Origin of the sequence: Peribacillus sp. YIM B13477, from assembly GCF_042787955.1 — a bacterium.
Lineage (GTDB): Bacteria > Bacillota > Bacilli > Bacillales > DSM-1321 > Peribacillus > Peribacillus frigoritolerans.
Genome location: NZ_JBHZPD010000001.1, coordinates 807,403 through 865,073 on the forward strand (window position 1 = coordinate 807,403; position 57,671 = coordinate 865,073).

The following is a 57,671-nucleotide window of genomic DNA, read 5'->3' on the forward strand; positions in this document are numbered from 1 at the left end:
AATAAAATGGCTGAAGTAAAAGTACCTGAATTAGCAGAATCAATTTCTGAAGGATCTATTGCGCAATGGTTAAAACAACCCGGTGATCACGTTGAAAAAGGAGAATATGTCCTTGAACTTGAAACGGATAAAGTGAACGTTGAAATCATTTCAGATTATACTGGTACACTTTCTGAACATTTAGCAGAAGAAGGCGATACTGTCCAAGTCGGACAGGCTATCGCCATCGTTGATGAAAATGGATCAGCTGCAGCAGCTCCAAAAGCGGAAGCTCCTAAGGTTGAAGAAGCTAAAGCAGAACCAGTTAAGGCTGAACAAGCGGCTCCTGCTAAAGAGGCTCCTAAATCAGAAGCGAAAGAATCATCATCCACTCAACAAGTTATTGCATCACCAGCTGCAAGGAAATTGGCTCGTGAAAAAGGAATTGACTTGACTCAAGTGCCTGTAGCAGATCCACTAGGTCGTGTACGTGTACAAGACGTAGAAGCAGCAAGTAATGCACCTGCAGCTCCTGCAGCACCTGCGGCAGCTCCAAAACAAGCTCCTGCAGCTAAACAAGCAGCAGCTCCTGTTGAAGTGAATGATGACCGCATTGAAGTGGTTAAGATGACACGCCGTCGTCAAACCATTGCCAAACGTCTGGTTCAAGTACAATCAGAAGCAGCCATGCTTACAACTTTTAACGAAGTCGATCTTTCTGCAGTCATGGAATTGCGTAACCGCCATAAGGATTCTTTCGTGAAAACAAATGATGTTAAACTTGGTTTCATGTCATTCTTCACTAAAGCGGTCATTGGCGCATTGAAAAAATATCCGTTATTGAATGCTGAAATCCAAGGCGACCATATCCTGAAAAAGAACTTTTATGATATCGGTGTAGCAGTATCCACTGATGAAGGTCTTGTCGTTCCGGTTGTAAGGGATGCTGACCGCAAAAGCTTTGCTGAAATCGAGAAGAACATTTCGGATTTAGCTGTTAAAGCGCGTAACAACAAACTGGGACTTTCGGATTTATCAGGTGGTACTTTTACCATCACTAACGGAGGGACTTTCGGTTCCCTATTATCAACACCAATCTTGAATGCCCCTCAAGTTGGGATCTTGGGCATGCATACAATCAAGACTCGTCCAATCGCTGTTGGAGACCAAATCGAAAACAGACCAATGATGTACCTTGCATTATCTTATGATCACCGTATCGTAGACGGAAAAGAAGCTGTTGGTTTCTTGGTGGCCATCAAAGATATGCTTGAAGATCCAGAACAACTTTTACTTCAAGGCTAATAAAATAATACTACCCCCCTGTCATCTTGACATGGGGGTTTTTTTTGTTGAACAAGAAAGGATATTTTCATAGAAAAAAAGATAACTAATAAAAATGAATGTTTTTGAATGTATTTTTGGATGAATTTGATTATTTTTAAACGTTTATGATTGATTATTCCTTCGTTTTCATATATGATGATGATATTAAAGTGAGGTGGGCGAATTGTTGACAACTGAAAGGCACCAGTTCATCTTATCGATCCTTAAAGAACAAGGAACGGTAAAGCTGCAGGAGCTTGTAGATCAGTTACAAGCCTCGGAGTCGACCATTCGGAGAGATTTAGTGCAACTCGAAGAAATGAAGCTCTTGAAACGCGTGCATGGCGGGGCCTCTTTACTGCAAAGGAAAGGCCTTGAGCCAACAACTATGGAAAAGCAATACAAAGCAAGAGCTGAAAAACAACTTATAGCAAAGCTGGCGGCCTCATTCATAGAGAAAAATGATTGTATATATCTTGATGCAGGCACGACAACTGCCGAAATGATTCCTTATTTAAAAGATAAAAATATAACGGTGCTGACAAATGGTCTTATGCATATTCCAAAACTCATCGAATTGGAAATCAAAACAGTGTTAGTTGGCGGAACGATAAAGTTTTCGACAAATGCAATTATAGGAAGTAATGCTGTACAGTTTTTGAATGAATACCGTTTTGATAAATGTTTCTTGGGAATGAACGGCATCCATCAAGAATTGGGTTTCACAACACCCGACCCTGAGGAAGCCCTGCTGAAGAAGATGGCATTACGTCTCTCTAACGAGACCTACGTGCTTGCTGACAGTTCAAAACTTAATGAAGCTACTTTCGCCAAGGTGGCAGATGTAAGCGATGCCATTATCCTTACTGACAGCAATGATGAAGAGGCTGTTGCTCACCTTCAAAAAAATCCAAAGGTAAAGGTCGTGACCATTTAATGATTTATACAGTGACACTTAATCCATCCATCGATTACCTGGTCGAAGTGGAGAGCTTTCAAATGGGCAAGGTGAATCGAACCAGTTATGATGCAAAATTTCCTGGAGGGAAAGGGATCAATGTTTCCCGTGTGCTAAAAAGGCTGGGAAATAGTACAACAGCGTTAGGATTCATCGGTGGACAAACAGGTGAATTTGTAAAAAGGTTTTTAAGACAGGAAGAGATTTTCACGGACTTTACAGAAATAGCTGGAGATACAAGAATTAACATTAAATTGAAAACAGGGCTTGAGACCGAAATAAATAGCCAAGGGCCAGTCATTTCAAAAGGGAATTATCAACAATTATTTAGTCAGATTGAACAGTTGAACAATAATGATATCCTCATTTTGTCAGGAAGCATCCCTCCAAGCGTTCCTTCGGATGTATACGAAGCCATGGCAAGGTCTTGTACCCTTAATGGCATTAAAGTGGTGGTGGATACGAGTGGCAAGGAATTACTGAATGTCCTTCCACACCGGCCATTTTTAATAAAGCCCAATCATCATGAACTGGGTGAGCTTTTTTCCACCGAAATAAGTACCATTGATGATGCTAGGGAATATGGCGCTAAATTGGTTGAAGCAGGAGCACAAAACGTTATTGTCTCAATGGCGGGACAGGGTGCCGTGCTTTGCTCGGGTGGAGAATCATATTCCGCAAATGTTCCAAAAGGGAACGTCATCAACTCAGTGGGTGCAGGTGATTCCATGGTCGCAGGTTTCATCGGGACATATGAAAGGACAGGGGATATTCTATCCGCTTTTCGCTTCAGTCTTGCGGCAGGAAGTGCTACAGCCTTTTCATCCGATCTCGGTACATTGGATAAAATTGAAGAGTTATTACCGCAAATTGCTATCAATCAACTAACAGGAGGCTGACTCTATGAAAATTACAGACTTGTTAAAATTGGATACAATCATAATCAATCTGCAAAGTATTACAAAGCAAGCAGTCATTGATGAACTATCAGGAAAGTTAGCCGAGGCAGACAGGTTAAATGATGTGGATGGTTTCAAAGCTGCCATCTTAAAACGTGAAGAGCAAAGCACAACCGGGATTGGTGAAGGGATAGCCATACCGCATGCAAAAACAAATGCTGTAAAGATACCTGCCATCTGTTTCGGGAAATCGGTCAGTGGTGTAGATTATGAATCGCTTGATGGACAGCCGGCCCATTTGTTCTTTATGATTGCAGCCAGTGAAGGAGCGAATGCAGATCACTTGGAAACTCTTTCCCGGCTTTCTTCGTTACTGATGGATGATAAATTCAGGGCCCGATTGATTTCTGCTTCTTCTGGTGAGGAAGTGTTGGAGATAATCAATCAAAAAGAAATGGAAGCTTATGAAGAAGAAAGTGAAGAGCAGCAATCGAGTAATGGCGCCAGCGGTAACGATAAAGGAGGTAAAATCCTTGCCGTTACAGCTTGTCCAACAGGAATTGCCCATACTTATATGGCTGCCGATGCGTTAAAGGCCAAAGCGAAGGAAATGGGAATCGATTTCAAAGTGGAAACAAATGGATCCACTGGAATCAAAAATGGTTTAACCGCCGCAGAAATTGAAGAGGCGGATGCCATTATCGTTGCGGCTGATAAGCAGGTGGAAATGGATCGTTTTAATGGAAAACATGTCATTATTGTCCCTGTTGCCCATGGGATCCGGAAGACCGAAGAACTGTTAACCAGAGCCGTGAATCAGGATGCACCTGTTTACAAAGGAACTGGAAAGGATAAAAATGATGAAGGTGATTCAGCTAAAGGAGGATTGGGGATTTACAAGCACTTAATGAATGGCGTAAGTAATATGCTTCCATTTGTCGTCGGGGGCGGAATCTTGATTGCGCTTTCTTTCTTTTTTGGAATCGAGGCAGCTGATCCGGCAAATCCGGATTATAATCCCATTGCCAAAGCATTAAGTGATATTGGCGGGGGAAATGGAGCCTTCTTCTTACTTGTCCCAATACTCGCAGGATTCATTGCTTCAAGTATAGCCGACCGTCCAGGTTTTGCCCCTGGTATGGTAGGGGGATTATTGGCAGCACAGGCTAATGCCGGTTTTCTTGGCGGACTGATCGCCGGTTTCCTTGCAGGTTATGTCGTCTTACTATTAAGAAAATTGTTTTCCAAGTTACCGCAAACACTTGATGGCATTAAACCGGTTTTACTCTATCCTGTATTCGGGATGTTAATTACAGGGTTTATCATGATATTTCTCGTAAATGAACCAGTAACTGCAATTAACACAGGCCTGACCAATTGGCTGCAGGGCTTATCCGGCACGAACGCAATATTCCTCGGCTTGATTCTTGGGGGCATGATGGCTGTGGATATGGGTGGCCCCTTAAATAAAGCGGCATTCACTTTTGGGATTGCAGCCATTGAAGCATCAAGTTTCGGACCGCATGCTGCAGTTATGGCTGGTGGAATGGTTCCTCCTCTTGGAATCGCACTTGCAACTACATTCTTTAAAAGTAAATTCAGTGAAATGGAAAGGAAATCCGGCTTCACTAATTACTTCATGGGTGCTTCGTTCATTACAGAGGGAGCCATTCCTTTTGCGGCAGCGGATCCATTGCGGGTTATTGTCAGCAGTGTTATTGGGTCAGCGACGGCAGGAGCGCTTTCAATGGCTTTTAGTGTAACATTGCCAGCGCCGCATGGGGGTATATTCGTCATCCCCCTTGTCAACCATCCTTTCCGCTATTTGCTGGCGATTTTAATAGGAGCCCTCATTACCGCTTTAATATTGGGAATCTGGAAAAAGAAACAAAAATAAATATACGACAAAAGCGGGTCCGAGATAAATGGACCCGCTTTTTATTATTTCCATTCCAATATTTCGATCCGGTTGCCGAAGGGATCGGATAAATATATACGGTTCGCACCGGGCAACCTCCCATCTTCTGTAAAAGAAATATGCTTAGTCATTAAATGTTGTTTAAATTCGTTGAGGTTTTCAACTTCAAGTGCTGGATGCGCTTTTCTTGCGGGAATGAAATGATCCTCCGTTCCGACATGAATCTTGATCGATCCCGATTCGAACCATAACCCGCCATTGGAACTTAATGACAGAGGCTTTTTCACTTCCCGGAACATTAGTATCTCAGTGAAAAACTTCCTTGATTGGTCCTCGGTATTTTTAGGAGATGCTAATTGGTAATGGTCGATTGACTTAAAAATGAAGTTCATCTTACAACTCCTCCCAATTCCTTATATATCCAATTTTAAAATAAAAAGATCAATAAGGATAGATTATTTTTTTAATTGACATCGATAAGATTTTCTTATGTTTTAGTCGTGAATGGTTTAAGAAAGCATGAATTTTTATGTTTAAGGGTAAAGGAGTATTAAAATGAATAATAGGAGTGAATGTACATGCTGAAGAAAAATACCTTAAAAACGGTGAAAAGGGATGATATGATTGATGTTACGACAGAAGTACAGGCATTCATCAAGGAAAAGGGGATTCAAGAGGGGGTAGCTCTTATATATTGTCCACATACGACTGCAGGGATCACGATCAATGAAAATGCTGACCCCGATGTCAAAAAGGATATATTAAGAAGACTGGATGAGCAATACCCATGGAATCATACATTGGATTTACATATGGAAGGAAACACGGCTGCCCACTTGAAATCAAGTACGGTTGGTTCTTCACAACAGGTGATCATCCATAAAGGGAGCTTAGTCCTTGGTACTTGGCAGGGTGTGTATTTTTGTGAATTCGATGGTCCCAGAGAAAGGCAATATTTTATTAAATTATGTGTCGACCTGTAAAATGGAAGGTACAGCATGGATGAAGTGGGAGGAAGCCGATTGGACGATGTTCGGATTGAAGGTAGCAAAGTCATATTGAGGAATGTAAAACAAGCTGATTTAAAACGTTTATGGAGCCTGAAATATGGCGAAGCCGATCCAGAATGGAAAAAGTGGGATGCACCTTATCTCCCTCTTGAACTCATTGATTTCCATACGTTTATCGATAAAGAAACGCAGCATAAAACCTATGATGAAAAAATCGGGGCTTACTCCGAGCTATTAATGGAAAAAGACGATCAAATTATAGGATCTGTTGTATATTACTGGGAACATGAACCTTCACGCTGGCTTGAAATCGGAATTACTATTTTTGATCCCCAGTATTGGAATGGCGGTCATGGGACAGAAGCATTAATGATGTTCAGTGGGTATTTATTCGAAAACCTGGAGATTGAGCGGGTTGGACTTACAACTTGGTCAGGTAATGAACGTATGATTGCAGTTGGGAAAAAGGTAGGAATGCAAGTAGAGGGAAGAATGAGAAAATGCCGCTATCATGATGGTTATTATTATGATTCAATCAGAATGGGAATGCTGCGGGAAGAGTGGGAATCATTAAAATTTCAAAGGTAAATTGAAACGTGAAAATATTTCCTGCATTTCCTTGGAAAAAATTTAGCACTGTTTTCTCTCATATGGTCTGTTATCCTAGGAAGGTGCTTAACGAGGAGGTAACAGGATGAAATTATCAGTATTAATATCCGTGATAATGACTCTAAGTGTCATCGTACTTGGTATAGCTTTTCCTAAGGGAACGACAAGTAAAGCTTCTGATGGGGCAACTAAACATGTCATTAAACAAGGTGAATCGATTTGGGATATTGCAAAGCAGCACGGTGTTCCGATCGGTAAGTTAAAAGAAGTCAATCATAACGTAAATAATGTTGCCGAACCTGGTAAAACATTGATTATTCCGCATGTAATGAATGATAAAGATAAAGAATTATTAGCAAGGCTTGTGCATGCAGAAGCCAAAGGGGAACCATACAGAGGAAAGGTCGAGGTGGCGGGAGTTGTTTTGAATCGCCTTGATAGCAATGAATTCCCTGATACGGTCCGGGAAGTGATTTATCAAAAAAACCAATTCTCGCCTGTTGGTGATGGCAGTATTAACAAACCGGCAGGAAATGATGCCAAGAGAGCTGTCAATGAAGCATTGGCTATTCATGGCTACACAAATGATGCCTTGTATTTTTGGAATCCTAGTATTTCGGACAGCGAATGGATGAAACAATTAGAAGTAATAAAAATTATCGGTGGACACCATTTTGCCATCTAAACTGCATCTCAAGAACCGGCTTTCCAAATGGGGAGCCGGTTCTTTTATTTTAGAATGGTTTAACCGATATCAGCCCACATTTCGCGGGGATTCAGCTCATAAATGCTGTTTTCGCGGTACATGATGCTTCCGATAATGAGTTCACGTCTTATCGTTGCATAATCATCATGGAAAGACTGGATGAATTCATTCAGTTCTTTTTCTGGATATTTACGTCCCTTTTCAAGAAGGCTTCCAATATGATGAAGAACGATCATTTTCTTTTTTCTTTGTGCTGGTAAAGTTTTTAGGCGACCATCTGGCGTATAAAAGTTTTCAAGGATCTTTTTATGTTCTAAAATCAGCTTTCGATTATCCATTTTATTGGAGTCCCCCTTAGTTGAAACCATTTTAGGCAATGCTGACGAATAATGCTTCAGGACATCTTCATTCAAAAAATAATAGACCGTATTTTTTTCCCTCCGATCCTTCACTAAATTAATGTCTTTCAATTTCGTTAAATGGTGTGAGATGGTCGGAGGCGTCAATTTTAGTAAACCTGCAAGTGCCTGGCCGTGTTTTGGACCGTTTGCCAGGATGGATATTATCCTGATCCTTGTCACATCACCAATCGTCTTGTGGAAAGCGACCAATTTTTCTAATTGCACTTTATCCCCCCCTTATAATTAGATTAACATCTAATTAGATAATAATCTAATTAGTGGCAGTTAATCAAGTTACTATTCACTTTTCTATATTGCTTGGAAGATCTGATGTATACTTTAGGGGAATACCAAAAAAATTAATCCGGAATTAAGGAGCTGTAACATGGCCAATACTCATGTTTATACAAGAAAAGAAGAAGTGGTCAATGCGATAACCCACGGTGTCGGCGTTTTGTTGAGCATTGCCGCACTTGTGTTTTTAATCATATTCTCAGCCCAAACAGGATCGCCTTGGAATGTAGTCATTTCGGTCATATATGGTGTTTCCATGCTTCTTTTATACGTCTCTTCCACTTTAGTGCATAGTTTTCCAGAAGGTAAAACAAAGGATATTTTTGAAATCTTTGATCATTCAGCCATATATATATTCATTGCAGGAACATACACGCCCATCATGCTTCTTGTGATCAAAGGGTCACTGGGCTGGACCCTGCTGGGTATCATTTGGGGAGTTGCAATCATTGGCGTCGTCTTCAAAGCTTTCTATGTGAAGAAATTCCTCTTTCTTTCGACGATTCTTTATATTGCCATGGGGTGGATGATCGTTATCGTTTGGGGACCCCTTACAGCTACGATGCCTGCAGCGGGTATCCAGCTACTGATTGCAGGGGGATTGCTTTATACGTTTGGAGCCATCTTTTATGTTTGGCGCGGTTTTCCGTTCCATCACGCGGTTTGGCATGTATTCGTGCTTGGGGGAACTGCCACACACTTTTTTGCGGTATTGTTTTATATCCTTCCACAATGATCCCTTGATCGATTTGATGTATTTGAGAGAGTGGTTGAGGTTTTAAATGACCCCGATCAGGAAATAATTAAGGTATACAAATTAAAGGAGGAAAAAACTAATGAGAAGATCAATCAAAATATTATCAGTGCCGTTTGCCGCTATGCTTGTTTTGGCTGGATGCGGCGAAGAAAACGATGAAGTGAAAAACCCGCCGGTTCAGGAAAATGAAAATCAAGCGGAAAATAATCCTGAAACAGGTATGGATAATAATGAAAAACTGCCTTTCACATATAAGGATTTTCAATTAGAAGTGGATTATACCGGCAATGATAACGAATACGAAGCTGAATATGATACAATGGGAGCTCAAACAGAAGCTTCAATCGAGGACAAGCTTAACAAACACGAAGTTCACGGTGATGAAGCAATGAAAGAGTTGACCCCGATTCTAGAAAAATTGACATTCACTAAAGATTCAACAGATGAGGAAGTCATTCAAGAAGTGACAAAAGCTTTTAATTTGAAGGATGACTATCAAGAATTTGATTTAGAGGTCGTTTTCGAAGATGGTACGAAAAAAGAATATAAAGTGAATAATAAGTAACTAAAATACGTTACTATATTCTACATATTCATATGTGCCGACAATAGTTGTCAAATTACTGTTCCTATAGTAAAATGATTACGGTTAGCAAAGGGGATAATATACATTTGCTATTCATATTCGGACTTATGGGGATAGGACCGCAATAAACACTTGCAAAAAAGATTCTTTTTTAAGAGTCTTTTTTTTTTGCAGTGATCTGGAAGTTGAATATATAAGAAAAGAGAGGATACCACAAGCGGTATCCTCTCTTTCATATACCCATCATTGGGAAATTGATGCATTTTTTTTAGGCAGCATATTAGCCGATGCTAACCTTGAACGGATCGTGATGCCAAGCCAAGATGCAAGGAATGCCTTTAAAACGCCTACAATTATAAATGGTGCAAAACCGCTGGCGAATGCCACTGGCCAAGATAATGAACTCATATATTTTAACCAAACCGTACCGATTACCAAAGTAATTATCATCCCGATTGTATTTGCAACAAAAGCCATTGCTACGGAGAAACGGGTTTTTTCCAATATCAGACCCGTTATATATACTGTCGGGATATAGGATAATAAATAACCGCCAGTCGGACCGAATATCTTAGCTAGTCCCCCAGACATTTCAGCGAAAACCGGAACTCCCGCTGCCCCTATGAACAAGTATAACAAAACGGAAGAGGTTCCATAACGTGAACCCAGTATCGTTGCTGCCAGTCCAACAGCTAGAGTCTGTCCTGTAATCGGAACTAAGGGCAGTGGAATTGTAATTTGGGCAAGTATTCCTATAAGTGCTGCAAATAATGCTGTAACCATCATCATTCTTAATTTCTCATGACGCTCCTTCATCGTGTTTCCCCCTAATGTAAACCTGGTTATGTAACGAGTTAACATATAAAGAATTTTAATATGATAAGTAAACACTGTCAATGGTATTATGCATTTTATTTAAATAATGGTCCTAGAGAATACAGGGTTTTCCAAGGGTGAAATTCAAAACTTGGAAAATAAATGAAACTTTTTGAATGCATCAATCGTATGAATGGTAAGCAAAGTAAATGGAGGGGATTATAACCATAAGATTATTAATGATGGTAAAACGCTTATCCTAGGCCATTAAAGTAGTATGCGGCTTGGAAAAATCGAATTTAAAGGATGAAAGAGATGGAGTTATTTGGAGTTCCATTAGAAACAGTCTATTTATATGGATTAATTATATTCGGGGGGTTAACATTCTTATTTATCTTGTTTAATGATATATTTTCCGGCCTTGAATTACCGGATATATTTAATCCTACGCTCATTTTTTGCTTTTTGACCGTGTTTTTTGCGAGTGGTTTTTTACTTGAATCGATTTCAGGGCTTAATGCTGGATTATGTGCCGGCATTTCCCTCATCATTTCATTTACCATCGTCACTTTACTGAATGTATTTGTTTTGATTCCCATCTCATCAGCGGAAGAAAGTTTGACATTTCATGATAATGACCTGAGAGGAAGGGTCGGCAGGGTTCTCACATCAATCCCCGTTGACGGGTTTGGGGAAGTCCTGATAGAAAGCATCAGTGGAAGCATCGCCAAAACTGCGGCCAGCTATAAGAATGAAGGAATTGTTTCGGATACAAAGGTCTTGATCATCGAAGTTAAAAATGGGGTTATCTATGTTATGCCCCACCAGGATTAAAAAAGTGTAGGAGGTAAGGTATGTTTGATTTGATTTGGATAGTTGTTGCCATAGTTGCAGTTTTATTTATCGCACTTATTGCTGTCTTTGTTACGAAATATCGCACGGCTGGTCCTGATGAGGCATTGATCGTGACCGGAAGCTATTTAGGAAGTAAAAATGTTCACATTGACGAATCAGGAAATAAAATTAAAATCGTCCGCGGCGGTGGGGCTTTCGTTCTCCCGGTTTTCCAGCAAGCGGAACCACTAAGCTTATTGTCGAGCAAGCTTGAGGTCTCCACTCCCGAAGTATATACAGAACAGGGAGTTCCGGTCATGGCAGATGGTGTATCGATCATCAAGATTGGCGGTTCAATCACCGATATAGCCACAGCCGCTGAGCAATTCCTTGGTAAATCGAAAGATGACCGTGAACAGGAAGCGCGGGAAGTATTGGAAGGGCATCTTCGTTCCATCCTTGGTTCGATGACCGTCGAGGAAATTTATAAAAACCGTGAAAAGTTTTCCCAGGAAGTACAGAGGGTTGCCTCGCAGGACTTAGCAAAAATGGGACTCATTATCGTATCGTTCACGATTAAAGATGTTCGGGATAAAAATGGATATCTTGAGTCGCTCGGAAAGCCAAGGATTGCACAGGTGAAGAGGGATGCCGATATAGCTACCGCCGATGCAGAAAAAGAAACCCGAATCAAGCGAGCCGAAGCTTCGAAGGAAGCGCAGCGTGCCGAACTTGAAAGGGCAACCGAAATAGCCGAAGCCGAAAAAATCAACAAGCTAAAGGTAGCGGAATTCCGTCGTGAGCAGGATATTGCGAAGGCACGGGCTGACCAAGCGTACGATCTTGAAACGGCCAGGTCTAAGCAGGATGTAACCGAACAAGAAATGCAAATCAGGATCATCGAACGGCAGAAGCAAATTGAGCTGGAGGAAAAAGAAATCCTCCGCCGTGAAAAACAATATGATTCAGAAGTGAAGAAAAAGGCCGATGCCGACCGTTATGCGGTAGAGCAGGCAGCCTCCGCCAATAAGATGAAACAGATTACAGAAGCGGATGCCGATAAGTATAAAATTGAAGCCATGGCAAAAGCGGAAGCGGAACGCGTTCGCATGGACGGTCTTGCTAAAGCGGACGCCCAAAGGGCACAAGGTACGACAGAAGCGGAAATCATCAGGTTAAAAGGGGTAGCAGAAGCAGAGGCCAAGCAGAAAATAGCTGAAGCATTTGAACAGTTCGGGCAAGCCGCTGTAATGGACATGATTTTGAAAATGCTGCCGGAATATGCAAAACAAGTGGCAAGCCCGCTTAGTAATATCGACAAGATCACTGTAGTGGACACAGGCGGAAGCGGTGCGAATGGCGGGGCTAATAAAGTGACTGGATATGCAACGGATTTAATGGCATCCTTGCAGGAGTCATTAAAAGCATCTTCGGGAATTGATGTCAAAGACTTGCTTGAGAATTTCTCAGGAAAACGAAATTTACCATTCACCACCATCAGCCAGGAGAATGTCGAAGCGAGCATGAATATGGCAGCAAGCAAGGAAGAGTAACAATTAAGAAAATAAATGGTAAATCATACTGTTCAACACATAAAACTAACGCTGATATATTTCCTATTATAGAGAATAAACCAACAGGGATCCATTTTCATTCAGTAATACTCAATTGACTAATAAAATTGATTAAATGAAAAAGTTGAAATAGAACAAAAGATTTGAAGAATAAATAAAAATAAACAACCAAGATGATTGGTTGTTTATTTTTTGCTTTTTAATAAGGCCTAAATTGTTTTTTTAGTTTCGCTAGTACTAAATGTTTGAAACTTATATGTGGATGTACTTAATACTTAAACTTAGTAACGTATTTAAAGACAAGTCTTTTCTTTAACCCACTTAGTCAACGTATTTAAATCAACATATGCAGAGAAATCTCGTTTTGTTTTTGCTAGGTAGGATGCTTTGTTGAATGCAAAATCATACATTTTATCGACAAAATAAGATTCATCACCGTAAATGACACTATCAGCAATATAATATTCCCAATATGGGGGACATCTTGAAGGTGCACTCCTGGCAGCTGATCAGGCAGTTTTTGAAATCACTAATCTAAAAAACAGACCTTAATAAAGGTAACTTAACATTCTATTAAACAATTAACTATTTTATTTTTTATCTTATTTTCAAAAATTCCATTACTAAACTGTAGGAGCTAATATGTGATGAAAATTATGAAAGCTATACAGATTCCGTCTAAAGGCGAATGAATTATCTGTAGTAGAAGCAGCACCACTTATGTGTGCTGGTGAAACAACGTTTAGTGCATTAAGAAACAGCAAAGCTCGGCCTGGCGATCGTGAATGTCTCCAATAATCTATAATGAATATTTTTTAATTATTTGTTAAATTCTGAATTATTTGTTGAAATATATATTGGAAGGTGTTTTAATAAATGTAAGAATATAACTTATCGGATATGTGATGTCTGAAAGGATAGAGGGTGGGTGTGTAATTGTGGGGAAAATATTCACCAAGAAAGTATCGGAAACAGTCGAAGAAGAAATAGAGAAGATGATTGAGTCTGGCAAATTCCAGTCAGGTGAAAAGCTACCTTCCGTTAGGGAATTATGTGATTTATTCGGTGTTGGACGTTCCGCTGTCCGAGATGCAATCACAACACTTAAAGGAAAAGGTACTGTTTACGTGAAACAAGGGGAAGGTACATACATTTGCGAATTTGATTCCGCAAAATTGTTTACCAACCATATGTTAATCCCCAGCTGTGAAGACATAAAAGACTTATTTCAAGTCAGGAAAATATTGGAGACGGGTATTGCGGAAATGGCTGCTTCCAATCGGTCGGTACAAGATTTGGTACGTATGGAAGAAATCCTTTCAAACCTCTGTATCAATGGCTGGGAAGGGGACTACCAATTTCATATGGCGATTGCTAATGCGACAGGAAACAAAAGCCTGATCCAATTAGTGCAAACCATTTCAACCACCATGAAGAAGGCAATGATTGATTTTCACAGGTATATTCAAGAGAATGAGAACATCGTAAAAACGATGGATGAACAACATGATAAAATCTATGAATCAATAAAGATGGGGAACCCTATAAAAGCTAATCAGTCGATGATTAACCACTTACAATATGTTGAAGAAATTTTGCAAAACAATATTTTACAAAAGGTATGAAGTTTAAAATGTTTTTTTTTGCAACAATATAGAAACGATGTTAGTTATTACGAAACAAAAAGGAGGCGTGGGTTTTGATCGTAGCGGATCTTCTATCAGATTTAAAGTCATTTTTACCTGATGTGCAAATAGTTGATGGGAAAAACCAAAGACATCCACTTGGGAATGGTGGTCAGGTATCTGTTTACCCGAAAACAGAGGGAGAAATAGCAAGTATTTTAAAGTATGCAAACGATAAAGGGAAAAAAATAACGGTGGTAGGAGGCGGAACCAAGAGAGGTTTTGGAGGATTGATTGAAACAGCTGATATCTTACTCTCATTATCGAAATATAAAGGAATTGTCAAACATACTGTAGGAGATATGACATTAACGGTTAAAGCAGGTACTTCATTTAAAGAATTGCAAGAATATTTGGCACAACATAATCAGAAGGTTTCGCTGGACCCTGTATGGCCTGAAGATGCGACAATTGGCGGAATCATTGCTTCAAATGAAAGCGGTCCCAAAAGATTGGGTTATGGTTCTTCCAGAGATGTGGTAATAGGACTTCGCTTGGTTTACCCGGATGGCAGTATCATAAGAGCTGGGGGAAATGTAGTAAAGAATGTTGCTGGGTACGATATGAACAAACTTTTTATAGGATCGATGGGTACACTTGGTATTTTATCTGAAGTGACTTTGAAGCTTAGACCAATACCAAAGTACGAAAGCCTTGGACTGTTAGTGTTTCCCGATGGAAATCTCGAAGAAGTTCGGTCACTAGCAGTTAAGTTGTTGGATTCAGAGATGGAACCAATCGCTTTGGAACTGCTAAATCCTGCTTTATCGGAAAGGTTAACGGGTCAAAACGTTTATACCTTAGCAATTTCATTTGAAGATGTGGAGAGCTCTGTTCATTACCAGGAGGATTTTGTAAAGAACATCCAACCTACTAACGCAAAAATGACAGTGCTTTCACAAAATCAGGCACAAGCTTTTTGGGAAAAATTTTATTCGATTTCTCCAAATGGGGCAACACTTGCTAGTGGAAATCAGATAGAAGCGGCATTGAAAATAGGCGTTGTTAACCTAGATGTTTTGAAGGTCATTAAAGAAAGCCACATTTTACATCACTCTAGTACTCTTACAGTAGAAGCACATGGTGGACTAGGTCATGGAATATGCCAGGTTAACCTAAAGGGAACTGAAGATGAAGAATTAACACAGGTAATATTAAAGCTCAGAAAATCCGTCGAAGCATTGGGTGGTTATGTGATTGCGAAGCATCTGCCTTTAACGCTCCGTCAGCAAATAGATGTATGGGGTGAAAAACCATCACATTTCTTCTTGTTAGAAGGAATTAAAACAAAAATCGATCCTAATAGAGTACTTAATAATAAAAGATTCGTGGGAGGGATTTAATAGTGAGTCTGAGAGAAGTTGATATAAAGCAAGATCCATCATGTACATCTAATAGCTTAAGCAACTATCTATGGAGTGATAAGCCTGATGAAAACAAATGGGCAGATTGCGTACATTGTGGTATGTGTTTGGAATCCTGCCCAACATATGAGCTAACAGGCCAGGAACAGCATTCTCCCCGTGGGCGTGTTCATCTTATCAAATCAGTAGCAGAAGGAAAGCTTGAGGTGAACGAGCAATTCATGGATCCTGTTTTTGCTTGTCTTGACTGTCGTGCATGTACCACTGCTTGTCCAGCGAATGTAGATGTCGGAGGATTAATTGAAGAGGCTCGCGGACAAATTCGACAGGCGATTCCATTGACAGGAGTGAAAGGAAAAGTAAGTAGATTAGTACTTGAAGGAATGTTCCCACATCAAAACAGACTGAATACAGTGGGGAGTTTATTAAAGTTCTATCAGAAGAGCGGATTGCAGAAAGTGGTTCGCAAAATAGGGTTAATGAATATTATGCCACAGCATTTAATTGAGATGGAAGCAATTATGCCTGAAATTAAAGAGCCTGTACGCAAAAAATACAAAAATGAAAAAGTGATCAAAGCATTAGGAAAAACTAAAGCAGAAGTGGCGTTTATGACAGGTTGCGTGATGGACGTTATGTTCAGTGATATTAATCAGTCCACGATTAATGTTTTAACACGAAACGGAAATGATGTGACAATTCCGCAAAACCAAACTTGCTGCGGAGCCTTACATGTTCATGCCGGTGACCGTGAAACTGGAAGAAAGCTGGCGAAACAGAATATCGAAGCGTTTAAGGATGCTGATAAAGTCATCGTTAACGCAGCAGGATGTGGCTGTATGCTTCAGGAATATGCTGAATTGTTTCGGGAAGAGCCTGAATGGCATGATAAAGCTGAAAAATTTTCCGCTAAGGTCGAGGACATCTCTAAATATATTCATGAAACAGGCTATGAAATACCAAAAGCTGAATTGAACACTCGTATCACATATCATGACGCATGCCATTTAGCACATGGTCAAGGAATTCGCCAGGAACCGAGAGACCTTCTTGTTAGTATTCCAGGAGTTGAAATGGTACATATGCCAAACGCTGATCGCTGCTGTGGAAGTGCAGGTATATATAACATCACTAATCCGGAAATGGCCGGTGCCGTGCTAGAAAGCAAAATGCAAAATGTGCCAGGCGATGTTGAGATGATTTCAATGGGTAACCCAGGATGTATGCTTCAGATGGCAATGGGGGTACAGAAATATGGTAGAAATCAAAAAGTCGTCCATACAATTCAGCTTCTGGATTGGGCTTATCAAAAAGAGGATGATCTAAAGGGGGGACAGTAAATGGCACCGAAAAAAATAAAATCGAATGATCGACATATAAAGAATTTAGAGGCTATTGTTGGCGACGCCAATTCAATTCTATTTCACAAAGAGGATCTGCTTGCCTATGATAGCGATGGATTTACGCTTCATAGACACTTACCTAAAGCGGTTGTGTTTCCAAAAGATACTCAGGAAGTAGCCAAACTAGTTAAATATTGTTCCGAAAATAAACTGCCGTTCCTAGCCCGTGGCGCTGGAACTGGATTAAGCGGCGGTGCTATACCTTTAAATGAAGAAGTTATTATCAGTCTGGTCAGGATGAAGAAGCTATTAAGCGTTGATCTCGAAAATAGGCGTGCTGTTGTGCAGCCTGGTTTTATCAATCTTAAACTCACGAATTCTATCTCTGATAAAGGATATTACTATGCTCCGGATCCTTCTAGCCAATATTGTTGTACAATTGGAGGAAATGTCGCAGAGAATGCTGGAGGGGCTCACTGTCTTAAGTATGGAGTAACCACGAATCACATTCTAGGGCTGGAAGTAGTACTTCCTAACGGGGAAATTATAGAAATGGGTGGAAATGGAATTCCTGATTCTCCTGGATATGATTTGCTCGGTCTGTTGACAGGGTCTGAAGGAACATTAGGCATTGTAACGAAAATCACTGTTCGTATATTGAAAAATCCGGAAGCGAAACAAACTGTTCTTGCTTATTTTGATAAAGTGGAGGACGGAAGTCAGGCCGTATCTGATATAATTTCAGCAGGAATCGTACCGGCAGCCCTTGAAATGATGGATAAAACAGCGATTGAAGGAGTGGAGGCGGCTGCTTTTCCAGTAGGTCATCCAAGTGATATTGAGGCTGTCCTACTCATTGAAGTGGATGGAATCTCAGTAGGTATTGAAGAGCAAATTAATCACATTTTGGAAGTGTGTAAGTACAGAAATGTACTTGAAGTGAAGGTAGCACAGGATGAACTCGAAAGAGGTAGATGGTGGGCCAATCGTAAAACAGGATTTGGTGCCATGGGAGCCATTTCACCGGACTATTTAGTACAGGACGGTGTTATTCCACGAAGCAAATTGCCCGAGGTATTAAACAAAATCAATCGAATCAGCGAAGAATATGGTTTGCGAATCGCTAATATTTTCCACGCGGGTGATGGGAATTTACATCCACTTGTTCTTTTCGATGCCAGAATCCCTGGGGAAAGCGAAAAGGCCTTGGCAGCTGGTAGTGCCTGCTTAAAAGCATGTGCTGATGTTGGGGGGACGATTACAGGTGAACACGGAGTGGGGATTGAAAAAATAGAGGAAATGCGTTTCGTCTTTTCTGACGAAGAGATTATTGCACAAACAGATATTCGAGAAGTATTCAATCCTCATAACCTTTTAAATGCAGGGAAATTATTCCCGATGCCGGGACGCTGTGTTGAGATAAAAAGAGATTTAAAAGAAAAAGAAGCAGCTGCTATATCTTAAATATGTTTGTCTAGTAAGGCGCAGTCCATAAAACGGATGAAGCCAATTCATTTCGTGGCAAAGTCCTTTTGCTAAAGTTTAGAGATAAATATAAATTATTATAATATTATGAAATATTCGAATCCATATCAGGTATCGTGCCATCGTTTTTATACACAGATAAAGAAACATTGTTTTGTAATAACAAACAGAGCAATTAGGATAATTACATCCTAGAGTGAACAAATTACTTTTTTCCAGAGAAGAATTATCTAAAATAAAATCTTGATTTACAAGGAGGAACTCATAGTGACAAAATATATTAAATCAGGGAATCTTCAAGTTGCAACGGAATTATTTGAATTTATTAATTCAGAAGCTCTACCAGGTAGTGAAGTGGATCGTGATCAGTTTTGGTCTGGTTTAGAAAATTTGATAAATGAATTAACTCCTAAAAATAAGGAATTATTGGCACATCGTGAAGAGATTCAAAATCAAATAAATGCTTGGTATCGAAAAAATAATAATGATTTTGATTTTGAAGAGTATAAATCATTTTTAAAAGAAATTGGATATCTTGAACCAGAGGCTGAAGACTTCAAGATCACCACTGAAGGTGTGGATGCCGAAGTAGCTATCCAAGCTGGACCGCAACTGGTTGTTCCAGTTAATAATGCTCGTTATGCAATCAATGCCGCCAACGCCCGCTGGGGAAGCCTTTATGACGCACTTTATGGTACAGATGCAATCAGTGAAGAAGATGGTGCACATCGAGAAGGTGGCTACAACCCAGTTCGTGGTGCTAAGGTTATTGAGTTTGGAAGAGAGTTTCTTGACCAAGCAGCTCCATTAAGGGAAGCTTCTCATAAAGATGCTGTAAAATACACAATTGAGTCTGGAAAGCTGAATGTTGCACTCCGGAATGGAGAAACGACAGGACTTGAGGACGAATCGAAATTAACTGGCTATCAAGGACAACCACAAAATCCAAGTGCTGTACTTTTGAAAAATAATGGTCTGCACTTTGAAATTCAATTCAATTTCAGTCATCCAATCGGAAAAACTGACGAGGCTGGCGTTAAAGATATTCTATTAGAAGCAGCAGTAACGACGATTATGGACTGTGAAGATTCAGTAACTGCGGTAGATGCCGAGGATAAAGTTCTAGTTTACCGTAACTGGTTAGGATTAATGAAAGGAGATTTATCTGCTACCTTCATAAAAGGCAATAAATCAACGACAAGAACTCTTAATCCTAATCGCATTTATTTGACCCCGACGGGAGAAGAATTGTCTTTGTCAGGTCGTTCACTTTTGTTTGTTCGTAATGTAGGTCATTTAATGACGAATAATGCAATCTTAGATCAAAATGGGGAGGAAATCCAAGAGGGAATTTTAGATGCAATCATCACTAGTCTTCTTGGAAAACATACTCTTTTAGGAAACGGCCCATACCAAAACACATCCGAAGGATCCATTTACATCGTTAAACCTAAAATGCATGGATCAAAAGAGGTCGCTTTTGCCAACCATCTATTTGATCAAGTAGAGGAATTGCTCGGTCTAAAACGGAATACTCTAAAAATTGGTGTTATGGATGAGGAGCGCCGCACATCTTTAAACTTAAAAGCTTGCATAAGCGAAGTTAAGGAACGGGTAGTATTCATAAATACCGGATTTTTAGACCGTACTGGTGATGAAATCCATACCTCTATGGAAGCGGGAGCAATGATTCGAAAAAGTGAAATGAAATCATCCACTTGGTTGCAAGCCTATGAAAAATCGAATGTTAATACAGGCCTTGTAAGCGGCTTCCAGGGGCGTGCCCAGATTGGAAAGGGTATGTGGGCTATGCCGGACTTGATGGATGAAATGTTAAAACAAAAGATTGGACATGTAAAAACAGGTGCAACTACGGCGTGGGTTCCATCACCTACTGCAGCTACATTGCATGCACTGCACTACCATCAAGTTGATGTAACGAAGGTCCAAAATGAAAAGATCAGTGAATCTAGAGACTTGAGGGATGAAATTTTACAATTCCCAGTTGCGAAACATTCTAATTGGAGCCCGGAGGAAATACAGGAAGAGATTGATAACAATGCTCAAACTATGCTAGGTTATGTTGTTCGCTGGGTGGACCAGGGAGTTGGTTGCTCGAAAGTACCTGATATCAACGACGTGGGACTAATGGAAGATCGTGCGACCTTACGTATATCCAGCCAACACATGGCGAACTGGCTACACCACGGTATCATAACAAAGGAACAAGTGCTAGAGACGCTTCAGCGTATGGCTAAAGTAGTAGACGAACAAAATGCTGGAGACGCTGCATATCGCTCAATGTCTGCGAATTTTGACGATTCGGTGGCATTTCAAGCTGCATGTGACCTGATTTTTGAAGGTTATAATCAGCCAAGTGGCTACACTGAGCCAATATTGCATCGTCGCCGCATTGAAGCAAAAGCAAAGTTTGCTATAAAACAATAAACAACTAGGGGACATTCTATTTTTTACAACGTCACGATTTACAATGTAAAGAGTATATTGCTAATTTAATTGAAGTACTGCAGTTTCAACAACTAACTTTCATTATTAAATAGTGATAACAGATTGGGGGAGTTGAACCTATGAAAGACCTTCGGGGAAAAGCACTAGACCTTCATATGAGTACTAAAGGGAAAATAAATGTAAATGTAAAGTAGCTGTAGAAATTTCTAGGGTTTTTAAAGGGGCACTTCAGGTGTTCGCTTCTGAAATTAATGAGTAAATGAAAGTGGAAGCGGTTTATGCAATTGCAAACTTAATTCAGCCGCAAGAACTGACACATGATTTTGTAATACCAAATGCTTTCGACAACCGAGTAGTAGAATCTGTCGCCAATGCTGTAGCAGAGGCAGCAATACAGTCTGGTGTTGCGAGAAAAAAACCGAAATAGAAGTCTGAGAGGAGCAATAAAACAATGAAGTTTACTAGGTTTATAGCTAATTCTTCCATTCATACAGGTGTTAAAGAAAAAGGTATAATAAGAGTAATTAAAGGCGATATTTTTGGTGCTTGGGAGTATACAGGCCAAACATTTTCTCAGGGTGAAGTTAAGTCTATTGCACCCCTAGAACCAAATCAAATCATTGGAATCGGTGCAAACTTCGTTTCAAATGTGGAGGATCTTCCGGAACAGCTCCCGGAAATTCCAGTATTCTTCTTTAAGCCAACTTCATCAGTGATTGGACCTGAAGATGAAATTATCATTCCAGAGGGTATCAAGGAAGTAAAGTTTGAATCCGAATTAGCGATTGTCATTGGGAAAGAGGCAAAAAATGTGCCTGAATCCGACGTATTGGATTATGTTTTTGGATACACAGTTGGAAATGACGTAACAGCACCTCAGTTTTTCCACCAGGATGGCCACTGGACAATTGGTAAATCATTTGACACGTTCACTCCATTAGGGCCTGTTATTGAAACCGTACTTGATCCTTTTAATGTAAAGGTCAAAGCAAAACTGAACGATGTTGAAAAACAAAACAGTGCAACTGAACTGATGATTATTCCAATTCGCAGAATGGTTTCCTATCTGACAAAAGTTATGACACTTAAACCGGGAGATGTAATTTTAACAGGTAGTCCTGTTGGAGCAGAGTTGGTCGGCGCAGGCGACGTTATAGAATGTGAAATAAAGGAAATTGGAAATCTTCGAAATACATTTGTTACGGCTAAAGAAGGTGCAAGAGCGTATTAGGTACGGTTAAAAATTTTTAGAGGTTAGTTACAAATTGCTGGAATCAATTGATTTGAGATCGGAAGCAAGGCAATACTTGCAAGGACTGGAGAATACCACAAATAAGGTTATCCATCTAGTTGTTTATGACCAAGTTGAAGTGGTGTATATTGAAAAGCTAGAAGGAAACGAAACTCTGCGAATGCACTCTAAAGTTGGAAAACGAGAACCCATGCATTGTACTTCAGTCGGCAAAGCAATTCTTGCTTATTTGCCATCTAATGTCGTGCTTAACATTCTTGAACAAAAGGGAATGCCAATGCATACTGACAAAACGATTACGAATAAAGATGATTTCCTTCAAGAACTCATTCAGGTTAGAATTAAAGGCTATGCATTGGATCTAGAAGAAAATGAATACGGAATTACTTGTATTGCCGTTCCTATTTTCGATCATTCGGGGAAAGTCATTGCTGCTGGCATCAGATCTGGTCCAACAATGCGTATGACTGAACAGCGAATCGATCTACTACAGTTACAGATGATTCAAATTGGAAAGAAAATTTCAACAAGGCTTGGATTTTAAAGTGGAATTACTTTCCAATATATTTTTAGGACTTTTTTTCAAAGAAAATTTGCCCGATATATCTTTTTTTCAAAATAATCGGGCAAATTTTGATATTGGTTTTAAAATTTTACCAATAATTTGTATAATTAAAATAGGATTAGTGTTTGTTGTATAACAACTACTTATATAGTTACTAAACAATAGTGTTTTTTCGCAAACTTACAGAAACATTGTTTCTTAATATCAAACAGGAAGGGGAATTGTTGTCTTATAGAGTGTTATCATGCCGATAGAAAGTGTTAAGGGAAATATTATGTAGAGAAGACAGCAGATTTGCTAGCGTATTTCTTTTTGTATATCTCACCTTAGTCGCAATAAACCTTTAGTAACTAAAGGTTTAAAGTACTTTATAGTCCCTTTACCGGACAAGCACTATTATGATTTTATCATTACGCAATAAAGATAAAATCACAAACATCCGGACTTTACAACACGAAAAATTGAATATTTTCAGTAGATTCAAATTTTTTTCACTTTCTTGTAAATTAGAGCAGAAGAAATGGTAGCATATTTTAATAAAAATATGTAAGCGGTTACTTTTCGGGACTATAAATTGGAGGGTACAATATGACATATACACAAAACTTTACAGTGGTAGGAGATAGCCTCGCTTTATCCGCTATCGTGGCAGTAATTCCAATACTTTATTTCTTCTGGGCATTGGCAGTGAAGAGAATGAAAGGGTATCTGGCAGGGCTAACGACGCTATTAATTGCTTTGATGTTGGCGGTTATTGCATTTGGAATGCCAACACAAATGGCGATTATGTCTGCTACACACGGGGCAGTATACGGGGTTTTGCCTATTGGTTGGATCATTATCAGTTCAGTTTTCCTTTATAAATTAACCGTAAAAACAGGACAATTTGATATTATTCGTAATTCAGTTGTTTCACTTACGGAAGACCGTCGTCTTCAGGCACTATTGGTAGCGTTCTCATTTGGGGCATTTCTTGAAGGAGCCGCTGGTTTCGGTGCGCCTGTTGCCATTTCTGCTGCACTTCTTGTTGGTCTTGGATTCAATCCTTTATATGCAGCTGGCTTGTGTTTAATTGCCAATACAGCACCGGTTGCATTTGGTGCAATAGGAGCACCAATTATTGCGCTTGAGGGGCCTACCGGAATTTCTGCGATGGAGATTTCAAAAATGGTTGGTCGCCAATTACCGTTTTTATCTGTAGTCATACCATTTTATTTAATCGTGATTATGGCAGGCTTTAAAAAAGCCTTCGAAGTCATGCCTGCAATTTTAGTAACTGGCATTACTTTTGCTGTAACACAATTCTTAAGCTCTAACTTCCTTGGACCAGAACTTCCGGATATTTTATCGGCTCTTGTTTCATTACTTGCTTTAGCAGTTTTCCTTAAATTTTGGAAACCGAAAACCATCTTCCGTTTTTCAGCCGAACAAGAAATGGCTGCAACACTTGCTGTAAATGAACCTTCTGGACACAAGCCAACTTATACCGGCGGACAAATTTTTAAAGCGTGGTCACCATTCCTGGTTTTAACGGGAGTAATCTCCCTTTGGGGAATTCCAACCATAAAGCAGGCACTAACAGGACACTATGAAGGAACAAATGTTGTTTTATCAACGATTAATTCTATAGGGCATGCATTTTCGTTTATACCCAACGTTCCTTTATTAAATAATAAGATTATAAACGCTGCGGGAGAAACGATACCTGCCTTCTACAAGCTGGAATTGCTAGGTGCTGCTGGTACAGCGGTTCTGATTGCAGCAATCATTACGAAATATATTGTAAAAATTTCTTGGAAGGGTTGGATAGTAACATTCGGTGAAACACTAAACGAACTTAAATTTCCCATTATCACAATCGCTTCTGTTGTAGGATACGCTTATGTAACAAACTCTTCAGGAATGAGCACATCTATGGGGATGGTATTGGCGAAAACAGGATTTTTATTCCCTTTCTTCTCTCCTATACTAGGCTGGCTAGGAGTGTTCATTACTGGTTCTGATACTTCAGCCAACTTACTATTCGGTAACATGCAAAAAGTTACAGCTACTTCAATAGGCATGGATCCGGTGCTCGCAGTGGCAGCGAACTCTTCAGGCGGAGTTACCGGAAAGATGATTTCGCCACAATCAATTGCAGTAGCTTGCGCCGCAGTAGGCCTAGCAGGGAAAGAATCTGATTTGTTTCGATTCACTATAAAGCATAGTATTATACTGGTGATTATTGTTGGAATCATGACATATTTGCAAAATGGGGTGTTATCCTGGATGATTCCTTAAGTAAGATTGCAAAGCAAATATCTTTATTTAGAGTCAATATGAGGTCAATATGAGTTGATAAAAATAAGAAAAACACCATTTAAAAGTCGCAAGTTTGTCAAACGACTTTTAAATGGTGTTTTTTCATTGGAAAGAAAGATAGCTACGCATGATGAAAAAGTGCACTTATTCACTCAGTTACAAGAGAAGAATGAAGTCACTTGGTCAGGACGTTTTATTAATCATATGTGTTCAACAAGAGGTAGGACTTTATATCCTTCTTGGATTTAATTCTATAAGTGCGCCATCAACTTTAGTTGCATAAAGGAAAAACTGCCTTGAAAGACAGTTCCGATCTTAAGCTAACGCATCCGTTAGCTTAAGTACAATTCTTCACAATCTGTATTACTATCAATAAATAAGGAGAGAAACAGAAATGTCAAAGGTATTATTTGTTAAAGTAAACGATCGTCCATGTCGATTTGATCCAAAGCGGTGGAATGGCGAAATGGTTCTTAAGTGAATGCGAGGTTTACATTAATGGCGAATTAGACGTGAGAAGAGGCAGAAAATTAAGATCAGTTGATAAAATAGAGATTCCTGGATTTGGCACCTACACAATTACAAGCTATAACATAAGGGAATATAAGATTGGTAAACGATCGCAGGGCTCAAGGTTAGCAATTATCAATTTACCGATGCAATGTTTAGAAATTATACATAGGCAGGCTTGCTCCGCATTCCGTCTTTCGTAGAATATATATAATCAAATTAATAGTGAAGGTGATTTTACTTTGTCTGAAGAAATTCCAGCGGAAAAAAGGAATATGACACCATAATTAATTATGACTACGAAGATTATCCTGACATCGTAAGTGGTCGCTATGACAATTGCGGTAAAACTTAGTTTAAAAGTTCGGTTAAATATATTCGTAAATGCAGAGAGTGTGGCATGAAGAAATCGATTTAACGCTAGTATGAAAGAAGTATAATTCGTTAAAACCACAGCATCTAAGATTGGATCATCTACATTACCATTATTAACTGGGCTAACCACTTCCTATGATATACCCCTAAAAAAAGCAATGTATCTCAAGGTTGAGAAATTCATTGCTTTTTTCCCTTCGCCCGAACCCCTATGTGATCTGTCTGTTCTCACATCCATGAGTAGTATTTATTGTTGAGGAAGGTTTAGGGCTGTATTTGCTGTATTTATATCAACTTGTAATTGTTCACTTAAATCATGTGGATGATAGTAACCTTTCGAAATCATATAGTTACTTATCTCTCCATGTCTTTCTACAGCGACACGAAGCTGTTCTCTTAAGGCTGCTTTCAATTCAGGTGTTTTTGTTTCTGTAATGGCAAAAGCAAGATTTCTAATTCCAGATTTTGCGGATATTAAGAAGTCCGTTGCAATCACCTGATCAGTCATGCCACCCATACCTGCCATATTTTGCAAAAAATTTGTCATTATTGTTCCCCTCGATTCGTCAGAATTTCCTGCAGTGTTTGAATATCTTGTGTCCCAGTCTTCATGTCTTTTAATAAAATATTTTGTAGTTCTGTATCCTGTACTAAACTGCTCATTGTAGAGGACTTTGTTAGACAAAGACTCTTGAAAGTTAAAATTTCGTGCGCCTCTAAAGTCTCATGCAGTCCTAAATTTTTAATCATGATTTTTCACTCCATTTCTTTGAGAATTCACTTCAATATCTTTCGTAATACAAAAGTTTTTATACATCATCATTTGCAAATATAACGTGTATTTTGGGAAATAAACTACCTATCGGTCAATATTCCGTATAACAAACAGATGAACCGGGAAAGGTATTTTTGTTATATATGGATTAGGGAGGTGAGCGTATGGAAAATGAAAGCTTGGCATTTCATGAAACCATGGAAACGCATGAAATTTTAAATCTTAAAACAATAGGGTTAATGAGATCAAAATTAATGCAAGGTATTTGCTTTGACAATGACTTAAAAGCATTAATGGAAAAAGACGTACAACAATCCATAGCTGCTATAAACGAGCTAAAGGGTTTTTATACAGGAGCCCGAACAAACTATGAAAAATGAGGTGAAATTTAAATGGAGATGGATTTTTTAGATCCTCAAGGCGCTGAACATATGCCGGAAATGGCTGATTCCTCTTTCGCGCTAGATTTTTTACTCTCTATCAAAAGTGGGATTCATACGTATGGTATTGCATTATCTGAAACAGCGAATCCCGCATTGAGAAAAGCATTGTACCAGCAAATGGAGCAATCCATTGACTTACATGGTGAGTTATCCGATTTAATGATCAGGAAGGGCTGGCTTTATCCGAACGATGTAGGTAAACAGGTGGAATTAGATTTGAAATCAGCCGATATGGCGGTTAGTATCGCTGGAATGAATCTTTTCCCGAATGATACTGACAGACTCGGCATGTTCGCAACGCCGAATAAATAAAGGAGGAAAAGCATCATGAAAGCCGTAACTTACCAGGGCAATAAAAATGTACAGGTTAAAGAAGTTAAAGACCCTAACATCAAAAATTCGGATGATATTATTGTAAAAGTCACTACTTCAGCGATTTGCGGCTCCGATTTGCACTTAATTCATCAATTAATTCCCAATATGCCTACAGATTATGTGATTGGTCATGAGCCGATGGGGGTTGTTGAGGAAGTTGGACCAGGGGTAACTAAGGTAAAGAAGGGAGACCGGGTCATTATCCCCTTTAACGTTAGCTGCGGGAGCTGCTGGTATTGCGACCACGACCTTACAAGTCAGTGCGATAATTCAAATCCTCATGGGGAAATGGGTGGTTTTTTTGGATACTCTGAAACAACTGGTGGGTACGCGGGCGGGCAAGCTGAATATATGCGTGTTCCTTATGGAAACTTTACCCCTTTCAAAATCCCTGAAGACTGCGAGGTAGAAGATGAAAAATTGGTGTTGCTCGCTGATGCAGCATCCACAGCATTCTGGAGTGTAGATCACGCAGGTGTCAAATCTGGCGATACGGTTATCGTTTTAGGCTGTGGTCCCGTAGGTCTGCTTACTCAAAAATTCGCTTGGTTTAAAGGGGCGAAAAGGGTGATTGCTGTCGACCATCTCGATTATCGTTTAGAGCATGCAAAAAGGACGAATAAAGTCGAAATCGTAAATTTTGCACAATATGAAAACACTGGCGAATACCTTAAAGAAATCACTAAAGGTGGTGCAGATATCGTTATTGACTGTTCCGGGATGAGTGGCAAAATGACACCGATGGAATATCTTGCATCGGGTCTTAAATTACACGGGGGAGCCATGGGAGGGATTGTAATTGCGTCCCAAGCAGTGCGTAAGGCGGGAACCATACAGATAACAGGCGTTTATGGCGGCCGTTATAATGGATTCCCCCTAGGAGATATTTTCCAAAGAAACGTGGATATTAAAACCGGACAAGCTCCTGTTATTCCTTATATGCCCTACCTTTATAAACTAATATCAGAAGGAAAAGTAGATCCTGGCGATGTAGTAACCCATGTACTTCCAATTGACCAAGCAAAGCATGGGTATGAAGTATTTGATACAAGGACAGATGGATGTATTAAAGTGGTCCTTAAGCCATAAAGATGGTTGTTTTCATTTGGAAAAATAGATTTTACAACTATGGATATGGACTATGAGTAAGAAGGAAAGATATCAAACCCTTTTTTAACTTTTTAGTGTGATTTTTTACTTCTGGATGAAATACGCATAGAAGAAGATTTAAGAAAAGTGAACACCCCTGTCTTGAGAGCTACATTTACCTTATTCAAATTAAGCAACAGAAAAGACGATTTTGCCCACGTTAAGGGAAAATCGTTTTTTTTGGTGCTCTATGCTATCTTTTTTTGAAAGACGTTTTTTCATTAAGTAAAACCCACGACCTGCAAAAACTATAAGGGGCAAATCAGTTATAGGGTTTTTGTTATTTTTTACTTTTTTCGTTTGAATTTATTGCATATACTCTTTCTTTTCTTTGGAGAACAAAATCAGAAAAGGTTATAGCAGTAAGTGGATTCACTCAGCGAATCATTCGTTATATGCTCTTTCATAGTATAATCCTATCAATTGGATAGGGATTTTAGTTTGTTCTTTTGATTTAGCAAATGTTTTTTTGCAAATTCCAATCCAATCGATTCATCATCTTTCAAAACAAGAGAAGCATCAAAAGGCTTCTTTTCTTTTGCCTTTGGTTTCATCCCTTTGATTAACTTGTTTTCTTCTTGGTGCATAAATCTTTCACATGTTTTTCTGTCACTATGTTTCGAAGATCAATCATTATCAATGGATAATGGGAAGAAGAACAGGATTTTGTTGTAGATGTCGTCAACCATAAGTATGATTTTAAAACTATCTCAAGAATCATTCAAGAGAACATAAACGCTTAATAAAATGTTCGAGATTCATAGGAAGTTTTAGCCAATTTACGCTTTGCTGAAGATTGGTTTTACATCATTGAAAAAATATAAAGATGATGATAAGCACAAACTCATGCTGGGCATTGGAATACAAAAAGTGATAATTCTAAAAAAAGGAGAAGCTAAGTAGACATACATTAATTAGATTGATCAACATTAGACATAACCTTTTAGGTTCGCAGACCAACAGAAGTTTAAAATGTCTGACATAATAGAACTAGTCATTTCCGATTTATCAAAAAATACCAGTGAGAATTTTCTTTAATTTTAGGATAAATGGTATTAGTAATTCGTTTCAACGCTTAAAGTTCCTTCCATTGAAATAGACTACCTGGGAAATTGACAGAATTGCTTTTTTGATTATCCTCGTGAGTTCATGTGGTTTCATTATCATTACTACCACACCTTTTCGGAATGAGCTATTTCTAATGCAATGTGCACATGCGAATATGTGGTTGTGGCTTTAAAAAACATATCTCAGACGTCATATTTTACCTAGTTTGGTATTTGTATAATTCACAAGCAACGGGGGAAAATGAAATAAGAAATAATGAAATTTGAAAGGGAAGATGAGAAATCACGAACTCAATAATAGTAGAAATAAATGAGGCTTTTAAAGATGCAGAAGACTTTTTCATAGAACCGTTTATTTTGGATGGTGAAGCAGTCCTTTTACTTGGTTTACATTCAATAGTTAACCTTATAAAAACAAAAGAAATATTAAAAAAAGATATGGATACCAGTGAAGCGATTCATTCAGTAAAAGTAAAAAGAACTCTTTTCAACAGAAAAGGTGTTGAAATAAATAGTGAAGAAGCAATAGAGTCTATTCTTCAGGGTAAACTCATTGTTTATTCAAAAGAAAAAAATATAATGTTGCAATTTGAACCACTTCCTAAAGAATTGACTCGATCAATTGAACCGCCTGCTAATGAAAACGTATTACAAGGTCCTTTAGATTCTTTTATTGAAGATATGTCAACAAATATAGGAATAGTGAGAAAAAAAGTTTCCACTGCTCAGCTCTCAGTTAAAACCTATACGGTAGGAAGTGATCAAAAAAAGAGTTTATCAATAGTTTATTTGAATGACCGAGCAGATAAAAGTATGATCAAAAAGATCATTTCACATATTGAAATGAATCAACACACAAATATTCTCTATCTTCAGCATCTTTATCGTTTTATGGGTATGCGGAAATGGGATGTTATCCCTCAGTTTAATAACACAGAAATGCCATTGGAAGCAGTAGATGGTTTAAACAAAGGAAAGGTCATTCTTTTCGTTGACGGTTATCCCTTTGCGCTTATCTTGCCACATTTATTATGGGATATGTTTGTCCAGGCGAATGACCGTAACTATGCTTACCCAATTATGGGCGCCATCCGATTTTTACGTGTTCTTGGTGCTCTGATTACCCTTATATTCCCAGCTATCTATGTGGCCCTTGTTGCTGTAAATCCTGAGATATTAAAAATTGAACTGGCTCTATCGATTGCTCAGAGCAGGGAGGGAATACCCTATCCCCCTTTTGTTGAAATTACAATTATGCTCCTTATTTTAGAGTTAATTATTGAAGCGAGTATAAGGCTTCCGCTCAGTATCGGTCCAACGGTAACAATGGTAGGGGGAATTGTCATTGGACAAGCAGTAGTAGACGCAAAGCTGGTTAGCAACCTTTTAATTATCATTGTAGCAGCAACCTCAATTGCGAATTCAAGCGTTGTAGGGTTTCAAAATGCCTTAATCCTGCGTTTACTTAAATATGTAGTTGTTATTTTTGCTTCAATCTATGGCGTTTTGGGCATATTATCCGGTCTGGTATTCATAAGCGCTTACTTTGCAAGTCGAGAGATCTTTGGAATTCCATACACCAGTTTAGCTAAGAGGAGAGGGGAAATTGGATAAAAGCCTTCAGGTTATATGCATGGGGTTAATGTCTCATTTTGGTCTTATTTTTTTCATTTATCCGGAAAGAATTATTGCCAGCACACATAAAGGTCACTGGGAACCGATTTTAATTCAATGTGTCATATTTATTCTATTTTTATCGCTTTACCTAAAGGGGCTTTCTTATTTTCCCGAACAGAATATTATTAGTATTTTAAAGATCTTAGGTAAAGCTTTTTCTTTCACATTACTTTTTCCTGTTCTTCTTTACTTAGTCATAACTACTATTGAACTTGTTAGCGCCTATGCAGAAGTGACCAACATTATCTTTTTAGCGAATACTCCTACTTGGGCAATTATTACATTAATGATTCTTATTTCAACTTATATCGCCGTAAAAGGAATAGAAACCATCTTACGTACAGCCTTATTAATATTCTGTATCTTTTTCCCGTTAATCTTACTTATGCTTTCGATTTGCTTTCAAGACATTGATTGGCATAATGCCTTTCCGATTATGGATACCGACTTTTCTTTTTTTCGATAACCTCCCTATTATACAAGTTTTTTTTCTTTCGCCATTGTTTTTTCATTTTTAGGTTTTCTTCCTAAAAAAATATCGTATAACTCTAAAAAAATCATGTTTGCAGTCTTTTTGCTTATCCCATTTTTTTTCTTATCCGTTTATTTACCTCTTTTAACCTTTGGAAATGAAACGGCTAGTACGCTGCTTTTTCCCTTTATAACCACATTGGATAAAGTACAGCTTCAATGGCTTATATTTGACAGGGCTACCTTGTTTTTTGCGTTAAGCCTAGTTACCTTTATCATGTTGCTTACTTCCTTACTTTTATGGCAGTCCTCTATAATAATGAATCAATATTTCCCGGGATTAAAGCAAAAATATCATATTGTAGCCTTATCTGTTAGCATTTTTATCATTTGCTTATGTATTCCTAGTTGGAAAGAGACTGAGAAGTTGCTATGGTGGAATACTGCTTTCCGATTTTATATTTTAATCGTACTCCCTTTAATTATATTCCTCATCGGTGTAAGGAGAAAAAGACTATCATGAGAAGTATTATAATTTGTTCTAAACTAGTACTTAGTCTGTGTATATTAATGCCATTAAGTGGTTGCTGGGATATTAAAGACATTAATCATCGAGCCTTTCCGATTGCAATGGGAATTACTAAAGAGGGAGAAAAATTCAAAGTCTTACTTCAAATTCCTGTTACTTCAGAGGGTGTTCAGAAACAGACAATTGTCAAAGGAACAGGATCAACCATTTTAAAGGCTGTAGAGGACATTAGAACTAATATGGAAAGCGGTGTAGACTTATTGCACATAAGGATAATCATATTTGATCGAAAATTAGTGGAAGAAGGAGGGATGGAAGAACCGATTAACACGTTTATGCGAATTCGTGAAATATCTTCAAAAACATTAATCGCAATATGTGATGATAATATAGATGCTTTTTTCTTAACACTCAAAAAAAATCTAGAAAAAGGGATAAATCTTTATGACTTTTTTGAGAAATATGCAGGTTGGACTCCACAAATATCTTTAACACGTCTATGGCATGTTTATCGAGCTCTTAATTCCTACACTCAAAATGTAGCAATTCCTATGGTCAAATCAGGGGAAAACACCCCAGTTACATATACAGGTTCTGCAGTGATGAAAAAAGGAAAAATCGTTTCTAAAATGGATCCTAAAGAAACCCTCCTTTTTAATGCCTTTCATGGGAACAGTATGAAGGGAAGGGTAGAAGTAATGGAACATGCAACCATCATGATTGTTGGAAATACAGGTTTTCATAAAGGGGAACTAAGAAATCATATTCCATATATGTTCTCAACGATTCGTTTAAATGTAGTTATTCAAGAGAGAAGAGGAAAAGTTTCCAATGCAATAATTAAAAAAGAGCTGGAAAAGGTATTGGCAAATCGTTTTGATGGAATGCTGAAACGATTTCAAAAGCAAGAAACAGATGTCTTCGGGTTGGGACAATACTACAGAAATAAAATTCCTTATGAGGAATTGAAGGACTGGCGAAAGAAATATTATCCCAATCTAGAAATGAAGCTTACCATTCATACTACAATACAAAACGAGGGAAAAATAAAGACTATAATTGACAAATAGATATTGGATATCATATAAAAAATGGATAGGCTTTAATTTTAAAATGATCATTATCAAGAGCCCCATGCATCATTGTGCACTTTTTGAAGTGGAAATACTACAGTTCATGCTCTACTTCAGATAGTTTATATTACTCTTTTAAGAAATAGTGAATACTTTAGTACTTGTTAATTATTAGGTGATTTGGGAAACTTCCCAATAAACACATGAAATCAAGAAAGGACATCCAGACTTTTTAACACCTACTCATTTTACAGTTTTATTAGTTTAACCTTGGTTGCAAGTATTCTACCCGAGCTTTCTATAATTGTGCTTCTATGAATGAGAATACTAATATTGAGAAAAGGGGCTGTCTAATAAGTCCCTAAAATAAAACAGGAGAAGAAAAACGATTCGTTTTTCTTCTCCTGTTTTTCTAGTTTTATAATTATTCATTAAATCTGAGTATATATCTATCGGTGAACTGGCTCGAATAACTGATTTGAGATACGGTACATTAAAATATTATACCGAATCTAATTTAATTCCATTTGAACAATTAGATGAAAACTTAACACGTCGTTACCCTCGAGAAGCAGCAGTGGAAAGAGTTGAGACTATTAAAAGCTTAAAGAAATCTGGTTTATCGATTGCTGAGATTAGAAAGAAAATAGCGAAACAAAGTTAACAAAATATAACTTTTTGAGTATCGATTTGATCAAAAAAGGGTTACTACCTTAGAATCATTACGTCCGATGAACAACCATTAATAGAAATAAGTACCGGTTACACCCTTACCGTGGTGAGAACCGGTTATTTTTTACACAAATCTCCTTCGCGTTTTGCTGGTGGTACCCCTTAATGAACTAACGGGGCAGGATAGTTCTACAAGCACAGTGTTTTCCAATTATGATGAACTTCTAAAGGGATTTTTTGAAACTTGTTGAATTTCTTTAGGTAAGGTTCAATGAAAGGTGGAAAACAATGAAAATAGCCAGTTCTCCTATCAATAGTAAAATAAACAATGTTTTTATCCATGTTAAAGATTTAAAGAAATCAGTTGAATGGTATTGCAATCTCCTTGGCATCTCGCGAAATAATGACTCTGTAGAATCACCTGTTTACAATATTCCTGTAACAAGTGAAACTGGATTAACTTTAGATGACCATACGTTTGATCCTAATTTCATATTTAAGCCATCCAATAATGTCTTATTTAATTTCTACGCAAAAGATATAGACGAAGCTTACCAATTTATCAAGAGTAATAACATAGCCATTGTTAAAGAAATAGAGCGTATTGGAAATTTTGCTTATTTTAACTTTCAAGACCCAGATGGTAATGTACTTATGATTTGTAATGGTTAATGTTCTTAGGGAGTAGCCGGCTCAACTTATGGCAGGAGACAGATTTATTTTCTAACCAGGCTGCTGGACGGGAGCAAATCAAAATAGTTTTTATGTTGGTTCCAAATTTGACTGCAAACGTAAATTCAGACGCTCTCATCCCCGTCTTTGAAGAGCCAGTGGAAGCTTGAATCACTTAATCGAAACTCCCATGTTTCTCCTGGACTAATAAACCCACAGCATCCATCACGATAGAAAAAAATTTATCAAGAACCAGGCACTACAAAAAATTTTCATCATATATAGGTGATATCCGTTCGGATTTGATGAGGAGGATAATATGCAACCTATGTTACCTATGGAAAAATATTTTGGGCAGTTTGAATTGGTGCATGCTTTTTATGGGGCTATGCCTACAGGTGTCAGCGTTTCCGAAACCGGTCGTATTTTTGTATGCTTTCCGAAATGGGGAGACGACGTTCAATTTACTGTGGCGGAAATTGTTGAGGGTGAATTGCAGCCTTATCCCAGTGTAGAAACCAATTTAGTTAATACTGGGAATATTACGATGTCTTTCGTCAGTGTCCAAAGTATCGTTGCTGATGGAAGAGGAACACTTTGGGTACTAGATACAGGGGCACCAAATTTTTCTGAACCTATTCAAGGGGGAGCAAAATTAGTTGCTGTTGATTTAAGCACGAATACAATAAGGAGAGTATATACCTTTACAGATGAGGTTGTCTTGCCAACAACTTATCTGAATGATGTCCGTTTGGATTTTCGGGTTGGAAGAGCAGGCTATGCATATATAACGGATTCTTCTTCCAGAGGGCCAGGGGCTATTATCGTCGTAGATTTAGAAAATGGGAACGCGTTTAGACGGTTAAATGGGGCAATATCAACTTCACCTGATCCCTATTTTTTACCGAAAGTAGAAGGTGAAATTTTGATGAATCGAAACCCGGACGGCTCGACTTTCCCATTTAGATTGGCTTCCGATAGTTTAGCGATTTCTCCTGATGGAAAGGTTTTATTTTATGCTCCGCTAACCAGCCGTCAGCTGTTCTCGATCTCAACAGAAGCCCTAAGAGACAGAAGGATACAGGACCTGAATTTATCCCAATATGTGCAGTATTTGGGGGAAAAAGGTGCGTCTGATGGAATGATCACCAGCGCAAAAGGAATCGTTTATGCGGGAGACTATGAAAACAATAGTATCCGGAAGATATTGCCGAATGGCGCAATGGAAACCATCGCACATGACCCGAGAATTTTATGGCCGGATACTTTTTCGATTGGCCCCGATCAATACTTATATGTCATTGTGAATCAATTACATCGGCAGGCGAGATTTCATTATGGAAGAGACCTCCGGGAAAAACCATATAGTTTACTTCGTATGAGAATTGATGAATTCCCCGCTCCTACCTTTTCATAGTAATCGTTAACGAAGGTAGCTATCCCCCACCAGGGAGCTGCCTTTTTTGTCAGATATTCCCGCAACTGTCCTATAATAAAGAGGTGACTTAACTCAAATTGAAAAGCCTGCTTCATCTTAGGCTTTAAAATATAAATAACGCACCATAGGCATGAAGCTACATAAGTATCAACTTACGGTAAGAGGAAAAGTTTTGAACAAAACTAGGAGGTAATCATGGGAAGATTAGTTCACCTCGAAATTCATGTGGATGACATAAAACGGGCAAAGAGATTTTACAAAAGCGGGAGCGGAACGCGTTCGTATGGGCGGTCTTGCTAAAGCGGACCCCCATAGGGCACAAGGTACGACAGAAGCGGAAATCATCAGGTTAAAAGGGGTAGCAGAAGCTAAGAAGAAAATAGCTGAAGCATTTGAACAGTTCGGGCAAGCCGCCGTAATGGACATGATTTTGAAAATGCTGCCGGAACATGCAAAACAAGTGGCAAGCCCGCTTAGTAATATCGACAAGATCACTGTAGTGGACACATGCGGAAGCGGTGCGAATGGCGGGGCTAATAAAGTGACTGGGTATGCAACGGATTTAATGGCATCCTTGCAGGAGTCATTAAAAGCATCTTCGGGAATTGATGTCAAAGACTTGCTTGAGAATTTCTCGGGAAACTGAAATTTACCATTCACCACCATCAGCAGGAGAATGTGGAAGCGAGCATGAACATGGCAGCAAGTAAGGAAGAGTAACAGGGGAAAATTTAAGGGAGGTAAGAGCTGCTTGTATGCTCTTACCTTTTTTGAATAGTTTGGCTTAAAAGGCATGATCAGTTTATCTAACAAATATGTACGTTATACTCGGTTTTCAAGTAATTCATCATCCTTTGTTTTTGTTGGGGATAATGAAAGCAATTAAAGTAAATTATTTGTCAAAGTCAAAAGCCAGGATTTCTCATTTTTATCTTTGGTTCATTCACAGTTAGAACATGGCTATGTTACTTGCGACTTAGAAAGCGTTATGATTTAGTTTGTAACCTAAAATCCCCAAAAACAGCCCACACTTTAAAGTTTGTACTGTTTTTGGATTTCTATTTATTGATTGATGAAATTATTCCTGTGAAGTAGTATTGGAGAGGTACACTGATAATATGGAATATTTACAGTGTGATATTGGAGTTGGATAAGCATGTATGTTTTATTACTTATTTCATATAGGATTTTACTAGACTTAGAGCTTAGTAATGGTGAAAAAACCAAGCACAAGGCGCTGGCCGATAAAAAGAAGAGAGCATCTGTAAACTACACAACTACACAGATGCCCTCCTGGTTTTCTCCAAGATCCATTATTAATCTCGTAATTCTGTAAAATGAAGTATTTAATCTACCGGACGGTCATCAAAATCATAGTCTACCGTACCAGGAGCTACACGTGCATTTGTTAATGCCGGAGTTTCCGGACGGGCAATTTGATACACACTGGCACCGACAATTTCAGCTGCTTGCTGCAATTTTTCTTTCGATATCTTATCCAGTGTATCTGTAGGCTGGTGATACCAAGGCTCTACAGGGGAATGGATAAACAAGGCGGATGGAATGCCAAGCTCATGGAATGGTTGGTGGTCACTCCTGCCCAGCTGTCCATAAGGAATCGCAACATCCATCGTTCTGGCCCCCGCTGAGGAACCCAGGTCCGTCACAAGGTTTTTCATTCCATCAATGGTATACATAATCAAACCACCTGCAGGATTATCCTCGCCAGCATCACGTCCGCCTATCATATCCATTTGGAAGTGAGCCACCATGCGGTCTACATCTTCTTTGGGAAGGGAATCAGCATAGAAGGATGATCCAACGAGCCCTCTTTCCTCAGATCCGAACGTGAGGAAGCGAATTTCAGTGTCAATTGGGGTTTTGGCCAGGATCCTTGCCAGTTCCAGCACAGCTGATACACCAGAAGCATCATCGTTTGCACCAGGGCCGCCCGGGACAGAATCATGATGGGCTCCAACAGTCACGATTTGACCATTATCCTTATTGGCTTTTGGTTTTAGGGAAGCGATGACATTGTAGGATGTCTTTTCGATTCTTTCAGCTTTTCCCACTTCCAGAGTGGACGTGATTTGTTTAGTTTTAAGCTGTTCGACCAACTCTAACCCTTGGGCTTGGGTAATGGCTACAGCAGGTATATTTTGCCCCGCTGATACTTGTCCGAAATTATTTCCTGATGGTGAGTTGTTGTACATTAAAACGCCAACCGCTCCTTTATTTAGGACATTCTGAACCTTTTCAACAAAGGCAATGTCCCCACGTTCAACTAGTGCAATTTTCCCAGATACATTTTCTCCAACTTCCTCTGGCTTTGCTTTTCCAACATTAACAAGTTCGGCTGTTACCTTTCCGCTGATACTGCCGCTAAGGGCACGCGGTGTTCCCCCTAAATCACTGTCACCAATTTTCACTTTTACATCTTGCACCGTATCATAGATGGGAAAAGGCTGAACCTTTGTTTCGAAACCAAGACTCTTAAACTGACTTTCTATGTATTTGACTGCACGGAGCTCCCCTTCTGTACCAGCAGCTCTCGGTTGCTCTGATAGATAGGCAATCGTATTATACATATTGTCCGCACTAATTTTTTTGATAACTTTGTTATCAAAAGCTGTGTCAGACTGGGCATTTATTGCTCCGCTAGTTTGTGCAAATACTGTACCGGTTGATAGAACCATACCCGCAGCTAATAGTACTGATAGTGATTTTCTATACATATAATCCCTCCTTATTCATAATCTTCCTAATTATGTATTTAACTGAATAGTTTGTAAATGAGTCATTAGTCTTTAAATTCCGAATATCAATCGGCTTCTGGCACCCGCTCTCCCTTAAGATTATGCCGCAAAGAAAAAGCGGTCCTTCTTAATGAAGAATCGCTTCATGTATTGAAGCCGTCAATATATTGTAGTGTAAAAAAATGATGAAACATTCAAATCTATCAACCTCATTTTAACCTAACTTTTGAAAAGCAATACCGTTTGGTCCAAATGACAATTTGAAAAAAATAGGGAATCCAATTCTTTCTGGACTAGAAAATCTATGAACGATCTTGGAATGACTTCGGATAAATCATTTTAGAAATCAGTCCGTATTGTCGATAAGGGAGTCCGCCGACAAAAGGGGGATATTATACGTTAAGTAATTTTCAGTCTAAAAAGTCGATTCACTTAATATTCATTTTTATTATTGATTTTACCATTCCCCAAAATATTCTAATGTTCAAACCTTCACAAATTGTTCACAACAATAATGAAAACGCTTACGATTTTCATTGTATAATATATATATCCTAATTGATTTCATAGTTTTGCACCAATTATCATACAATTTTAAATAAAAAATTGAATAGACAGAAAGGAGATAATCAGGTGATCTTAAAATCGTTGAAAAAAAAGGGCATAACGACCATCATTTATTATAAAGAAGGAGTATTAAAAACATGCAAGGGGCAATTGCATAAACTTAACCTTAATGAACAAACCCTTTCCTTAAAGGATGAAAATCAAAAGATTTTCTCTATTCGTTTATCTCGTATTATGGAAATCTATTAATTTAATTGCTTTCAATTAACATATTTAAATTACAATATATTTATTAATCCCGAATCTTTAGTATATTACTAAAGGTTCTTTTTTCATATATGGAAAGCTGGTATGTTTAGCATTCCTGTAGTTAGTAATTTTTCAGTTTTGAAAAAAATGGGGCACCTCATTTCCGGATTGATAAATATAGTTTTTATACTATGGCCAGTATCCTTCGTGGAATTCCTCAATATGGTGTTCGTTAGAAAGTCTGGGTGCGGTTAACTATGGAATGTATGGAGTGATTATATAAAAAATTAATATTTATATGAGATAATTCGGGTTTGTTTCCCCAGGAAATAATCGTCTTTAATGTCAGATTTTCTATAATTACCTAAATTAAACGCCATTTACTTCACAAGAGCGGAGTAGTTGGGTTTCGTTACTATTTAATTCCAATCACTAATCTAGTTCCTACAGCTTCAGTAATAATGGATGTCAGATTATTAATTTTGAGATTACGTACGGTAAATAAAAGCCTAATCGCTTCCACTGAAGAAATGGGAATTCCCCTAATAATTAACTATCAAAGAATCGTTAAAATTAAAGATACGGCGAAGACGCTTAATTGTTTCATTAAACTTTAAAGTGGTAAATAGTTAGTATCAAACTAGCAGGGAGGTATTAAAATGAGAGTTCTGGTAATAGGAACAGAGGACATGACCGGAGAGCACGTTGTAAAACAGCTGGCAGAAAGGCACCATAACCCGGTAGCACTGGTAGGAGCAGAAAATAAAGTTGAGGAAATGGTTAAACTTGGAGCACGAGATGTAGTTTCTTTGGAAAAAAGGGATTTTTCCAGTGCTTTTTCGGGCTGTGAAGCAGTGATCTATCTGAGTGGCGCCAGTCCCCGTACTGGGGAGGACAAACCAATTCTGGTTGACCATCAGTCAGTAATAGACTCAGTTGAGGCTGCTAAGAAACATGGGGTGAAGCGCTTTGTTCTGATGAATACCATGCGAGCAAAAGAAATGGAGAGCAAGAATTCTAGCACAAAAGATATCAAGTACCACTCAGAAGAGCTATTAAAACAGGAAAAGCTTACATATACGGTCATACGGACAAGTATGCCTGTGGATAAGCCGGGAATAGGTAAAGTTGAAGCTGGACCATCAATTGTGCATGACAAAGGCGAGATACCAAAAGAGGATATTGCTTCTGTATTGGTCAAAGCGCTGGATACTGAAGAAGTATTTAATAAAACGTTCCATGTAACTTCTGGCGAAATTCTGATTGATGAAGCACTCCAAAGATTATAGATAACTCGAGTAACTTGCACAAAAAATAAGAAGCAAAGGGTGATAAAATGTCCAAGTTGAAAAATTACCTTCCTACAGTTTTAAAAGGATCTGCCGTTTTAGGGACAGTTGCGGCCGCAGCGTACTTTTACCGAAAGGATGATACACAAAAACAACATTCAATCTTGAGGAATTTCCCCCTAATCGGCAGAATTAGATACATGACAGAGCAAATAGGACCTGAACTTAGGCAGTATTTATTTGAAAATAATAATGAAGGCACCCCTTTCTCAAGAAAGGAATTCGAGGATGTTGTAAAAGCAGGAAAATATAAGGAGCGTTTAATCGGATTTGGATCGGAACGTGACTTCAATGAGGCTGGATACTATATTCGAAATAGTATGTTTCCCAATCTCCGGGAAGAATTGAGAATAGATAATAGCCAAAAAATCAATACAAAGGTATATGAAGTAGATGAGGAAGGTCTATTGACCAGAAAGGAGAAGCGCGAAGATAGACAAATAGAACCGTACTTTTTACGAGACGAGGATGCTGTCATAATCGGAGGGGATACATGCCGGAATCCCTTTAAATTAAAGGGGCTCGTAGGACAATCTGCAATGAGCTACGGGGCACTCGGTGAGAATGCCATCACTGCACTATCGAGAGGATTAGGGCTTGCAGGAGGAACATGGATGAATACTGGTGAAGGTGGTCTTTCCAAATATCATCTCTCCGGAAATCCCGACATCATGATGCAAATCGGTCCGGGACTGTTTGGAGTAAGGACACCAGGCGGGGAGTTCTCCTGGGAAGAATTCAAGAAGAAAAGTGAAATCGGGCAAGTAAAGGCATTTGAAATTAAGCTGGCACAAGGTGCCAAAATCAGAGGTGGGCATATTGAAGGACAGAAGGTGACAGAAGAAATTGCCCAAATCCGCCTGGTAGAACCTGGCCAAACGATCAATAGCCCTAACCGGTTCTATGAATTCAAGAATTTTAATGAATTGTTCGAATTTGTGGAAAGAATGAGGGATGTAGGGGGAAAGCCTATCGGTATCAAAATTGTTGTGGGGGATCTTGATGCACTTGAGGAAATGACGAAAACCATGAGAGATACAGGTAAAGGGCCGGATTTTATCACGGTGGATGGCGGAGAAGGCGGAACTGGGGCAACCTATCAGGAGCTTGCAGATGCAGTCGGACTCCCAATTATGTCAGCCTTGCCACTTGTAGATGAGATGTTAAAAAAATATGGTGTACGTAACCGGGTCAAGCTGATTGCATCAGGCAAGCTGACTTCTCCTGATAAAGTGGCGGTCGCTTTAGCGATGGGGGCAGATTTAGTCAATATAGCCCGCGGTTTTATGATTAGCGTTGGCTGCATCATGGCTGAAATCTGCCATACAAACCATTGCCCTGCAGGAGTAGCAACAACTGATTCAAAGTTGCAGGAAGGTCTGGTTATCGAGGAAAAACAATACCGAGTCGCCAATTACGTGATTTCCCTCCGCGAGGGGCTATTTAACCTTGCAGCTGCCGCAGGTATAGATACTCCGACCAAATTTGAACGAAAACACATCGTTCACAAGGATGAATGGGGAAGAGTTTCCCCTGTCCGGGACATCACCCTCACTCCCGAAAAAGTGGAGAAGTTAAGAAATAAGGAAAAAGTGTAGAAATAGCTTGGCGGGATTTTTATTTTTATTATATAGAAGAAACTCGTCAAAAAGGTAAGCCTTTGCTCAATGTAGCAAAGGCTATTTAAGTGCATCCGGCATTGGTGCAATGTATAGGGGGCAAGTCTCGAATCATGAAGTCAGTAGTAATGATTAGCTTAACGGATGGGTGTCTGAGTATTCAAATAAAATAAAGGCGAAAGTTAAAAATATCGAAGTTTCAAGGAAGGATTGTTTACAAATGGAAAACGAGCTCGTCTAGTTTCATCTTCTGAGACCCGTGAGATAGTAAAAGTAACAGAGAGACCAGATGTCATTTCATTAGCGGGGGGACTTCCAGTTTCAGAGCTGTTTCCTGTAGAAGCGCTTAAAGTTGGTGCAATATTGTATTGAATGAAGAGGGAGCGGCATTTCTTCAATATATATGTGCGTGTGAATGACCCCGTTAACTATACCCGTTGATTTGGATGGGGCAAAAAGAGAGAGCCGAATCAGGCATTTCAAGATTAGTCTTAACCGTAGGGGGAAGTCGCTTTACGGCTTTAAGAATATAAGTATATAAGTATGTGGATGTTTCCCGCAAGCTTCCGAAAGGTGACTGGCAGGACAGAAAGTGGGCTGGAAAGTCTTAATCGATTTTTATTTCAGGTCAGAATTGAATTAAAAAATGGAATATTACTTTTTCAAATACAGGGGTCTTTATTAGTTACGAATAAAAATAAACAACCAAGGGAGAAACCTAATTGGTTGTTTATTTTTTATTTTGGCTCTTTTCGTAAAGATTGTTGTTTTTAAAACGAAACTATTTAAGGTTGATTGGAGCGGAAGTGCGAGACTCCTGCGGGAGCAGCGGGACAGGAAATCAACCACAACTCACTACCTGGTAAATAGCAAACAAGGTATGCGAAAACAGCCTTTATTTTTTAGTAGCTTCCTTGGCCGATATAACCTTTTGTACAAATTTTCTGTCATTTTTGTAGCCTATTCTGTCCAAGGTGAATGCAAAATACATTCACAGAAATTTTTATTTTTATATTCCGGTCTAAAATATTCAATAATATCTTCCTTCATATTGCCAAAAGTAGTTTCTGGCTTATGCTTAAAGCCCTCATAAAACGCTGGAATAATATCCTTTTTGAAATTGTTACGTGGGAAGGCTTTTATAATTTCTTCACGCAAGTCGTCAGGGAATTGTTCAAAGCCATCTCCCATCACATCTAAACCAACACCCGAAAAGAGTAGTGCCACTTCTGCTTCTTTATGTTCTGCAACGCCAGGTGTCGTATGTAATGCAATAGCATCCCATACAAGACGAATCGACTCATCTGGAATTTGATACTGCTGTAAAAAGCTCATCGCAGCATTTGCACCGTCTACTTCAAATCGTAAATCTGGACTGCTGAACTTTTTTGTTAAACCTAAATCATGGAATAATGCACTAACATATAGCAACTCTAAATCATGATTCTGCTTCGTTTTTTTTCCGTTGACTGCACCAAATAAAAATACACGATTTGAATGATTCCACAACAAGTCGTCCCCATGCTCGCGTAAAAGATCTGCTGCTTCTTTAGCCAATTGAGAATCTGGAATTTTAATACCTGCTACTTCTTGAAACATAATTGAAAATCCCCTTTACAATTTGATTATGAACTTGTTTTCATTGTAAAGAGGAATTTATCATTTATCTATCCATTCATTTCTATGATAATAATAGATAAAAACTATAATATAGAACTTTTTAAAGAGGCTATCTCATCTTTTTCTGTATGAAAACGCAGCCTTTCGATTTCACATAATAATAACTTAATATACTTACGTGCCGCATAATTGATAAAACGATTCTTTTTCATCACGAGATAGACAGATCTAGTCAAAGTTGGTTTTTCAATACGTTGGAAAAATAAATCCTCTGTATCATAAAATTCATATAATGTACGCGAAACAAAACTGCGGCCAACCCCATTTCGAACGAGCTTCAAGATAGATTCAATGCTAGACGTTTCTACGATGGGTTCTAACTGCCTGCCAACCTCAAGACTCGTTTTATCAAGTATTTTTCTGCATTGATGGATATTTGGAAATAAAATAAGCGGACTGTCTAAAACATCGGAAAATGAAGCCTTCTGCTCTCCAGCACTTTGATTACTAATCAGGTAAAATTCTTCATCATACAACTTCGTCACCATTAACATATCATCACGATTGAATTCAAAACCAATACCAAAATCTGCTTGATTCTCTAAAACAGCCTTTTCCACTTGATCAGTACTTTGAACAAACACTTTTATGTTTGGATATAATTGGTTGAATTTAATGCACAAGGTGGATACCAAATCAGTTATTTCTCCTGGTAACACGGCAATTTTCAATTCCCCGATTTCTACTTTTGTAAGTGCTCTAATTTGAGAAGATATACTTTGTAAGGAATTTTGAATATTCAATGCTTCTTGTTGTACGATTTCCCCCACCTTAGTAAGTTCAATCTTCTTACCAATACGGTTGAATAGTGCATAGCCCACATCTTGTTCAAGCATTTTAATTTGATGGCTTAAAGTTGGTTGCGAAATTCCTAATTTTTCAGCTGCTTTTGTAAAATGCAATTCTTTACTGACCATTAAGAAATATTCTAAATGTCTTATTTCGATACTATTTCAATCCTTTCTAATGAAAATAATTAAATCTGTATGCTTCCAATAAAATAATCTAGTTATTACTTTATTTGAAGGGATTATTCCATAATTTGGCCTGATTGCTGGATAAAATTAAAAAACACCATTAGGCTATCTGTTATTTTGGTTCATAAATACCTTACTATGATTTGGATAACGGGCCTGGTTAAACAGAAATCATGTCTAATTACTGATTAAAATTGAAGTCGTAATTAATTCACTAAATGTAAGTTTATATACTCAAAATAAAAGGTCAACATTATATGAAAATTGTAATCACTATTGACATGTACAATTAATAATAATTGTACCTTTTTAGATGTCAATTTACATAATAGAATATTTCCAATAATACTTAAAATTTGAGATAGCCGAAAATTGAAAAGACTTTATCAAGGAGGAGCTAAATCATGTATATACCTAAACATTTTCAACTCAAGGATGAAGAAATAATTTATGATTTTATCGAAAAGTACAGCTTTGCCACTTTATTTTCTCAACATAATGGAGAACCATACGCTACCCATCTTCCACTCACATTAAATAAAGGTGAAGGTGCATTATATGGTCATTTTGCCCGACCAAACGAACAATGGAAGGATATAGATTACCAAAAAGTTCTTGCGGTTTTCCAAGGTCCTCACTCTTATATATCTCCTTCTTGGTATGAAACAACGATGGCAGTTCCTACTTGGAATTATATCTCTATCCATTTATATGGAAAGATGGAGATTGTCGAAGATCAAAAAGTCATATTCGATTCCCTGAATGATATGGTAAAAAAATATGAAAGTCCAGATAGCCCATACAATTTAATTGATGTGGATTCCAGATTTATCGAAGGAATGAGTAAAGGGATTGTAGCATTTAAAATAAAAATCACAAAAATTGAAGCAAAAGCAAAATTAAGTCAAAATCACCCTGTGGAACGGCAAGAATTAATTATTAAGAATCTAGAAAACACTTCTCAACAAGATAATATACAAATAGCATCACTTATGAAGAAGAATCTACAAAAATAAAAGTTATTCGACATTGTCTTGTTCAACTGATGTGGTAGATTTATTAAAAAACTAAGCCTAATTTCAGATAGAAATCAGGCTTAGTTTTTGATCTGCAGCCGCCACTTAATTTCATCGCAATTAAAAATTAAGGGACCGATGAAGATTATTTATCGGTGCAGCACCAACATTCAAATACAACAGCTACAATTCATTCGTTCAAAGAATGGTGGAGTTATTCTTTGAACCATGCCTTCTTTAAGAGTTTCACACCCACATCGATTTCATTGGAAGAAAGATTACTGAAACCTAGTTTAACCATTGGTCCGTCGGTGTTATTTTTAATGAAGTAGAGGGACGTAGGATACACAGTAACTCCATGTGAGGAAGCTTGTTGAATTAACCATTCTTCTGTATGCTTCAGATGTACTTTGATTAATACGTACAAACCAGATTGTTCACCAATAATGGATATATTTTGAGCGAATTGCTCTTTCAAAGCGGATACTAAGTGCTGCATTTTTCTTTTATAAACTAGGCGCATGCGTTTAATATGTCTACTCCATTCTCCCTCTTCCATAAATTTAGCCATTGTAAGCTGGCTAAGCAGGGAGGTGGTAGCTTCAAAATGAAGAAACTGATTTTTATAACGATTTAAAAGTGGCTGTGGCAAGACCATATAACTTAAACGAATTCCTGGAAGAAAGGACTTCGAGAAATTCCCTAAATAAATGACTCTTGCTGAATCAATGGAGGCAAGAGCAGGAAATGGTTTTTGTGTATAGCGAAATTCACTATCATAATCGTCTTCGATAATATATCCACGCATCTTGTTAACCCAATGAATAATCATTTGCCGTTGTTGGATAGACATGCTTACTCCAATTGGACTTTGATGGGAAGGGGTTACATAGATTAATCGTGATTTCATTTGTTCTAATTTTGAAAGTTCAGCACCTGTTTCATAAACCGGCAAAGTTTCAAACATAAAACGATGGAATTGAAAAGCTTCCCTGGCACCGTCGTAACCAGGGTCTTCAACTATAATACTCTGGAATTCATCCTTCAGTATATGGCCCAGGTATACAAGCATTTGTTGGGTACTGCTTCCGATTATAATTGCATTTGCATTTGTTTTCACTCCGCGTGATTGGAATAAATATGTGGAGATTTGTTCGCGCAGGCATTCTTCCCCAAATGGTTCCCCGTATCGAAAGCTGTCCTGTATTGTTAATACTTGATTAGCCATTCTCCTCCAAATCTTCAGTGGGAAATTAGTTTCATCAACGGCATCTGCCCTGAAATTAACTACCGGAGGTCTCTTGGACCCAGTCTGCTTTTTATCATAAGAGATTAAGGGTACCTGAAATATACGGGGTTCTAACTCGTTTGCAAAATAACCTTTTCTGCCCTCTCCACGAATATACCCTTCAGCAACAAGTTGTTCATATGCCAGTAAAGTTGTATTGCGGCTTACATGTAAAGAATCTGCAAGTTGACGAATTGAGGGTAATTGCTCATTTGCCAAAATGTCTCCTTGTTCAATATATGATTTGAATTTCTCATAGATTTGTTTGTATTTTGGGGCGTTATCATTGAACGTAAAAATGGTATTATTCATTTGCATTCCCTCTGACATGTATATTTATTTAATATTGTACCTTTTTTTATGTCAACTTGTATAATAATATTTTTTTATCGGATATTTATTTTAAAAATTCAAAAAAAGTTGAAAGGAAGATTATTGTGTACATTCCTAAGCAATATCGTATGAAAAATGGAGAAGCAGTTCAAATCATGAAGTCTAACCCGTTTGCCTTATTGATTACTGTTAATGAACATCGTCCCTTGGCTACTCATATTCCTTTGGAAATTCGCGAAGATGAAGGGAAAATCTATGCGACTGGGCATATTGCATACGGAAACATGCAGAAAAAGACTTTAGACAATAATAGTGATGTGTTACTGATTTTCCAAGGGCAGCACGCTTACATTTCATCAAGTTGGTATCAGTGCGAAGAGGTTCCTACATGGGACTATCTAGCTGTACATGCGTATGGATCAGCGCGTTTAATCACTGAAGACGAGCTGATTTCCTCCTTGGATACCATGCTTAATCATTATGAGGGTCACCGAGAAAATGGCCGGACCTGGGAAACGTTTGATCCAGAGTTGCTAAAGAGTGAAATGAAAGGAATAGTGGGCTTTGAAATTGAAATCACATCTATTCAAGCTGCAGCCAAAATGAGTCAAAATCGTAATGACACCGATTACAAAGCGATTATTACAGAGCTTGAAAAATCAAATGAACAAGGGGAGATTCAGGTTGCGAAATGGATGCGTGAGCAAAGGAAAGGGTCAATTGACTGATTAGTATATTATCAGGGTTTGCTGTGGCACCCCTAAAAGCAAAAATGGTGTTTATCATTTAGGTAAGTCAAAACCATTCCTTACAGACAAGAGCTCATTATAAAACAGTTGGAACATATTCCTTTTCTAAATGAGCAACAAATCGCCTCCTTGATGAAAACGAAGAAGTGTAACCTTGCTTCACCATCAAGGAGGAGCCCAATAAATCTTGTGCCAAAATAAAATAAGGAGTTGCTTTTTATGGAGTTTTCTAATATTTGGCTATTTGTAATTGCTGCTGCTACATTGTTAATAATACCTGGACCGGCTGTGTTGTATATTATGGCAAGAAGTATAGACCAAGGGAAGAAAGCGGGCATAGTATCAGTTCTTGGTGTATCACTTGGCGGTTCTGTTCACGTTTTAGCTGGAGCGATTGGAGTTTCAGCGATCCTTATGACATCAGCAACAGCCTTTAATATCGTTAAATACTTGGGTGCTGCTTATCTTATCTATCTGGGGTGCAGGACTTTATTTTCTACATCTGATCGAACGACTTCAGAAATTCCAAAAGCCCCTAACAAAAAGATAGTAAAGATATTTTACGAATCTGCGCTCGTGGAAGTAATGAATCCTAAGACAGCACTCTTTTTTTTAGCCTTCTTTCCGCAATTCATATCACCTTCGGCCATATCAGTCACAATACAATTTTTACTTTTAGGAATTATATTTATTATCCTAGCCTTTATTAGTGATGGTCTGTATGCAGTACTTGCAGCAAGTATTAGAAAGCGGATTCTGGGTCGTGAAGTGAATTCTAGGTTGCAGAATCGGATAACTGGTTATTTATATATTGTTCTAGGGGTATTCTCCGTCTTTGCGAGCCCCTCCAAAACATAAGAGTCGATTCTACTAAGATAATAAGTAAAACGAAATGGAAAGATATTTTATGCCTGGATTCATCAATGAAGATGACTTTTGGTCGTTATTCCCTCACGCAATTGCATGCTTTAAAGTCAATGGCAGCCTCAATTTTAAGAACCAACTAGATCGCAGGCACCAGTTGACCTCCCTGAATAGAATCATGTTTAGAAGGCATTCTCATCACACAAGTTTTTTTAATAATTCGGTTAAAGACAATGAAGACTCTAGGCAAAAGGTTTCTATCTAAAGATTTGGAGCGGAAGTGCGAGACTCCTGCGGGAAAAACGTGTCAAGGGGAGACCCCCCAGGCGCAAAGGTGCAGAGGAGGCTTCCCCGCGACCGTCCGTTGAAAGCAAGTGCCTGGAGCGGAAATCAACATCCAAATGGTACAGGCAAGGCAAAAACTGTAGATCCAATCATATAGACATGGGAGCCACAGTTTGTAAACTACCATCTAAAAGCTAAACCAAAGTTGATTGGAGAGAAAGGTGCGAGACTCCTGCGGGAAAAACGCGTCCAGGGGAGACCCGCAGGCGCAAAGGCGCCGAGGAGGCTTCCCGGACTGCCCGCGGAAAGCGAGTGCTTGGAGCGTAAATCAACGTCTAAATAGTACACCCATAAAAAACCATAGGCATACTCATTTTTCATCGAATTTGCCTACAGTCTGAGATAAGGGCACTATTATACTCTTATTTTTTCTTTGATAATTGCAGCCTTTTTATACTTAACAAATATGTTGTCATACTCGGTTTTCAAGTAATTCATCATCTTTTGTTTTTAACGGGAATTATGAAAGTAAAAGGAAAGTCGTTCAAAAAAAGAGAAGGGTTTTATCAAAAAGGGTCAAAAAGAACGTTTAATTCTTATTAATAGGGGCTTCTAATGAAGCTCCTGCGTTGGTGGAAAAGTAAGAATTCACCCTTGTCGAAAGTAAGTTATTGTTTGAAAAAGTATTACATTGTTTTATGGGTTCAGGATCAACAGGACAGGCTGCAATTAACCTAAAAGGGAACTTTATTGGTTTCGATTTAGATAATAAGCTTCGAATGTTAATCTTTTAAAAGTTGATTGTGCAGTCTTATTTTGGCCGTGGGATAAGTGTTTATTTGATACAGGTATTTTGAGAATTGAGGTACTGTCACATGACCTGGATTGATGGGCACTGTGACGGTCTTTTTTGGGGTGTATGAGTTTTTTTGTGCAACGGGTAGTTGCACATTTGCAGGAAACTGCAAGATAAAGCTTGGATTACAGTCTAACATCAGTAAAAAAGGGAGCTTGTTTAAAAACAAGCTCCCACTTATAATAAATTATTGGTTCTACAAGGTTGTATTATTTTTATTCCAGGAAATCCTCGGTCGAAATTACATTGGCATACATACCGTTAAGTGCGCTGACAAAGGCAAAATGGACCTGTTCAGCTGGAACGACCTTATCTTGATAAGATAAGTCCCTTGTCGCACATGCATCTTCAATAAGAGTAGTTTCAAAGCCTAAATCCACTGCAGCTCTGACTGTGGCATCAATGCACATATGCGTCATCATACCTACAATCACTAGCTTTGTTACTCCTTTTTCTTTTAATTTGCTTTCTAATTCAGTCTGTAAAAAGCTGTTAGGGAAATGTTTTATGATAATGCTTTCGTGTTCTAATGGTAGAACAGCTTCATTCAGTTTAACTCCATCCGTATTCGGAAGAAAAAAGCCTAACCCAGGATCACTAGCGATATGCTGGACATGAAAAATATTATCTTTGTTATTCTGCCTAAACCATTCAAGAACTTTAGCAGCATTAGCGGCTGCTTTTTCAGGGTTGCTTAATTCCATCTTTCCATTTGGAAAATAGTCATTTTGAATATCGACAATGATTAAAGCTGTGCTCATTTTTTCCACCTCTTTAAAAAATTTCAGTACAATATAATGATAAATGATATATTGATTTCTATCGATACTTTGATGAAACACTTTTATATCAAAGCATTTCATGGTGAAAGGAATTTATTATGGAACTTGATAACATTGATTTTCAAATCCTTCGGTTATTATCCGAAAATTCACGTATTCAGTGGAAAGACTTAGGTGAACAAATTCATATGACGGGACAAGCAGTAGGAAATCGGATTAAAAAACTTGAGGAAAATGGAGTAATTAAAGCCTACTCATTAATAGTCGATGAAATGAAATTAGGACTTTCTTATACAGCATTTGTCATTATTTATATGGAAACAGCAGACCATGATTCGTTTATACGTTTTATTAATGATAGAAATGAGATAGTTGAAGCTCACCGAGTATCGGGAGAAGGTTGTTACCATTTGAAAATAAAAGTTAACTCTCAAGAACTATTGAATCTTTTTCTTAATAAAATTCTCGATTATGGGAACTATTCTTTATATCTATCAATACAAGAAATTAAGCAACATAATCCGTTGACTGCCACAATTTAATAAATATATTTTTATTTAAAAGAAGATACTGTATTCCAATCATCATGAATCGTTCCAAGTATGGGGATGTTCGACTGGGACAGTAGCAGTGGGAATAGTCTTTTTTAATATCGTAGATTCGAAGGGAAAAGTATAACGTTAGATGATTATGCGCTTGCTGATGTTGGTGTTGGAATGGTTGATATAGAAATTGTTAGTTTAGCTCCTGAATTGATGATGACGGGCCAACATTGGTTGTTTGCGTTAATTACCGTAGTAGCAGGGTCTGCTTTCTTATTATTCCCTTAATCGCGGGGGATGTGGGTAAAAGCGGGAATCCGTCAGCAAAGAGGTGGCAAAGAGATATGTTGTAGACTTAAACAAGGGGATAGATTGTTAACGAAGATGGTCCATGAACTTAATCTAACATGAAACCAGGTGGAGGTTAATTAATGTATTGAAGAAATATGGACAAATTACTGTTCTTATAAGCTGGTTACACACACTTTGTTTTTTACTAGGTTAACAAGTGAATGGATTGTACCTGTTCCATTTTGTTCATCTACGTGCTCAATGTAGTACTTCCTCGTTGCAGGTTACGTTAGCCATAATTGTTGATTAAGCAATTTCTGTCTGCTCGTTTAGCTACCCCATTTGGTTTGCAACAGTTAAACTATTTGTTCCAATTTCCTTAGATATGATGTTTTATTAAAAATTAATGAACTAATGGGTCTTGCTTTAAAAAGGGAGGTTGCTGTGGCAGCCTTTTTCTTATGGAACAAAACGGGTTCAGCTTTTAAAAAGATAGGGCTCCTCAGTGAGATATGAGTAAGACACCACACTAACTCAAAACCCTATGAGGAACCCTAATATGAGGTTTAAAATGCAAGATAAACAAAATCAACTAAACGATAGAATTTCCATTGGAGTGGATATTGCCCAACAATTACATGTGCTAGAGCAGTGAATTCCCGTGGAATTGTAATCGTAGACCCATTTGCATTTGAAAATAATGAAGATGGATTTGTTGGTTTAATAAAATGGATGGAGGCAGCCATTGTGGAAGTGGAGCCTATAGTCATCAGACACTAAGGTTATTGTATGTCTAACTCTTTGACAGTTTCGCCTTCAATTAACACTGGCTGATAATAGGTTTCGTTTGGTAAATCCTTCTTTCCTTGTAATTTCTTAATGACCCAATCAGCTGCATCATGTCCCATTTGTTCTTGTGGGTGTGTTAATGTCGTTAGTTTGATATTGGCATTTTTCGCAATATAGGAATTGTCCTGGCCAATAATTGATAATTGTTCGGGAATAGAAATATCGAGTTGTCTGCATACATTTACTACTTCCAACCCTACCTCGTCGTTATAACAAACAATGGCAGTCAACACGTCTCTATTTTCATTTAGGAACTCTTTCAAGTTCGTGTATAGGTCTAGCTTCGTTTCAGTAGTATACGAAAGCAATTGTTCTGGTTGAAAGCGTAATTTGGCTTCTCCAAGTGCTTTTATATACCCCTTCATTCGATACTTTCCTTGTAAGTCATCCATTTTAGCAATGAGTCCGATTTGGGTGTGTCCTTTCGAAATCAATTCTTTTGTTGCGAGGTAGCTTGACTGCACATCATCCAGGCAAAAGAAAGGAACCTCTAATTCTTCATAATAAGCGTTGATCATGATGAATGGAACCTCTTGTTCCTTAAATGATAGGTAGTAACCGATGTTGGGATTGTATAGATTGCTTTTTGTAGGTTCAATGATCATACCATCAACGCCAAATGACAACATCATTTCCAAGGCTTTTTTTTCTTGTTCGACATCATTATTTGTACTGGCTAATAGTAACGAATAATTATCTTCATTCAATCTTCTTTCAATTCCGCGGATAATAGAAGGGAAAATGTAATCAGAAATGTAGGTCGTGATTACACCAATCGTTTTATTTTTGGAATTGCCACCAGATTTTGATTGATACTGGTTACTAACATATGTGCCAGAGCCTTTTTCACTTCTCAAGAATCCCTCGTTTGATAATTCTAAAATGGACTTTCGTACAGTATGTCGGCTAACGTTGTACATTTCTTGCATGACGGATTCAGTAGGAATTTGTTCCCCTACACTATATTCACCTGTAAGGATTTTATTTTTTAAATCATCAATGATTACCTGATACTTTGGTTTCATTAAACCTCACTTCTTCCATAGTTGTTTGCATTCTAATTTATGCGCTTAAAATATTTGTGCGGACATATTTTAACATATTTTTTGAGTAAATTAAAACAAATCATCTTAATTTTTGTATAAAGTTATAAATTCCCCCTATTTACCTTTAGGTTTCATGTCGCATAACTTCCTTTAATACAAATTCATGACTTTAAGGTGAGGATGGAGTATGTTATCCGGAAGTTGTAAGTATAAATAATATAAATTGTTGACAAATGTACGTACAAAAAATATAATATGGTTGTTAATAAATTTAAGCGCCTCCTTTTATTGAAAGCGCTGACAGAAGGGGGATTAACGTGCAAACGAATATATTAAAAATTAAACAAGCGATTACCGGGGGAGAAACTTCACTTGGAATCGAATTTGGATCCACCCGTATTAAAGCGGTGTTGATTGATAATCATCATGAAACTATCGCATCTGGAAGTTATGAGTGGGAAAATTTCTTGGAAGATGGAATTTGGACGTACAACTTAGTGGATATTATCACCGGTCTGCAAACAGCTTATAGTGAAATGAAGCAAGAAGTTGAACGGAATTATGGAATTACCATTCGAAAAATAGGTTCTATTGGATTTTCCGCAATGATGCACGGGTACATGGCTTTTGACAGTACAGGGGAGCTACTTGTTCCGTTTCGAACTTGGCGTAACTCAACAACAGGTGTTGCCGCAAAAGAACTAACTGATCAATTTCAATTTAATATCCCTGAACGATGGAGTATTGCTCACCTTTATCAAGCGATATTAAATGAAGAGAAACATTTGCCTCGCATTGATTGTATTACGACTTTGGCTGGATACATTCACTGGTTATTGACTGGAAATAAAGCGATTGGCATTGGAGATGCTTCAGGCATGTTCCCCATTGATGAATCTACGCAAGATTACAATGAATCAATGGTCAAGCAGTTTGACGATTTAATTGCGACGAAAGGTTATCCTTGGAAGCTAAAAGAGATTCTTCCTAAAGTCTACATTTCAGGCGAGCAGGCGGGTGAATTAACCGAAATTGGAGCGAAAATCCTGGATAGATCAAGAAATTTACAACCAGGCACTCCAATTTGTCCACCGGAAGGCGATGCGGGGACTGGAATGGTTGCTACGAATAGTGTGAGGAAACGTACCGGAAACATCTCAGTAGGAACTTCCGTTTTTGCGATGATTGTACTAGAGAAAGAACTTTCAAAAGTATATCCAGAAATTGATCTGGTAACTACACCAAATGGAAGTCCCGTTGGAATGGTTCACGCGAATAACTGTTCAAGTGATCTCAATGCTTGGCTGGGATTATTCCGTGAATTTTCTGAGGCAATGGGACAAAAGGTTGATATAAATAAATTATTTGAAGTAATGTTGAATAAAGCTTTGGAAGCGGATCCAGATGGTGGCGGTTTGCTTAGCTACGGTTATTTCTCAGGTGAAAATATCACAGGATTGGAAAAAGGGCGACCATTATTTGTCCGCTCGCCTGAGAGTCAATTCAATTTAGCAAACTTCATGCGGACTCACCTTTTTACTGCTTTCGGTGCATTGAAAATCGGAATGGGTATTTTGACAAAAGAAGAAAATGTTGCAATTGATCGTATTTTGGCTCACGGTGGTTTATTTAAAACCCCTCTTGTTGGACAAAAAATTGTTGCGGCTGCAATGAATGCTCCAGTATCAGTTATGTCAACAGCAGGAGAAGGCGGCGCGTGGGGAATGGCGATTCTTGCATCTTACATGATGAATAAAGAACAAAAAGAAAGTTTAGAAGACTTCCTCGACAAAAAAGTATTCGAAGAGGTTGATGGGCATGAAATTTATCCTGATCAAGTAGATGTTAAAGGATTTGAAGCATTTATTGAAAGATACAGGAAGGGTTTAGTCATTGAGCAGGCCGCTGTAGACAATTTGATGTTATAAGTGGAAAACTGGAGGGATTGATGTGTTAGAACAACTGAAAGAAGAGGTATTTCAAGCAAATTTGGACTTGCCTAAATATGGACTCGTGAAATATACATGGGGAAATGCGAGTGCCATTGATCGTGAAAGCGGTTTATTTGTTATCAAACCTAGTGGTGTTGATTACGAAACGATGAAAGCCAGCGATATGGTTGTTGTTGATTTAGATGGCAATGTTGTTGAAGGAGAGTTGAGGCCTTCATCAGATACGGCGACTCACGCTGTACTTTATAAATATTACCAAGAAATCGGCGGCATTGTGCATACTCATTCAACTTGGGCGACAATCTGGGCTCAAGCAGGCCTTGATGTTCCAGCGATGGGGACCACTCATGCAGACACATTTTATGGATCCATCCCATGTGCCCGCTACCTAACACAAGAGGAGATTGATCGTGGGTACGAAGTGGAGACTGGGAAGTTAATCATCGAAACATTTGAAGAGCGCGGGTTAGACATTTTAGCCGTTCCTGGTATCTTACTTCATGGTCATGGTCCCTTTACTTGGGGAAAAGATGCAAAATCCGCCGTAATGAATAGTGTGGTGTTGGATGAAGTTTCGAAAATGAATTTATTTACACGGGAACTAAATCATTTTGCAAAAGAATTACCACAAAATATTTTGGATAAACACTATTTACGAAAACATGGAAAATATGCTTATTACGGTCAAAAGTAAGATCAACTCTATCAAATTATCAACCTATTAGATAAAGAAAAGAGGCTTATTATGTTAACAACAGAAAAAAAGGAATTTTGGTTTGTCGTAGGATCTCAACATCTATATGGGGAAGAAGCGTTAGCAGAGGTCAAGGCGAATGCACAAACGATAGCCGATGCATTAAATGAAAGCGGTATTTTACCTTATCCACTTGTATTGCAAGATTTAGCTGTTAGTGCAGATAAAATCACAAGCATCATGAAAGAAGTCAACTATCGTGACGAAGTTGCCGGTGTCATCACTTGGATGCATACTTTCTCACCTGCAAAAATGTGGATTCGTGGAACAAAATTATTACAAAAACCATTGCTTCATTTAGCAACACAATTCAATGAAAGTATTCCTTGGGCAACGATTGATATGGACTTTATGAACCTGAACCAATCCGCTCATGGTGACCGTGAATATGGTTTTATCAATGCTCGTTTGAAAAAACAAAATAAAGTTGTTGTAGGTTATTGGGAGCGTCCTGAAGTCCGGCAGCAAATTGCACAATGGATGGACGTAGCGGTTGCTTATAACGAAAGC

Annotated in this window: 52 protein-coding genes and 6 pseudogenes (2 of these 58 only partly in view); 46 read left to right on the top strand and 12 right to left on the bottom strand. The window is 38.3% G+C overall.

Features of this window, described 5'->3' with window-relative positions:
* From ACFX4H_RS04035 to ACFX4H_RS04055, 5 genes are all read left to right on the top strand, one after another.
* A protein-coding gene (locus ACFX4H_RS04035; RefSeq protein WP_241634136.1) for a 2-oxoglutarate dehydrogenase E1 component crosses the window boundary here: on the top strand, positions 1-5 show its 3' end. It extends 2,848 nt beyond the left edge of the window; the window shows 5 of its 2,853 coding nt (coding positions 2,849-2,853); its start codon lies beyond the left edge, outside the window; it ends in the stop codon at positions 3-5.
* A gap of 1 nt (position 6) precedes the next feature.
* On the top strand, positions 7-1,284 hold the full coding sequence (odhB, locus tag ACFX4H_RS04040; RefSeq protein ID WP_063590870.1) for a 2-oxoglutarate dehydrogenase complex dihydrolipoyllysine-residue succinyltransferase: 1,278 nt from the start codon (positions 7-9) through the stop codon (positions 1,282-1,284).
* Between the two features lie 205 nt (positions 1,285-1,489).
* Entirely contained in the window at positions 1,490-2,242 is a 753-nt protein-coding gene (locus ACFX4H_RS04045; protein WP_034307416.1) for a DeoR/GlpR family DNA-binding transcription regulator, read from the top strand.
* The gene (gene pfkB / locus ACFX4H_RS04050; protein ID WP_034307414.1) at positions 2,242-3,162 is read left to right on the top strand and encodes a 1-phosphofructokinase; all 921 of its coding nucleotides are present in this window, start codon (positions 2,242-2,244) and stop codon (positions 3,160-3,162) included. Before ACFX4H_RS04045 ends, pfkB begins: the two co-directional genes overlap by 1 nt.
* A gap of 4 nt (positions 3,163-3,166) precedes the next feature.
* On the top strand, positions 3,167-5,059 hold the full coding sequence (locus ACFX4H_RS04055; protein WP_034307411.1) for a PTS fructose transporter subunit IIABC: 1,893 nt from the start codon (positions 3,167-3,169) through the stop codon (positions 5,057-5,059).
* Between the two features lie 44 nt (positions 5,060-5,103).
* On the opposite strand, the gene ACFX4H_RS04060 is transcribed toward ACFX4H_RS04055, so the two are convergent.
* A complete protein-coding gene (locus ACFX4H_RS04060) occupies positions 5,104-5,472 on the bottom strand; it encodes a VOC family protein (protein WP_034307409.1) in 369 nt (122 codons plus the stop codon).
* Between the two features lie 186 nt (positions 5,473-5,658).
* Here ACFX4H_RS04060 and ACFX4H_RS04065 point away from each other — a divergent pair, with 186 nt between their 5' ends.
* The 3 genes from ACFX4H_RS04065 to ACFX4H_RS04075 all read left to right on the top strand — a co-directional run bounded on the left by ACFX4H_RS04065 (position 5,659) and on the right by ACFX4H_RS04075 (position 7,384).
* Positions 5,659-6,063, top strand: a complete 405-nt coding sequence (locus tag ACFX4H_RS04065; RefSeq protein WP_034307407.1) for a secondary thiamine-phosphate synthase enzyme YjbQ — start codon at positions 5,659-5,661, stop codon at positions 6,061-6,063.
* Between the two features lie 39 nt (positions 6,064-6,102).
* Complete coding sequence (locus ACFX4H_RS04070; RefSeq protein WP_034311182.1) at positions 6,103-6,678, top strand: GNAT family N-acetyltransferase; 576 nt, start codon at positions 6,103-6,105, stop codon at positions 6,676-6,678.
* A 106-nt stretch (positions 6,679-6,784) separates the two neighbouring features.
* On the top strand, positions 6,785-7,384 hold the full coding sequence (locus tag ACFX4H_RS04075; protein ID WP_052137268.1) for a cell wall hydrolase: 600 nt from the start codon (positions 6,785-6,787) through the stop codon (positions 7,382-7,384).
* Between the two features lie 59 nt (positions 7,385-7,443).
* Here the strand turns inward: ACFX4H_RS04075 and ACFX4H_RS04080 are convergent, their stop codons facing one another.
* Complete coding sequence (locus ACFX4H_RS04080) at positions 7,444-8,031, bottom strand: DUF2087 domain-containing protein (protein WP_328138404.1); 588 nt, start codon at positions 8,029-8,031, stop codon at positions 7,444-7,446.
* Positions 8,032-8,191: 160 nt separating this feature from the next.
* Between ACFX4H_RS04080 and trhA the strand changes: the two genes are divergently transcribed.
* Both trhA and ACFX4H_RS04090 read left to right on the top strand, forming a co-directional pair.
* Complete coding sequence (gene trhA / locus ACFX4H_RS04085; RefSeq protein WP_063575916.1) at positions 8,192-8,836, top strand: PAQR family membrane homeostasis protein TrhA; 645 nt, start codon at positions 8,192-8,194, stop codon at positions 8,834-8,836.
* Between the two features lie 100 nt (positions 8,837-8,936).
* Positions 8,937-9,422, top strand: a complete 486-nt coding sequence (locus ACFX4H_RS04090) for a YusW family protein (RefSeq protein ID WP_377434072.1) — start codon at positions 8,937-8,939, stop codon at positions 9,420-9,422.
* A gap of 264 nt (positions 9,423-9,686) precedes the next feature.
* On the opposite strand, the gene ACFX4H_RS04095 is transcribed toward ACFX4H_RS04090, so the two are convergent.
* Complete coding sequence (locus tag ACFX4H_RS04095) at positions 9,687-10,259, bottom strand: biotin transporter BioY (RefSeq protein WP_063590877.1); 573 nt, start codon at positions 10,257-10,259, stop codon at positions 9,687-9,689.
* A 315-nt stretch (positions 10,260-10,574) separates the two neighbouring features.
* Between ACFX4H_RS04095 and ACFX4H_RS04100 the strand changes: the two genes are divergently transcribed.
* The 13 genes and pseudogenes from ACFX4H_RS04100 to ACFX4H_RS26805 all read left to right on the top strand — a co-directional run bounded on the left by ACFX4H_RS04100 (position 10,575) and on the right by ACFX4H_RS26805 (position 25,996).
* Entirely contained in the window at positions 10,575-11,093 is a 519-nt protein-coding gene (locus ACFX4H_RS04100; RefSeq protein WP_377434075.1) for an NfeD family protein, read from the top strand.
* A gap of 20 nt (positions 11,094-11,113) precedes the next feature.
* Positions 11,114-12,646, top strand: coding sequence for a flotillin lipid rafts scaffold protein FloT (locus ACFX4H_RS04105; protein ID WP_057277379.1), 1,533 nt, complete (start codon positions 11,114-11,116; stop codon positions 12,644-12,646).
* Between the two features lie 959 nt (positions 12,647-13,605).
* Positions 13,606-14,292: a FadR/GntR family transcriptional regulator gene (locus tag ACFX4H_RS04110; protein ID WP_377434078.1), complete on the top strand. Its 687-nt coding sequence runs from the start codon at positions 13,606-13,608 to the stop codon at positions 14,290-14,292.
* Positions 14,293-14,366: 74 nt separating this feature from the next.
* Positions 14,367-15,695 carry an FAD-binding oxidoreductase gene (locus ACFX4H_RS04115; protein WP_328138406.1) on the top strand — a complete coding sequence of 443 codons (1,329 nt, stop codon included), beginning with the start codon at positions 14,367-14,369 and terminating at the stop codon, positions 15,693-15,695.
* Between the two features lie 2 nt (positions 15,696-15,697).
* A complete protein-coding gene (locus ACFX4H_RS04120; RefSeq protein ID WP_048679958.1) occupies positions 15,698-17,056 on the top strand; it encodes a (Fe-S)-binding protein in 1,359 nt (452 codons plus the stop codon).
* Positions 17,057-18,523 carry an FAD-linked oxidase C-terminal domain-containing protein gene (locus tag ACFX4H_RS04125; protein ID WP_098186943.1) on the top strand — a complete coding sequence of 489 codons (1,467 nt, stop codon included), beginning with the start codon at positions 17,057-17,059 and terminating at the stop codon, positions 18,521-18,523.
* 288 nt (positions 18,524-18,811) lie between these two features.
* Positions 18,812-20,992, top strand: a complete 2,181-nt coding sequence (locus ACFX4H_RS04130) for a malate synthase G (RefSeq protein WP_095395219.1) — start codon at positions 18,812-18,814, stop codon at positions 20,990-20,992.
* Between the two features lie 232 nt (positions 20,993-21,224).
* A pseudogene (locus tag ACFX4H_RS04135) lies at positions 21,225-21,440 on the top strand (NAD-dependent malic enzyme); the annotation flags it as partial.
* Between the two features lie 24 nt (positions 21,441-21,464).
* A complete protein-coding gene (locus tag ACFX4H_RS04140; RefSeq protein ID WP_095395220.1) occupies positions 21,465-22,244 on the top strand; it encodes a fumarylacetoacetate hydrolase family protein in 780 nt (259 codons plus the stop codon).
* Positions 22,245-22,254: 10 nt separating this feature from the next.
* Positions 22,255-22,809, top strand: a pseudogene (locus ACFX4H_RS04145) (IclR family transcriptional regulator); the annotation flags it as partial.
* Positions 22,810-23,418: 609 nt separating this feature from the next.
* Positions 23,419-25,110 carry an L-lactate permease gene (locus ACFX4H_RS04150; protein ID WP_063593831.1) on the top strand — a complete coding sequence of 564 codons (1,692 nt, stop codon included), beginning with the start codon at positions 23,419-23,421 and terminating at the stop codon, positions 25,108-25,110.
* A 446-nt stretch (positions 25,111-25,556) separates the two neighbouring features.
* Positions 25,557-25,712 (top strand): annotated as a pseudogene (locus ACFX4H_RS04155) (RNA-binding S4 domain-containing protein); the annotation flags it as partial.
* 215 nt (positions 25,713-25,927) lie between these two features.
* The gene (locus ACFX4H_RS26805) at positions 25,928-25,996 is read left to right on the top strand and encodes a DUF8096 family protein (RefSeq protein WP_483878263.1); all 69 of its coding nucleotides are present in this window, start codon (positions 25,928-25,930) and stop codon (positions 25,994-25,996) included.
* A gap of 267 nt (positions 25,997-26,263) precedes the next feature.
* Here ACFX4H_RS26805 and ACFX4H_RS04160 read toward each other — a convergent pair whose 3' ends face one another.
* Together ACFX4H_RS04160 and ACFX4H_RS04165 are read right to left on the bottom strand one after the other, a co-directional pair.
* Positions 26,264-26,563, bottom strand: a complete 300-nt coding sequence (locus ACFX4H_RS04160; RefSeq protein WP_063575942.1) for a spore coat protein — start codon at positions 26,561-26,563, stop codon at positions 26,264-26,266.
* Positions 26,563-26,766: a hypothetical protein gene (locus ACFX4H_RS04165; protein ID WP_095396603.1), complete on the bottom strand. Its 204-nt coding sequence runs from the start codon at positions 26,764-26,766 to the stop codon at positions 26,563-26,565. The genes ACFX4H_RS04160 and ACFX4H_RS04165 overlap by 1 nt, the downstream gene beginning before the upstream one ends.
* A gap of 189 nt (positions 26,767-26,955) precedes the next feature.
* Between ACFX4H_RS04165 and ACFX4H_RS04170 the strand changes: the two genes are divergently transcribed.
* From ACFX4H_RS04170 to ACFX4H_RS04180, 3 genes are read left to right on the top strand one after another with little or no spacing between them, the layout of a single operon-like run.
* Positions 26,956-27,171 (top strand): hypothetical protein, encoded by a 216-nt coding sequence (locus ACFX4H_RS04170; RefSeq protein ID WP_063575944.1) that lies wholly within the window; start codon positions 26,956-26,958, stop codon positions 27,169-27,171.
* Positions 27,172-27,183: 12 nt separating this feature from the next.
* On the top strand, positions 27,184-27,546 hold the full coding sequence (locus tag ACFX4H_RS04175) for a spore coat protein (RefSeq protein WP_048682441.1): 363 nt from the start codon (positions 27,184-27,186) through the stop codon (positions 27,544-27,546).
* Positions 27,547-27,561: 15 nt separating this feature from the next.
* Positions 27,562-28,698: a zinc-dependent alcohol dehydrogenase gene (locus ACFX4H_RS04180; RefSeq protein ID WP_328138268.1), complete on the top strand. Its 1,137-nt coding sequence runs from the start codon at positions 27,562-27,564 to the stop codon at positions 28,696-28,698.
* 479 nt (positions 28,699-29,177) lie between these two features.
* On the opposite strand, the gene ACFX4H_RS04185 is transcribed toward ACFX4H_RS04180, so the two are convergent.
* Entirely contained in the window at positions 29,178-29,345 is a 168-nt protein-coding gene (locus tag ACFX4H_RS04185) for a hypothetical protein (RefSeq protein WP_328138269.1), read from the bottom strand.
* Between the two features lie 786 nt (positions 29,346-30,131).
* Here ACFX4H_RS04185 and ACFX4H_RS04190 point away from each other — a divergent pair.
* The 8 genes and pseudogenes from ACFX4H_RS04190 to ACFX4H_RS04225 all read left to right on the top strand — a co-directional run.
* The gene (locus ACFX4H_RS04190) at positions 30,132-31,439 is read left to right on the top strand and encodes a spore germination protein (RefSeq protein ID WP_328138379.1); all 1,308 of its coding nucleotides are present in this window, start codon (positions 30,132-30,134) and stop codon (positions 31,437-31,439) included.
* Between the two features lie 19 nt (positions 31,440-31,458).
* Positions 31,459-32,496, top strand: a pseudogene (locus tag ACFX4H_RS04195) (GerAB/ArcD/ProY family transporter).
* A complete protein-coding gene (locus ACFX4H_RS04200; protein WP_048685787.1) occupies positions 32,493-33,572 on the top strand; it encodes a Ger(x)C family spore germination protein in 1,080 nt (359 codons plus the stop codon). The pseudogene ACFX4H_RS04195 and the gene ACFX4H_RS04200 overlap by 4 nt, the downstream one beginning before the upstream one ends.
* A 463-nt stretch (positions 33,573-34,035) precedes the next feature.
* A complete protein-coding gene (locus ACFX4H_RS04205) occupies positions 34,036-34,239 on the top strand; it encodes a MerR family transcriptional regulator (RefSeq protein ID WP_283249037.1) in 204 nt (67 codons plus the stop codon).
* 296 nt (positions 34,240-34,535) lie between these two features.
* On the top strand, positions 34,536-34,919 hold the full coding sequence (locus tag ACFX4H_RS04210; RefSeq protein ID WP_191930860.1) for a VOC family protein: 384 nt from the start codon (positions 34,536-34,538) through the stop codon (positions 34,917-34,919).
* Positions 34,920-35,238: 319 nt separating this feature from the next.
* Positions 35,239-36,336, top strand: coding sequence for an L-dopachrome tautomerase-related protein (locus tag ACFX4H_RS04215; protein ID WP_241636414.1), 1,098 nt, complete (start codon positions 35,239-35,241; stop codon positions 36,334-36,336).
* Positions 36,337-36,552: 216 nt separating this feature from the next.
* The gene (locus tag ACFX4H_RS04220; protein WP_377434084.1) at positions 36,553-36,657 is read left to right on the top strand and encodes a VOC family protein; all 105 of its coding nucleotides are present in this window, start codon (positions 36,553-36,555) and stop codon (positions 36,655-36,657) included.
* A pseudogene (locus ACFX4H_RS04225) lies at positions 36,617-37,003 on the top strand (flotillin domain-containing protein); the annotation flags it as partial. The gene ACFX4H_RS04220 and the pseudogene ACFX4H_RS04225, both read left to right, overlap by 41 nt.
* 700 nt (positions 37,004-37,703) lie before the next feature.
* Here ACFX4H_RS04225 and ACFX4H_RS04230 read toward each other — a convergent pair.
* Positions 37,704-39,092, bottom strand: a complete 1,389-nt coding sequence (locus ACFX4H_RS04230) for a M28 family peptidase (RefSeq protein ID WP_377434087.1) — start codon at positions 39,090-39,092, stop codon at positions 37,704-37,706.
* 654 nt (positions 39,093-39,746) lie between these two features.
* Here ACFX4H_RS04230 and ACFX4H_RS04235 point away from each other — a divergent pair.
* The 3 genes from ACFX4H_RS04235 (at position 39,747) to ACFX4H_RS04245 (ending at position 42,876) form a co-directional block, all read left to right on the top strand.
* Complete coding sequence (locus tag ACFX4H_RS04235) at positions 39,747-39,929, top strand: YolD-like family protein (RefSeq protein ID WP_034307388.1); 183 nt, start codon at positions 39,747-39,749, stop codon at positions 39,927-39,929.
* A gap of 659 nt (positions 39,930-40,588) precedes the next feature.
* Entirely contained in the window at positions 40,589-41,218 is a 630-nt protein-coding gene (locus ACFX4H_RS04240; RefSeq protein ID WP_377434089.1) for an NAD(P)H-binding protein, read from the top strand.
* Positions 41,219-41,265: 47 nt separating this feature from the next.
* Positions 41,266-42,876 carry an FMN-binding glutamate synthase family protein gene (locus ACFX4H_RS04245; RefSeq protein ID WP_377434091.1) on the top strand — a complete coding sequence of 537 codons (1,611 nt, stop codon included), beginning with the start codon at positions 41,266-41,268 and terminating at the stop codon, positions 42,874-42,876.
* Between the two features lie 981 nt (positions 42,877-43,857).
* Here ACFX4H_RS04245 and ACFX4H_RS04250 read toward each other — a convergent pair.
* Positions 43,858-44,496 (bottom strand): HD domain-containing protein, encoded by a 639-nt coding sequence (locus tag ACFX4H_RS04250; protein WP_377434094.1) that lies wholly within the window; start codon positions 44,494-44,496, stop codon positions 43,858-43,860.
* A gap of 104 nt (positions 44,497-44,600) precedes the next feature.
* Complete coding sequence (locus ACFX4H_RS04255; RefSeq protein ID WP_034307379.1) at positions 44,601-45,524, bottom strand: LysR family transcriptional regulator; 924 nt, start codon at positions 45,522-45,524, stop codon at positions 44,601-44,603.
* Positions 45,525-45,958: 434 nt separating this feature from the next.
* On the opposite strand from ACFX4H_RS04255, the gene ACFX4H_RS04260 reads away from it, so the two are divergent.
* Positions 45,959-46,570, top strand: coding sequence for an FMN-binding negative transcriptional regulator (locus tag ACFX4H_RS04260; RefSeq protein ID WP_377434096.1), 612 nt, complete (start codon positions 45,959-45,961; stop codon positions 46,568-46,570).
* 214 nt (positions 46,571-46,784) lie between these two features.
* On the opposite strand, the gene pdxR is transcribed toward ACFX4H_RS04260, so the two are convergent.
* Positions 46,785-48,170, bottom strand: a complete 1,386-nt coding sequence (pdxR, locus tag ACFX4H_RS04265) for a MocR-like pyridoxine biosynthesis transcription factor PdxR (protein ID WP_377434098.1) — start codon at positions 48,168-48,170, stop codon at positions 46,785-46,787.
* A 125-nt stretch (positions 48,171-48,295) separates the two neighbouring features.
* Between pdxR and ACFX4H_RS04270 the strand changes: the two genes are divergently transcribed.
* The 3 genes from ACFX4H_RS04270 (at position 48,296) to ACFX4H_RS04280 (ending at position 50,883) form a co-directional block, all read left to right on the top strand.
* Positions 48,296-48,919: an FMN-binding negative transcriptional regulator gene (locus ACFX4H_RS04270; RefSeq protein ID WP_283865892.1), complete on the top strand. Its 624-nt coding sequence runs from the start codon at positions 48,296-48,298 to the stop codon at positions 48,917-48,919.
* A 240-nt stretch (positions 48,920-49,159) separates the two neighbouring features.
* Complete coding sequence (locus ACFX4H_RS04275) at positions 49,160-49,798, top strand: LysE family translocator (protein WP_241636407.1); 639 nt, start codon at positions 49,160-49,162, stop codon at positions 49,796-49,798.
* Between the two features lie 962 nt (positions 49,799-50,760).
* The gene (locus ACFX4H_RS04280; protein WP_095395910.1) at positions 50,761-50,883 is read left to right on the top strand and encodes a DNA methyltransferase; all 123 of its coding nucleotides are present in this window, start codon (positions 50,761-50,763) and stop codon (positions 50,881-50,883) included.
* Positions 50,884-51,160: 277 nt separating this feature from the next.
* On the opposite strand, the gene ACFX4H_RS04285 is transcribed toward ACFX4H_RS04280, so the two are convergent.
* Positions 51,161-51,706 carry a cysteine hydrolase family protein gene (locus ACFX4H_RS04285; RefSeq protein WP_377434100.1) on the bottom strand — a complete coding sequence of 182 codons (546 nt, stop codon included), beginning with the start codon at positions 51,704-51,706 and terminating at the stop codon, positions 51,161-51,163.
* Between the two features lie 119 nt (positions 51,707-51,825).
* On the opposite strand from ACFX4H_RS04285, the gene ACFX4H_RS04290 reads away from it, so the two are divergent.
* A complete protein-coding gene (locus tag ACFX4H_RS04290; RefSeq protein ID WP_241636405.1) occupies positions 51,826-52,269 on the top strand; it encodes an Lrp/AsnC family transcriptional regulator in 444 nt (147 codons plus the stop codon).
* An 850-nt stretch (positions 52,270-53,119) separates the two neighbouring features.
* A pseudogene (locus tag ACFX4H_RS26810) lies at positions 53,120-53,322 on the top strand (IS110 family RNA-guided transposase); the annotation flags it as partial.
* Between the two features lie 20 nt (positions 53,323-53,342).
* On the opposite strand, the gene ACFX4H_RS04300 reads toward ACFX4H_RS26810, so the two are convergent.
* A complete protein-coding gene (locus tag ACFX4H_RS04300; RefSeq protein ID WP_034307361.1) occupies positions 53,343-54,434 on the bottom strand; it encodes a GntR family transcriptional regulator in 1,092 nt (363 codons plus the stop codon).
* Between the two features lie 338 nt (positions 54,435-54,772).
* On the opposite strand from ACFX4H_RS04300, the gene ACFX4H_RS04305 reads away from it, so the two are divergent.
* The 3 genes in view from ACFX4H_RS04305 to araA are tightly spaced (at most 51 nt apart) and all read left to right on the top strand, a layout consistent with a single transcriptional unit that may run on beyond the window.
* Positions 54,773-56,383: a xylulokinase gene (locus ACFX4H_RS04305; protein ID WP_241636404.1), complete on the top strand. Its 1,611-nt coding sequence runs from the start codon at positions 54,773-54,775 to the stop codon at positions 56,381-56,383.
* A gap of 22 nt (positions 56,384-56,405) precedes the next feature.
* Positions 56,406-57,101 (top strand): L-ribulose-5-phosphate 4-epimerase, encoded by a 696-nt coding sequence (locus tag ACFX4H_RS04310; RefSeq protein ID WP_057277401.1) that lies wholly within the window; start codon positions 56,406-56,408, stop codon positions 57,099-57,101.
* Between the two features lie 51 nt (positions 57,102-57,152).
* Positions 57,153-57,671, top strand: partial view of an L-arabinose isomerase gene (gene araA / locus ACFX4H_RS04315; protein WP_377434108.1) — the beginning only. It continues 906 nt past the right edge of the window; 519 of the gene's 1,425 nt are visible here — the first part of the coding sequence; its start codon is at positions 57,153-57,155; its stop codon lies off the right edge, out of view.

Excerpts from the sequence above, each read along its gene's own strand:
- trhA (WP_063575916.1), top strand. The coding sequence starts at position 8,192 with ATGGCCAATACTCATGTTTATACAAGAAAAGAAGAAGTGGTCAATGCG.
- ACFX4H_RS04055 (WP_034307411.1), top strand. The coding sequence starts at position 3,167 with ATGAAAATTACAGACTTGTTAAAATTGGATACAATCATAATCAATCTG.
- ACFX4H_RS04175 (WP_048682441.1), top strand. The coding sequence starts at position 27,184 with ATGGAGATGGATTTTTTAGATCCTCAAGGCGCTGAACATATGCCGGAA.
- ACFX4H_RS04060 (WP_034307409.1), bottom strand. The coding sequence starts at position 5,472 with ATGAACTTCATTTTTAAGTCAATCGACCATTACCAATTAGCATCTCCT.
- ACFX4H_RS04150 (WP_063593831.1), top strand. The coding sequence starts at position 23,419 with ATGACATATACACAAAACTTTACAGTGGTAGGAGATAGCCTCGCTTTA.
- ACFX4H_RS04125 (WP_098186943.1), top strand. The coding sequence starts at position 17,057 with ATGGCACCGAAAAAAATAAAATCGAATGATCGACATATAAAGAATTTA.
- ACFX4H_RS04165 (WP_095396603.1), bottom strand. The coding sequence starts at position 26,766 with ATGATTAAAAATTTAGGACTGCATGAGACTTTAGAGGCGCACGAAATT.
- pdxR (WP_377434098.1), bottom strand. The coding sequence starts at position 48,170 with ATGAATAATACCATTTTTACGTTCAATGATAACGCCCCAAAATACAAA.
- ACFX4H_RS04075 (WP_052137268.1), top strand. The coding sequence starts at position 6,785 with ATGAAATTATCAGTATTAATATCCGTGATAATGACTCTAAGTGTCATC.
- ACFX4H_RS04245 (WP_377434091.1), top strand. The coding sequence starts at position 41,266 with ATGTCCAAGTTGAAAAATTACCTTCCTACAGTTTTAAAAGGATCTGCC.
- pfkB (WP_034307414.1), top strand. The coding sequence starts at position 2,242 with ATGATTTATACAGTGACACTTAATCCATCCATCGATTACCTGGTCGAA.
- ACFX4H_RS04140 (WP_095395220.1), top strand. The coding sequence starts at position 21,465 with ATGAAGTTTACTAGGTTTATAGCTAATTCTTCCATTCATACAGGTGTT.
- ACFX4H_RS04105 (WP_057277379.1), top strand. The coding sequence starts at position 11,114 with ATGTTTGATTTGATTTGGATAGTTGTTGCCATAGTTGCAGTTTTATTT.
- ACFX4H_RS04210 (WP_191930860.1), top strand. The coding sequence starts at position 34,536 with ATGAAAATAGCCAGTTCTCCTATCAATAGTAAAATAAACAATGTTTTT.
- ACFX4H_RS04100 (WP_377434075.1), top strand. The coding sequence starts at position 10,575 with ATGGAGTTATTTGGAGTTCCATTAGAAACAGTCTATTTATATGGATTA.
- ACFX4H_RS04215 (WP_241636414.1), top strand. The coding sequence starts at position 35,239 with ATGCAACCTATGTTACCTATGGAAAAATATTTTGGGCAGTTTGAATTG.
- ACFX4H_RS04300 (WP_034307361.1), bottom strand. The coding sequence starts at position 54,434 with ATGAAACCAAAGTATCAGGTAATCATTGATGATTTAAAAAATAAAATC.
- ACFX4H_RS04290 (WP_241636405.1), top strand. The coding sequence starts at position 51,826 with ATGGAACTTGATAACATTGATTTTCAAATCCTTCGGTTATTATCCGAA.
- ACFX4H_RS04090 (WP_377434072.1), top strand. The coding sequence starts at position 8,937 with ATGAGAAGATCAATCAAAATATTATCAGTGCCGTTTGCCGCTATGCTT.
- ACFX4H_RS04185 (WP_328138269.1), bottom strand. The coding sequence starts at position 29,345 with ATGCACCAAGAAGAAAACAAGTTAATCAAAGGGATGAAACCAAAGGCA.
- ACFX4H_RS04250 (WP_377434094.1), bottom strand. The coding sequence starts at position 44,496 with ATGTTTCAAGAAGTAGCAGGTATTAAAATTCCAGATTCTCAATTGGCT.
- ACFX4H_RS04230 (WP_377434087.1), bottom strand. The coding sequence starts at position 39,092 with ATGTATAGAAAATCACTATCAGTACTATTAGCTGCGGGTATGGTTCTA.
- ACFX4H_RS04160 (WP_063575942.1), bottom strand. The coding sequence starts at position 26,563 with ATGACAAATTTTTTGCAAAATATGGCAGGTATGGGTGGCATGACTGAT.
- ACFX4H_RS04065 (WP_034307407.1), top strand. The coding sequence starts at position 5,659 with ATGCTGAAGAAAAATACCTTAAAAACGGTGAAAAGGGATGATATGATT.
- ACFX4H_RS04095 (WP_063590877.1), bottom strand. The coding sequence starts at position 10,259 with ATGAAGGAGCGTCATGAGAAATTAAGAATGATGATGGTTACAGCATTA.
- ACFX4H_RS04180 (WP_328138268.1), top strand. The coding sequence starts at position 27,562 with ATGAAAGCCGTAACTTACCAGGGCAATAAAAATGTACAGGTTAAAGAA.
- ACFX4H_RS04260 (WP_377434096.1), top strand. The coding sequence starts at position 45,959 with ATGTATATACCTAAACATTTTCAACTCAAGGATGAAGAAATAATTTAT.
- odhB (WP_063590870.1), top strand. The coding sequence starts at position 7 with ATGGCTGAAGTAAAAGTACCTGAATTAGCAGAATCAATTTCTGAAGGA.
- ACFX4H_RS04240 (WP_377434089.1), top strand. The coding sequence starts at position 40,589 with ATGAGAGTTCTGGTAATAGGAACAGAGGACATGACCGGAGAGCACGTT.
- ACFX4H_RS04275 (WP_241636407.1), top strand. The coding sequence starts at position 49,160 with ATGGAGTTTTCTAATATTTGGCTATTTGTAATTGCTGCTGCTACATTG.
- ACFX4H_RS04220 (WP_377434084.1), top strand. The coding sequence starts at position 36,553 with ATGGGAAGATTAGTTCACCTCGAAATTCATGTGGATGACATAAAACGG.
- ACFX4H_RS04285 (WP_377434100.1), bottom strand. The coding sequence starts at position 51,706 with ATGAGCACAGCTTTAATCATTGTCGATATTCAAAATGACTATTTTCCA.
- ACFX4H_RS04200 (WP_048685787.1), top strand. The coding sequence starts at position 32,493 with ATGAGAAGTATTATAATTTGTTCTAAACTAGTACTTAGTCTGTGTATA.
- ACFX4H_RS04170 (WP_063575944.1), top strand. The coding sequence starts at position 26,956 with ATGGAAAATGAAAGCTTGGCATTTCATGAAACCATGGAAACGCATGAA.